Raw genomic sequence first — 49,305 nt, 5'->3', positions numbered from 1 at the left:
TCGATCTGGGCGCCCTCGCCGGGTTGGCCGAACGCATCGGCCCCACTCCCGAGGACCTCGGTCAAGACGACGCGGTCAGCATCCCCAAGTGGGAGGCGGCCCGCCGCACCGGACGCCACTGGCTGACGGACGCCGAGCCCATCCCCGACCTCGTCCAGAGTTGATCGCAGCGAATGCCGTTGAGTCCATGAGGTTTCGGCGCCGCGACCTTTAGGACGGCAGACGGGCTCTGTAGCATTGGCACTTTCGGTGGTGCTGATGGGTGGAGCGTGCCCCTTAAACGTGTTGACGAATTGAAGCCCGGCGACAAGATCCGGATGAAGATCGGGCACGCCACCGTCGTGGCGACCGAGCCCCTCGACGACGACCGCACCCTGCTGACCTTCAGCTACGGCACCCAGGGCGCGGCCGACAACGCGCTGACCGTGGATGTCCTCGAGGACGACGAGTGGGGTTGGTGAGGCCGGGGCTTGCCCGTGCTGGACCTCCGGACGAATATTGCATGGATACGGCCCTTTGAGGAGAGACGATGACGTCGACCCGCTGGAAGAGCTTCGCCGGTTTATGCGCGGCGTCGCTCCCGCTCGCCCTGCCCGTTTCCCCCGCCGCCTTCGCCGACAATCCGTCCTGGAACGGCCAGTACGCGATCACGTTCATGGTCGGCCCCAAGGCGGGGAACAGCATGGCCGTCGGCAATCCCGAGCAGCAGCACACCGAGACCTACGGTTTGCGCTCGAGCTGCAACAACGGAAAGTGCGTCGCCACGATCGTCAGCGGGCCGCCGCCGACCAACCCGACGGTTCCACAGCCGATCCAGTTCACCTGGGATGGCAAGTCCTGGACGCAGACCAACGACTTCCAGTGGGACTGCATGATGCCCGACACCTCGATCCAGTGGAATCCGGCCCGCGCCACCGTGACTTACACGCCCCAACCCGACGGGTCGCTTAACGGCCTGATGCACACCGAGATCTTGAGTGGCGCGTGCCAGGGAACCATCGACATGGACATGAAGGCCGAGCGCGTCTGAATTGCTCAAACGCCAGACACCCTCTGGCGACCCGCATAGCCTCGATCCACCTGCACGGCTCACCCATCGCGGCCGCGCGACACGAAGGAACATCATGACGACACCAGGACTCACACGATTGGCCGCCCGCACCGTCCTCGCCGCGGGGTTGGGAATGGCCGGCATGGGACTGACCGCGGCCGCGGCGAACGCCGACCCCGCGACGCCCAGCACCCCCGGCCCCAACCCCACCGCGGCCCAGAACCCGCATTCGGAGTCGGGGCTCTGCAACCAAACCGTCGTCCCGCGCGGCGCCCCGGCGCCCCCTCCCGGGTACTGCGGGTGAGGGCCGACGAATGAACTGGGCGACATTGATAACCAACGCGCTGGTACCCCTGGCGTCGGTGATCTCGAGCGCCACCGTCGCGATCTGGACGAAGCGCATCGACTTCAGGACCAAGGAGGAAGACCGCCGCCACGAACGCGTCCTCGACTTCGAGAAGCGGGCGGCCGACGACAAGAAGGCCGTGTTGAAGTCGCTGATCTCGGCGACCATCTACATCAAACGCGCGGCGCAGTACGAGGGGTCCGGCACCCCCGAGGAGATCGCCAGCCAGCGGCGCGCCGAGGCCATTCGGGAGCTTTACGACTTCCGCATGCGCCTGGGGCTCGACGACGGGGTGGCCGAGCTGATGGTCTACGCCGCGCCGCCGGTGCGCGACGCGGTCAGCCTCCTGCTCGACGAGTGGGACCGTCAATTCCGCGAGCATGGCTACTCGTTGACCCAATTGGATTCGTGCAAGCGGCAATTGGCGCAGTCCACCTCGTGTCCCGAACCGCGGGAGGACGTCACCGTGTACTACGAGGGCGAACTCAAGTGGTCCGAGCTGAGAAAGGTCGAGACGGTGTGGCTGGACCGGTTGGGCCGGGAATCCGAGCTCGACCTCGACGCACTCCTGGCGTTGTGCGACCGCACCCTGGAGGCCGCGCACAAGGACCTGCGCGGCGGGTACGGGCTCGACTGCTGAGTGCCTCGCACGGCCTGACCGTTTGCTGATTATTCGGCGTTATTGCTGGGTAACCTGGCGATCATGCGTGTCGTCTACGTTGCTGTCGCGATCGGCATAGCCATCGCCTTGTTCTCGGTCGCCCCGGTGGCGGCGCCTGCCCGTGCCGACTTGAGCGGTTACGGAAATTGCGTGGGAAGCATCACCGAAATCCCGCTCTGGGAACACGACTACCAGAACGGTCAGCTCATCGGGGTGATCGAGCAGGACCTTAATTCCGGTGTTACTCCCGCGGCCGAAGGCCAGAAGGTCTCGCGGATGGGGTTCGACCCGCGCCTGGCCAATCGAATCGTGGAGTGCGTCATTCAGGAGCGCCCGTAGAGCTCTCGTCGCGCGACGTCGCCGGGGCGCCCGCGGAGGTAACCTCATAGCTGGTCGGAGGACCGGCAACAGGCTCGAGGGGCGGTGCGATGCAGCTGAAATGGCTCAGCGTTGCCGACCTGATCGGTAGGGCCGGCGGCGATCCGTGGGCGATCAACCAGAGCCTGCAGGCCGGCAGCCCGGCTCAGATTTCGAGCCTGGCCGAGGCTTTTCATGGCGCGGGCCGGCACACCGCCGAGGCCGACCACGCGTTCGAGCAAGCCCGCAAGCGCTTCGACGCCGCGTGGAACCACCAGAACGGCGACCATCCCATCAACGACTCCCAAGAAGTGCAACGGGTGGTGAAATCCCTTGGCGCACAGTCCGAGCAGTTGCCCAAGATCGGCGCGGACCTGGAGAGCATCGCCGCGGCGTTGGCCGAGGCGCAGAAGGCGGGTGCCCAACGGATCTCCACCTTGGAACACGAGCTGCAGGGCCTCGACAACCTCATCGACGCGGCCGAGCACGATCTGCAGCACGGCAACCTTGACGCGAAGTCCAAGGCCTTCCTGGAGAAGTTGATCGAGGACGCGAAGGCCGACGCCGCCGACGATGTCCGGGATGCCCTGCACGACATGGAGTCGATCCGGGACGGCTACTCGTCCACGCTGCAGAACTGCCTGGGCAATCTGCGCACCGACGGCTACGACCCGAACGTGATCGCGCCCGTCGACGCCGACACCCAGATCCCGCCGCCGAACACCAAACCCGAGGACGTGAACCGTTGGTGGACATCGCTGACCCCGCAGCAGCGGCAGCGATTCCTCGCCGAGCATCCCGACCAGATCGGCAACCTCAACGGCGTCCCCATCCTGGCGCGCAATCAGGCCAACCTCACGGTGATGAACCAGGACCTCGACCGGGTGCGCGGTGTCGCCAGCCGCAGCGGCGTCTCGGTGGACGACGTGCTGCGCGACCCCGCGAAATACGGTCTGTCGCCCACGGACATCACCCGGTATCAGAACGCCAACGAGACCAAACTGGGCCTCGACCACGACGCGGGGGACCCGAATCACCCGAAACCGGTCTACCTATTCGCTTATGACCCAATGGCATTCGGCGGCAAGGGCAGGGCGGCGATCGCCATCGGCAACCCGGACACCGCGAAGAACACCGCGGTGATCGTGCCCGGCACCAGCAGCAGCGTCAAGGGCGGCTGGCTGCACGACGGCCACAACGACGCGATCAACCTGTTCGAACAGGCCAACGCCGCCGACCCGAACAACCCGACGGCGGTGATCGCGTGGATGGGTTATGACGCCCCGAACGGGTTCGACGACGTGCAGCGCATCTCCACGCCGGAACTGGCCCGCACCGGCAGCGCGGCCCTGGCGCAGGACGTCAACGGCCTGTGGGCGACACACCTGGGTGCGGGCCAGCATGTCACGGTGCTGGGCCACTCCTACGGTTCGACCACCGTCGCCGACGCGTTTGCGTTGCACGGCATGCACGCCAATGACGCTGTGCTGCTGGGTTGTCCGGGCACCGACGCGGCGCAGTCCGCGGCGCAGTTTCACCTCGACGGTGGCCATGTTTTCGTCGGGGACGCATCCACCGATCCCGTCGGCATGCTCGGTTCCCTCGACGGCACGAGCAAGAGCGTCTTCGGGCAGAACTTCTTTGGAACCAATCCCGGCCTGGGCACCGACCCCGCAGTCGACGGGTTCGGCTCGGTGCGCTTCCGCGCCGAGGTTCCCGGCTCGGATGGCATCAACCCGCACGACCACTCGTACTACTACCACCGCGGCAGCGAAGCGCTCTACGGCATGGCCGACATCGTCTCCGGCCACGGCGACCAGCTCCAAGCCGACGGCATGACGGCCGAGCACCGTTACTCGGTGGGGGGCATAAAAGTTGGGGTTCCGGGTCTGCCCCCGGTCACCATCGGCCCGCACACCCCGGCCGTCATTGACCCGGAGTGGCAGCGGTCGCCAGGATCTATTACCGACAACCATGTTTTCGATGCCCAACACCACCACTAAGGAACGATGAATGTCGTTGCGACAAGCACTGATTGCTTCCGGGTTGGTCGTCGCCGTGTTGTTAGGAGGATGCGCGCCAGTGCAACACAAACCACAAGCGGGGGGGTCGACGAACCCGTATGAGGATACGGCCCACCCCATGAGTGACGAGCAGACCAAGGCTCAGGTGATCGAGCCGGCTCGACAGATCGTCGCCGCCGCCAAGCTGGACGGGGTCAGCGGGGCGTTCTCTTACGCTTCCTGCAACGACCAGGGAGACCCGCCGTTTCAGGGCACCGTCACGCTCAGCTTCCTGATCCACGGCGACCCCGACGCCTATTTTCAGCAAGTCCGGACTGCGATGACCTCGAACGGCTGGAGCGACGGGGCGCCGGCCGGCCAGCACCTGCACGGCGCCGCGCTCAACAAGGACGGCGTGGTCGCGACTATCAGTTACCAGCCGTCCGACCACGCTTACGGGCAGATCATCCTCGACGGCCAATGCCGAAACATGGGGAACCACAAGGGCGAAGGCCAGTGGACCAACATCAACGATCAGCTGGGTGCGCGGTAAGACTTACGTTCGAGCGCGGGCAGACCGGGTGATAGACAGGCTCGCGGCAGTACTGGCTCTCGAGGTCAAAGCATGCCACCTTCGCCGTTCGATATGTACCGTGCCGGCCTGCCATCGGGGTACATCAGATACTTGTCGCAACTCTGGCTGTCACTCTGGATCGGCTGCGGGCAGCACTTCGCGATTGCGAGGCCGAAGGATGCCATGCTCCACTGTTGAACCAACGAGTTCGGCAAGGACTTGATCGGTGCCCCTTGCGAGCGACGCTTCGGCACATCGGTGTTTCGGCCGCTCGGCGTCGTCAAGGCGACCGCGCCGCCTAACCAGGGGTAGGGGTGACTGCCAGAAAAACGGCGACACTCGGCCCGTCGCCGCGCGGTGGTCCCTCTCTCCCCCGAGGTTCGGAAACGTGCGAGCAGCGTCTGACCTCGGTGACGAACCTTGATTGCGGCTGGAAGCGAAACGCATTCGCAAGGCGCCTCCCTAGACCGCGGCGTGTGGGGTGCCGGAGAGCAGATTCCTGACATTAGCGCGGTGGTGGGTGTAGGTGCGGCAGTCCAATTCTCGTCGTAGAGGGCTGGTTGGCGATTTGCTAGAATTCTGACCTGCGATTTGCTGCAAAGCGCAAGCCGGCTCGCTACCGCGGCGGGCTGATGACTAATAGCGTTCGGCCAGCCATGCCAAATTCTCTGCGAAGTCCTTGTGGTTGGCGGTTTTTCGATAGTCTTCGATGTATCCTTTGGTCTTTAAGAAGCCCTTGGGAATCGACTGAGGAAACATTGCCTTGACAAGACTCTCGCCAAGTAGCCCCCTCCTCGTCGCAGTAGCCAAGCCTTCGTAGAGGCCAAGGAGACCGTGAAGTTCCTCGCGTCGCTTATCAAACTCCGCATCTGCTAATCCACCGCGGCCAGGCGAAAGATTCGTAAACACGTCGTACCGACTCCCGTATAGCAACTCTCCGCGGATGCGAGCCATGTCGGGAGACATGCTGCGTGAGTGAATACTCAGCAGCGCATCGACGTTCCTTGATCGTCGTTCTTCTCCATTCGCCTTGATCGCCACTACCAGTGCGGCGAGCGACACGGCAAGGGTCACGACAGCCGAGCAGATCGCAGTCCATAACGAGACGATGGCGATTGTGTGGTCAGTCATGGTGATGGATCCTATGCCGCCGTTTCATCCCACTTGCGTACCGGCGACGCCGTCTACTTTTCCCTAACGCGCGTTCGACGGACCCGCAGCGTCCCCATTTTCTTGGGGGTCTCGGCGTGCCCGATGCTGGCGTCGCTCGGGTGGAATCACCGTCATGGCCACGCCATCGCACTAATGCCTGGCATGGAAACCGTTTGAGTGAGACTCGTGCCCATACCGAGCCAGGTCCGCGGCCACCGCGGAGGCGTTAACGTCTTCGAGATTCCGCATGGTTCCACTGCACTGATCAGCTTCAGAGCTGTATCGACAGCAGCTCGCCGGCGCGGTGTTCGCGCGCTACCGCCTGTCGCCAATCCAGCCGGCACCGCCGGCGCCACTGCCGGCACCGCGGCACGTGATGAACCCACAACGTCGGCTGCTCGCAGTACTGCGCCGGGCTTGCGCGATCGTCGGGGCGTGATCGCGGCGCGGGCCCGACCGGCACGAAATGGGAAACCCAACCGGGGGGTCACAGCAGATCTTGCTCGCGAGTGATCAACAGTAACGTTGCGCTTTTCGGTAACGCCACTTGCCGTTACAGTTTGCGGTAACGTTACTGCTGTGCCCGCGGCATTGAGGATTTGCGAGGTCTGCGAGACCACCTTCCACGGCCGAACAGACGCCCTGTACTGCTCGACCGCGTGCAAGCAGCAGGCCTATCGCCAGCGTGCCCGAAGCGCCCCGGCCAACCTCATCGCAGTGCCGCACGGTGGGAACCCGGTGCCTCATGGCGACACCTGGATGGGCGGCCGCTTCGGCGGTCTCTTCGGCGACGACTACGCCACTCTCGCGGTCGTCGCCAATGAAATCGCGGCCAGTGTCAAGACGCCGGCGGCGCGCCAGAAGCGGCTCACAGCCGCCGAGGAGAATGCCGCCCAGGTGATTGAGAATTACGTCGGCGACGTTGCAGCCATCGGACGCTCTACCGACGAAGGGTTTGACTTCGAAACCCCGTTGGGCGGCGCACTTCCCGCCACAATCGACGCAGACCTTGCCCATGAACTCGCAACGAGACTGCAAGCCGCGCTGCCACGACTAGTCGAGCTGGCATCGCTTCTTATCAGACGATCCATTAATGAGAGGATACAACCTGTGGAAAACAACGAGGTGTGCACGGTGCATTCAACCGACTGCGTCAGGCAGACGTCCACCGGTGAGCCGTACTGCATAGCCTGTGACTACATGTTGTTTTTGTAAAACAGCACAAGCTATAGCATCTCGGCCCAGTAGTCCTTCGCCAGTTACTGTCGGCCACCTTCGCTCGGCAGCCCGGTCGCGGCGCCAGCATTGGCGTTCGTTGCGGTCAGGGTAGTTGGCTGAGCGGCTCGAAGTGCTGGCAGATGTCCAGGGCAGCCACGCGGTCGGCGTCGCGGCTTGAGGTGTAGACGCCGACTATGGCGTCGACCGCCGAGTCGGTCGTCGTGTCATAGAAGCAGCGGCGGTCGATGCTGGGCCCCGGCGCGGGGCCGCGGTGATTGCGATTCGGTTCCGCAGATTTCCGCGCACGCGTAGCGTCCGTAAATTATGAGGCGGCCGTGCAGCTTCCCGCGGTATGTCAAATCCGACCAAGCCGTACGCGACGCCCAGGACCAAACTGCCTGAAGACGATCAAGATCCTGGGAAGGGGAGCCGAGGAACGATGCCAACAGCACGATGGCCAATTATTGACGACGTCAGTCTCGATGACGTGGCGCTCGATGTCCAAAACGTTCGTCTTGCGATCGAAGGCCTCGACGAGGCCGGTATCGCTAGCTATTTGGCCGAGGCTGAGGATCTGATCGGGCTGGCTCGGGACTTGCTGCGAGATGGCTATATTGACAACGAGATTCCGATCGTGGTCTTGGAAGGCGGCAGTTATGTTGTGTTGGAAGCGAATCGGCGCGTCGCAGCACTCAAGGCGATCCAGAACCCAGAGATAGTCGGTCGATTTGCCGCTCAGCTGAAAAGGTATCTGAGCCGGTACTCGGACGCCGACACGCCCACCGAAATTCGCGTGATGGTGGCGCCCTCGCGGGAAGCCGCCCAGCCGGTGCTGGCGCGCCTACACACCGGGCAGCCCAAGCGATCCTGGATCCGTGAGCAGCAAGCGATCTTCTACCACGCGCAACTGTCAGACACGGTGACCGTCGATGACCTGCGCACCCTGTACTCTCGCGAGGCCGGCAAGATCGTCTCATTCATCCGCATGGGAGAGATGCGCCAGCTGATCCGAAGTCTTCGATACGACGACCCCGAACTCGAGGAGTTCGTGAAGTCGAGCAAGTTGAAAATGACGTCGCTCGAATACGCTTACGAGCGGCCGCGGATCCGAGATGTGCTGGGCATCGAATTCAACGACCGTGGGCAGCTCATGTCCAGGCGACTGAATGATGCGCAGCGGCGAGGTGTCATGTACCTGCTCGGACGTTTCAAGGCCGGAACGCTCAACACGCGTTCCGCCGAGCTCAAGCAGAGCAGCCCCCAACACGAATTGTTCGTCCAGGAACTCCAACGTGTGGTGTCCGGCGCGAGACCCGATGAGGAAAGCGAGCCAGCCGATACCGACAGTGCCGACGACGAGCCGGGATCGGGCGGGTCGGATGGTGGCAGTGGAACGGATGCCACGGGAGCGGGCCCTAGCATTGGGGGCGGCACTCCTGCGTCGGGCGGCGGAGCCGCCGGTAGTGGATCGCAGCAGCCCGGCTCCAGCGGCAGCGCAGGTACATCGTCGGGCTCTAGGGCGCCGAACCGTGGCGACACCCGATCGCGCCTTGATTTCACGGAGTTCGAGTACCAGGGCGGCTCAGCCGGCCTCCGGCGTCGTCTCGAAGAACTCAGTCGTTTGGATGTGCGGGACTTTCCAAATGCCGCACATGATTTGATGCGCACTGTCCTTGAATGTGGGATCAAGGTTTACTACTTGGGCCAGGGCGCCAACCTTGAAGGGAAGATGCTGAAGCAATGCGTCGACGATCTTGCGCGTGACTTCGCGTCGGACCCGAGCATGACGGCATGGATCAATGCGATCAAGCGTCGGGGCAGCATGACAGCGAGTCAGTATGCCGGAACATCGTTTTCACTCAACGCCAACAATCATGAGCCTGAAGCCTTCGTCAACGCGAGAGATGTGCACGAGGCATGGGAGCGAATCAAGCCGATCCTAAAAAGAATTCTCGGCTGCTGATCAGTTGCGTGTCAAAAGTTTTGAGACAGGTCGGGAGGCCACAAGTAATTCCTGAACCTTTCCTGACCTGTTGGCGCTGTAGCTCAGTTGATAGTCGCGGACATCGTGTCCTTGGTATTGCTTACGGATGAAGTCTGACGGGTCGTAGGTAAGCACCCAGTTCGCGTCGCGACCGTCTCCCAACAGCGTTGCCAAATCCGCATGGTCACGATGTGTGAATGCATTCAAATACAGACTTCCTCCCATGTCGACATAGGGGGGATCAATGTAGATGAACGCCGAATTCTGCCGCATGTAGCGCCGAATCACCTCCATGCCATCAATATTGGAAATCTCAATCCGGTGGGACAGATTGCCGATAGCCATCACCCTGTCCGCCAGCTGCTTTCGGTTATAGCGGGCATCAATTTTGTAGTTTCCGTTCTGAGCCACGCCGCCTATTGGACCGGCCCGCAGGATACCTGATCGGTTTGTGCGGTTGAGGTAGAAGAACGCGAATCCCAATGTTAGCGGATCGAATTCATCTGCTGCTCGATATATTTCGCGCTGGCGCCGCCACTCATCGACGGTTAGAACAGCATCCATGATTTTGGTTACGAATGTCTCTGGTTGCTCGGTCACCGACTTCCAGAAACAGTATACGGCAGGATCGATGTCATTTATTACAAGCTTTTTAGCGATGCCCTGTTGCAGCAGGACGATTCCAGCGCCGGCCCCGCCTGCATATGGCTCGACGTAAGTAGGACGTCGGATTCCAATCCGGTCGATGAGTTCTCCGAAAAAGCCGGCCAACGCGGCTTTGCCGCCAGGATATCGGAGTGGACTGGCGGCGGCGCTTCGTCCTGACGCCTTGATAGTCAAGAGCGGTTGTCTCGTCACCTCGTCACCACACCTTTTCGATCGCGCTCGCCCACGGCATGCCTTGACGCGGCATGCAGTTGAACAGTAGAGCGCGTCCAAGCGCCCGTTGAAGGTATTGACGCAATTCTTGCAAGCCCGTGTCTGCCAGCGCGGCGCGGTTGTTCCTGCCGTAGACCTCGGATCCGGGCCGCTAGGTCGGCGGCCCGACAACTGTTCAGACGCGAAATGGTGCATATTGGTTTCAAAGCTGCTTCGCCTGCCCTACTAGTCGGGGCTTACGACATCTACCGGCAACCACAGATTCATCGTCAGGCGGGACCGTCCGTTGCCGCTCATCGCGGGCATCTCAACGGCTGCCGGCCAACCTCCGCTCGATGTGCGTATCCATGCGATGTGCCGTGCCGTCATCGTTGGCTCATGGTGCAGCCCGAATGCTTTGACCCACATAGGCAGCTCATCCCTGCGCTTTGCCTTCGAGGGGAAGGCCCGCGCAACATCTACTCTCTTCCAGGTCCAGGCGGTGCAAGGCGGCGTACTCGTCAGAGGACTCCCACGAATCGAACATAAGTTCAATATGCGCTTCAGGTCACCACATCGGCACCGGAGATCAAGACAGCCGGATCAACTCTTCAGACGCGCACGAGGATGCTTTGGTTCCTCCCGTTCCAGATTGTGAGGTGAGCTTCCACGGCGAACGACGGCCCAAAGCGTGCCCGCAGATGTACCGTCCAGCTATGCCGAACACCCCACGGGGGGAGGAGCCCACGTCCGCGAACGAACCCGAACCGATCACGGAAATCCCAGCATCGGCAGCCCCGACGGCCATTGCACCGGTCCCGCCGCCCCCTCAACAATCCCATGCCGACGCCTGGTCCTTCGAAGAACCCGAACTACACACACCTAACATGTGGCCGACACGAATACGCTGGGCGGCTGCGACAGCAGTGTTTATGGTTGCGATTCTCACCCTTGCCTGGATGGCGTGGACGCTGGCCGGGTTTCGCAAACCTAGCCCGGCCCCGTCGCCACCAGCAACCGTCACTATGCCGGCGCCACCACCATCGACGGTGACACTGACCCCAACCAACACAAATCCGCCACCACCAGTGGTCGTGCCCCTGTCAATTCCGCCGACAACCGTGACGCTGCCGCCGACAACGGTTATGTTGCCTCCGCGGCCCATAGCGCCGAGGCATTTCAGCCCCGCCGAAGATGAACAACTTCTCAGCAAATTGCGGGCGCTGGGATGGGACATTCACAACCCCCCGGTAGTTGTCGACACCGCTCGCACAGCGTGCTTACTGATGCACGAAGGTCACCAGCCCGACGAGGTCTCTAACATCGTCGCCGCCGAGACCGACGTGTCCTTGCATGATGCGATGCAGCTAGTTGCCAGCGCCCAAGGGTCGTACTCAGGCTGCTAATGAGCGATGGAAACCGTTGTTAGGGAACCATCCCCTCCAAGAATGCGGCAGGCAGGCGGTTTTGGTTCCACTGATTTCCGACGAGTCTCGTCGGTGCTCTTTCCGAGCTATCAGTTCACGCATGGCAAATCCGCGCCTGAAAAATGACTTGACATGCACGAACTCTGGTGCGCGATACTGGGATTGAACCAGTGACCTCTTCCGTGTCAGGGAAGCGCTCTCCCGCTGAGCTAATCGCGCCGGGAACAAAAACTGGAGGTGGAGACGGGAATCGAACCCGTGTGCACGGCTTTGCAGGCCGTTGCCTCACCACTCGGCCACTCCACCGCTGGGATTGATGCCACTTGCACCTTCGAGCGGATGACGGGATTCGAACCCGCGACCCTCACCTTGGCAAGGTGATGCGCTACCAACTGCGCTACATCCGCGCGCCTCGGACGAGATCGTCGCCCGGTGCGAAGCACGACGATAGTCCACGTGAGCGGGCACATACAAATTTCTTCATACGAGCCGCGTCCAGGCTAACGCAGTGGCCTGACGGCGCATACGGGCCGGTATTGTCGAGGCCAGGCTCGTGCTAATCTTCGACGTCGTTCGCCTCTCGGCGCCGGTCCCGTGGCTCAGTGGGAGAGCGTCCGCTTCACACGCGGAAGGTCGCTGGTTCGATCCCAGCCGGGACCACCACTTCGTGGCAGCCACGCTTCGTCCACCGCGCCGAACGCCCGAAACTTCCGGCATCGCCCCAGGTCAATCCGCGCTATGGTGACACGACCGGGGGCCCTCTCTAATCGCGAGGACAGGTCGATGGCCGACGTGGACGCAGAGGCGATCCAGCAGGATCTGATCGCCGGCATCGGCACGGAACTCGACTTCGACGACGTCACCGAGATCGGCCGCGGCGGATTCGGGGTCGTCTACCGTTGCGCTCAGCCTGAGCTCGACCGCCTGGTGGCCGTCAAGGTGCTCACCAACGACCTCGACCCCGAGAACCTCGACCGCTTCCTGCGCGAGCAGCGCGCCATGGGCCGGCTCTCCGGGCACCCGCACATCGTCACCGTGCTGCAGGCCGGCACCACCCGCAGCGGCCGGCCGTTCATCGTCATGCCGTATCACGACAGGGGCTCGCTGTGGGGCCTGGTCAGCGGCGGGGGCCCCCTGCCCTGGCCCGAGGTGCTCAGCATCGGCGTCAAGCTCGCCGGCGCGCTGGAGGCCGCGCACCGTTCCGGCATCCTGCACCGCGACGTGAAGCCGGGGAACGTCCTGCTGACCGACTACGGCGAGCCGCAGCTCACCGACTTCGGCCTGGCGCGCATCGCCGGCGGGTTCGAGACCCGCGCCGGGGTGGTCATGGGCTCGCCGGCGTTCATCGCCCCGGAACTCCTCGAAGGCGCCACGCCGACAACCGGTTCCGACGTCTACTCGCTGGCCGCGACGCTGTTCTGCGCGCTGACCGGACACCCGCCGATGGGCCGGTCGGTCCACGAAATGCTGACCGAGCGGGGCGCGCCCGACGACGTCATCGCCGTGATCGAAACCGGCATGACGCGCGATCCCACCCGCCGGCCGGTCTCCGCGCTCGACTACGGGGAGCAGCTGCGCGAGGCCCAACGCCGGCGCCGGGCCCCCGTCGACAGCATGGTCGTGCCGGTCGACGCCGCGGGATCGACGGTCCCGGCGGCCGCGTATCGCGCCCGGGAAACCACGCCGCCCGCGCCGGCCACCAAATTCCGTCCCCCCGCGTCCACTCGGGCGCTCGTCGCGCGCGACCGGTTGATGGCGCTGCTGCGCGCGGCCGGGCGCCGGCGGCTGATCCTCCTGCACGCGCCGTCGGGATACGGCAAGACCACCCTGGTGGCCCAGTGGCGCGCCGAACTGACCGCCGCCGGCGTGACGGTGGCCTGGCTGACGGTCGACGACGACGACAACAACGTGGTGTGGTTCCTCGCCCACCTGCTCGCCGCGATCCGGCGGGTGCGTCCCGCCCTCGCCGAACCGCTCGAGCAGATGCTCGAACAGCGCGGCGACGAGGCCACCCGCTACGTGCTGACCTCGCTGATCGACGCGATCGACGACCTCGGCGAACCCATCACCCTGGTGGTCGACGACTGGCAGCGGGTGTCGGACCCGCAAGCCATCGACGCCCTGCGCTTCCTGATCGAGAACGCGGGCGATCACCTGCAGGTCGTCGTGACCAGCTGGTCACGCCCCGCCGTGACGTTGAGCAAGCTGCGCGTCCGCGACGAGCTGGTCGAAATCGATTGCGAAAAGCTGCGTTTCGACGCCGACGAGGCGCGGTCCCTGTTCAACGACGTCGCCGGGCTGCAGCTGCCCGGCGAGGACGTCGAGGCGCTGACCGCGTCGACGGACGGCTGGGTCGCCGCCCTGCAACTGGCGACGCTGTCCCTGCGCGGCGGCGGCGACGCGGGCGACCTGGTGAGCCGCATGTCCGGCGACGACGAGGCTGTCGAGGAGTTCCTCGCCGAGAACGTCCTGGACACCCTGGAGCCCGAGCTCGTCGAGTTCATGATGGCGACCTCGATCACCGAACGGATCTGCGGGGAGCTGGCGTCGGTGCTGGCCGAAGTCGGTGGGGGCCACGCCATTCTCGAGGACATCGAGCGGCGCGGCCTGTTCCTGCGGCGCATCGATCATGCGCCGCAATGGTTTCGCTACCACCAGATGTTCGCCGGGTTCCTGCGACGCCGCCTCGAGCGCGAGGAACCCGGGAGCCTTGCCGAGCTGCACCACACGGCCTCGGAGTGGTTCGCCGAGCACGGCCTCATCAGCGAGGCCGTCGACCACGCGCTGGCCGCGGGCGAGACGGCGCACGCGGTCGACCTCGTCGAGCGCCTGGAGACCAGGGCGCTGATCAACCAGTCCCGCATGACCACCTTCCTGGGCCTCGTCGAAAAGCTGCCGCCCAGCCTCGTGGTCTCCCGGCCGCTGCTGCAGCTCGCATCGGCGTGGGCCAACATCCTGCTGCACCGCAGCGAAGCCACCGAGGCCGCGCTGATGCGCTTCGCCGCCGCGCTGGCCAAGGCGGACCTGCCCGAGGAGAGGCGCGCCGACCTCGCGCTGGAAGCCAGCGTGGTGGGGGCGGTGGCCGAGATCTACGCCGACCGGACCGAGGGGCTCGAGGAGCGGCTGGCAGACGTCGTGTCCAGCGCGGACCAGCTGCGTCCCGTGCTGCCGCAGGCCGCCGCCACCGCCCTGGCGTTCGCGGCGATCTACCGCTTCGACCTGCCGGCCGCGCAACAACTCCTGGAGTGGGCGGAGCCCTTCAACGAACAGGTCGGCGCGGTGGGCGCCGTGTACGCATGCTGCTGGGCCGGCATCGCCGCCCGCCAGCAGCTCGACATCGGCCTGGCGTTGCGCAAGTTCCGCGAGGGTTTCGAGATCGGCTCGGCGGTGGGCCCGCACTCCTACGCGGCGCGCATCGCCGGCGCGGCGCTCGGCGAATTGCTCTACGAGACATGCGAATTGGACGAGGCCGCCGAGCTGCTGGAGGAAAGCTATCACCTGGGTCCGGAAGGCGGCGGGGTCGACTACCTGGCGGCCCGCTACGTCGTCGGCGCCAAAGTCAAAGCCGCACAGGGTGATCGCGAGGAGGCGGTCGGCCGCCTCGACGCCGGGATGGCGGTGGCCGAGAAGCTGCGGCTGCCGCGCCTGGCGGCCGCGATCAACCACGAGCGGGTCCGGCTGGAGTTAAAACTCGATCCCGCGGAGGCCGACCGGCTGCGGGCGACGGGTGAGGTGCCCCGCGACGGCGACGGGATCGCCACCGTCACCGCCGAGCTCGACGCGGCCTCCGGCATCCGGCTGCTCGCCCGAAGCCGCGCCCGCGACGACCGCGACCTGGCCTGCCGCAACGCCGCCGCGCTGCTGGCCGGCATCGATCCGGCCGCCCGGCCGCTGGCGAACCTGCAGGCCCGCCTGCTGCTGGTCGAAACCCTCACGGCCGTCGGGCGCGCCGACGACGCGCGCGAGGACCTGACGCTGGTGCGCGACCTGTGCGCCCGACACGGATTGCCGCGGCTGCTCATCGACGCCGGCCTCGGTTAACGACGACACACAACATGCGAAAGGACGGTGGCCGTGGTAGGCAACCAAGAAGGCATCGGCATCCTGAAACTCGAATGCCCGCAAGGCCATCCCGTCGGCAGGCTGCTCAAGGACACCCCGCACCAGGCGGTCGCCTTCGACCCGGGCGCCCAGGTGGGGCCCCGCCGGTTCTGGCCGGACGAAGACGACCAACCCAGGTTCACCCTTAACTGCCGGTTCTGCGACAAGCCGGTGGCCGAGGCCACGACCACGTTGCGGGACAAGCTCGCGACCCTGCTCGACGACGCATCGACGGGCAGCGCGACGGCCACGCTGGCGTACGTGTAGATCGGCGCGGCTACTGTAAGAGCGACAGTAGCGACCGATGTGAGAGGAATCCCGTGGCCGAGACCCCGCACGACAGCCCCCGCCCGCCCGAGGGGGATTGGCTGGGCACGCCCTACCTGACCTTCGAGCGTCAGGGGTCGATCGCGGTGTGCACCATCGACCGTCCGGAGGCGCGCAACGCCCTGACCCCCGCGATGTACTTCGGGATCCGTTACGCCGTGGGACGTCTCAACGAGGACCCCGAGCTGGCCGGGCTGTTGATCACCGGGACGGGTGACGTGTTCGCGCCCGGCGGCGACATGGGCGGCGGGGGAGCGACCGACAACTGGATCACCTTCGGCGGCGCGCTGGGCATGGATGTCACGCCCTTCGACACGGTGCGCACCTCGGCCAAACCGATCGTCTCCGCGGTCAACGGCCTGTGCCAGGGCGGCGGGTTCCAGATCGCGCTGTGCAGCGACCTGTCGGTGGTCAGCGAGCGCGCCACATTCCGCGTGCCCGAACTTTTCCGTGGCTACGCCGACACCTACTACAGCCAGATGCTGGCCCGGGTCATCGGGCCGGTGCGCACCCGCGACCTGATGTTCACCGGGCGGGTGCTCACCGCCGCCGAAGCCCTGGACTGGGGCCTGGTCACCCGGGTGGTGCCGCACGAGGCCATGCTCGATACCGCGAAAGAGCTTCTCGCACAGTGCTGTCGGACCGCCCCGCGTGCCCGCGGCGTGATCAAGTCCAGCATCGACAGCTACCTGGGTCTCTACGACCGCATCGGCATGGTCAGCAGCCTCAGCGACGCCGAGGCCCGCGAGGGCTTCCGCGCGTTCAAGGAGCGCCGCTCGCCCGACTGGGTGCACCCCGACCTGCGGGCCGAGGGGCGGCTATAGGTCGATCCACTCCCCGTGGGCGGCGACCCGCAGCCGGTCGCCGATCCCGGCCTGATCGAACGCCGCCGCGAATTCGTCGACGCCCTCGCTGAAGTGGGCCCAGCCGTCGACGTGGGCGGGTATGACGACGCGGGCGCCCAGGATCTCGGCGGCGGCGGCCGCGCGCGCCGAGGTCAGCGTCAGCGGGCGCCCGCGCTCCTTGGTCGGCACGCTGGCCGCGCCCGCGAACAGCACAGCGACGTCGACGACGCCGACGCGCTCTGCCACTTCCTTGACCGCCGCGATCGAGGCGTTGTCGCCGCTGAGGTACACGGTGGGCAGGCCGGGTCCGGACAGCACGAAGCCGGTCACCTCGCAGTTGACATGGCCGCTCTCGTCGCGCTGCCCGTCCGCCGGGCCGTGCACCGCCGGAACCGCTTGCACCACAAGCGATTCGGATAGCTTGTAGGTCTGCCAGGGCGCGACGCCCACCGCGGGCGGTCCCAGCCGGGCGGCGCCGCCCGGGTGGGTGAGCACCAGCGGCGCGGCCAGGGCCATCGCGCGACCCTCGTCGTCGAGGTTGTCGGGGTGCTGGTCGTGGCTGATCAACACCGTGTCCACGGCTCCGAGCGCTTCGGCGCGCACCGCCGGGCCGGTGAGCTTGGTCAGGTACGCGTGGACACCGGGCGGGTCGAACGTCGGGTCCATCACGATCCGCTGACCCGCGATGTCGACCACCGTGGTCGGGCCGCCCAGCACACTGATCGCGCGGTCGCGCCGCCGCGCGTCGACCACCACGCTCATATGCCCCGGCCCCGGTCGCGCCAATACGGTGCGCGCAGTTCGGCTTTCAAGATCTTCCCGCTCGCGTTGCGGGGCAGCGTTTCCACGAAGTCGACGGTTCGCGGGCACTTGTAGCCGGCCAGGTGCCGGCGGCAGAACGCGATGACGTCGTTCGCGTCGACCTCACCGTCGGGCACCACGATCGCCTTGACCGATTCGCCCCAGAAGTCGTCGGGCACACCGATCACCGCCGCGTCGGCGATGCCGGGATGCTCGATGAGCACGCTTTCCACCTCGGGCCCGTACACGTTCTCCCCGCCGGTGATGATCATGTCCTTGAGGCGGTCCTCGATGTAGACGTAGCCGTCGGCGTCCAGGCGGCCGACGTCACCGGTGCGCACCCAGTCGTCGTCGGTGATGGTCTCGGCGGTCGCCTCCGGCCGGTTGAGGTAGCCGCTCATGTTCTGGTTGCTGCGCACCCAGATCTCGCCGGGCTCCCCGGCCGGTACCTCGGCACCAGTCTCGGGATCGACCACGCGAATCTCGGTGCCCAGCACCGCCTTTCCGGCCGCCAGCTGCAGGTGCGGGCGGGCGGAATCGCGGTGGTCGTCGTCGCTGAGCGCGGTGACCGCGCCACACAATTCGGTCTGCCCGTACACCTGGACGAAACGCGTGTCCGGCCAGGTGTCCAGCGCCCGGTGCAGCAGCGGCAACGGCATGGGCGCGGCCCCGTACACGATGTAGCGCAGGCCCGCGATCGCGGCGTGGGCGGCCTCGCCGGCCTCGAGGAACCGGGCGATCACCGGCGGGACGAAGAACGCGTGCGTCGCGCCGGCCCGCACCGCGCCCACCAGGGCGGCGGCGTCGGGTTCGCGGGTCATTATCGTCGGCGCCCCGGCCCGAATCCCGAAGAGCGCGTAGCCGATTCCGCCGACGTGGAACAACGGCATGGCGACGAGGTTCGCTTCCCCGTCGCCGAACGGGAACGCCGGCGCGAGGTTCGCCGCGTGATTGACCAGCGCGCGCTGGCTCAGCAGCACGCCCTTGGGCCGCCCGGTGGTGCCCGAGCTGTAGATCACCAGCGCTGTCTCGCTCAGGTCGACGGCGGCGTCGCCCTCGGTGGGCTCGGCCGCGGCCAGCAGGGACTCGTATTCGTCGCCCACCGCGACGATGCGCTCCAGGCCCGGCACGCGTTCGGCGGCCGCCTCGGCCGCGGGCCGCAGCTCGGCGCCGGCGAAGAGCAGCCGCGCCCCGCTGTCGTGGAGCACGTGCACGAGTTCGTCGCCCATCACGCGCCAGTTGACGACGGTGGTCACCGCGCCGATCGATGCGGCGGCGAACAGCACCTCGAGGCAGGCGGGGTGGTTCTTGTCCAGGAACGCCACGCACTGTCCGCGCCGCACCCCGGCGGCGCGCAGCGCGCCGGCCGCGCGACGGATCCGCGCCGCCCAGTCAGCCCAGGACCACTGCCGCTCCCCGTAGCGGATAGCGATGGCGTCGGGCCGTTGCCGCGCGTGCCGCTCGACGAACCCGGCGAGCGTTTCGGTCGTGTGGTCGCCTGCTGGCATGAACCCCTCCGCGTAAGTGAACTTCCTCCCGTCGAGTGTGCACTGAGGGCTTTGACTGTGCGCTGAGGGCCGAAATTGCGCGGTTTTCCCGCCGTGGACGCACGCGCAAAGCCGTGGACGCACGCGCAAGCCCGGGAGGCACACCCGCGAAGCGGAATCAGAACATGGACCCGATCATCGTGCCGCCGTCGCTGACCGCCTGCGGGGTCGCACTGTTGTCCTGGCGGTAGTCGATGAACGCCGACTGCCCGGTCGAGGGGTTCAGCAATTCGGTGAAGCTGCCGATCACGGGAATCGCGCCCTCGGGGGCCAGCACGTCGGCGGTGTAGTCGACGGAGGCCTCCTGCTGGAAGTGCCGTCCCGCCTCCGCCTTGGTGTGCGGCTCGCCCACGACCTGCACGTTGCGCAAGATGGCCGACGCGTCCCCGGCCAGCTGGTCCTTGTCCGCCTGCAGCAGGGCGAGGGCATCGGTCCCGCCGGCGGGCTTGACCGTGACCCGCAGCTGAGCGCTGGCGTCGGCGTTGCTGAGCGCCACCCAGTTCGGGCCGCGGTGCCCGAGCGTCCAGCCGGGTGCGGGGACGATGGAGACGCCCTGGGCGATGTCGATCGCCTCGGCCGAGGCGAGCCGCACCGGCGGGGCCCCATTGGCGGTGGCCGTCAGGACCACTACGGCCGTCACGGCGACGGCGGCGAAGGCGAACAGCCGGGAGCGCAACGGCGCGGGCACGGGCAAATTGAACATGGTCCTACGATCGCGCCGCCGGCACGCGATGTCCAAGACCGCCCCGCTATTTGCTGATAGCTCTCCCTTATCGACGGGGTGTGTCAGCATTTCTGCGGCAACACGATCGTCGAAAAGAGGGGACCAGCCGTGGCGAATCCTGACCGAGCCCGCTCACGCACCTTCGTCGTCACGGGCGCCGCCTCCGGAATCGGCCTGGCCACCGCGCGGCGCCTGCTGGCCGAGGGGGGCGCCGTGATCGGCGCCGACCTGGCCGAGCCGCCCGACCTCGGGCCCCGGTTCGAGTTCGTCCCCGCCGACGTCGCCGACGAGGCCGCGGTCGCCGCCGTGCTGGCCGCCGTCCCGGATCGCCTCGACGGCGTCCTGCACGCCGCCGGGGTGGCCGGGGGCGGCCCGGTCGACCTGCTCGACCGGGCCGAATGGGACCGGGTGATCGGGATCAACCTCACCGGCACCTTCCTGGTCGCCAAAGCCGCGCTGGCCCGGATGATCGAGCAACCCCGCGTCGACGGCGAGCGGGGTTCGCTCGTGACCGTCGCCAGCGTCGAGGGGCTGGAAGGCACGGCGGGCGGCAGCTCGTACAACGCGGCCAAGGGGGGCGTCGTATTGCTCACCAAGAACATCGCGCTCGACTACGGGCCCAGCGGAATCCGCGCCAACGCCATCTGTCCCGGCTTCATCGAAACCCCGATGGCCCAAGGCGTGTTCGGCCTCCCGGGCATGGAGGGCCCGCTGCAATCGATCACGCAAGAGCACGCCCTGCAACGGCTGGGCCAGCCCGAGGAGGTCGCGGCCATGGCGGCCTTCCTGCTGTCGCCCGACGCCTCGTTCGTCAGCGGCCAGGCCATCGCCGTGGACGGCGGCTACACCGCGGGCCGCGATCACGGTGTCGTCAAACTCTTCGGCTTTCCCGCCTAGCGCCTTAAGATTCGCGCATGGTCACTCCCGATGACGCGATCGAGGCGATTCGAGGCACCGGCGGGGCGCAGCCTGGCTGCCGCGCGCTGCACGCCAAAGGCACGCTGTACCGCGGCACCTTCACCGCCACCCCGGATGCGCTAATGCTCTCGCGCGCAAAGCATCTCGACGGCTCGACCGTCCCGGCGCTGATCCGCTTCTCCAACGGCGCCGGAAATCCCAAGCAGCGCGACAACGCGCCGGGCATCCGCGGGATGGCGGTCAAGTTCACCCTGCCCGACGGCTCCACCACCGACGTGTCGACGCAGACCGCCCGCCTGTTCGTGTCGAGCACACCCGATGGCTTCGTCGACCTGCTCAAGGCGATGCGGCCCGGGCTGACCACGCCGCTGCGCATGGCCAAGTACTTCCTCACCCACCCCCGGCTGCTCGGCGCGCTGCCGGTGGTGCGCGACGCCAACAAGATCCCGGCGAGCTACGCCACCGTCGAATACCACGGCCTGCACGCCTTCCGCTGGGTCGCGGCCGACGGCAGCGCGAGATTCGTTCGCTATCACCTGGTTCCGGCCGCGGCGGAGAAGTTCCTGTCGCCGTCGGCGGCCCACGGCGAGGGGTCCGACTTCCTCACCGACGAGCTGAACGCGCGCCTGGGCAGCGGGCCGGTGCGGTTCGAATATCGCGTGCAGATCGCCGGGCCCACCGACTCGACCGTCGACCCGTCCGCGCCCTGGCAGAGCACCCAGATCGCGACCGTCGGCACCGTCGAGATCACCGGCTTGGAAACCGAGCGCGAGCACGGCGGCGACATCGTCGTGTTCGACCCGATGCGGGTGACCGACGGCATCGAGCCCTCCGACGATCCGGTGCTGCGCTTCCGGACGCTCGCGTATTCGGCGTCGGTGAAGCTGCGCACCGGCGTCGATCGCGGGGACGAAGCCCCCGCCGTCTGAGGCGCAAGCCGAACCCGCCGCCCGCCGAAACCGGCGGCAGGCTAGGGTTTTCCCTCAGTGTCGCCTTCCCACATACTTCTGATTTGCTTGGCCGGGCTCGGCGCCGGCGCCATCAACGCCCTGGTCGGGTCCGGCACCCTGATCACGTTCCCGACGCTGGTCGCCCTCGGCTTCCCGCCGGTCACGGCCACCATGTCGAACGCGACGGGGCTGATCGCCGGCAGCGTCTCCGGCACCTGGGGGTATCGCGCGGAGCTGCGCGGCCAATGGGATCGGCTGCGCTGGCAGCTGCCCGCGTCGCTGGCCGGCGGGGTGCTGGGCGCCTTCCTGCTGCTGCACCTGCCGGAGAAGGTCTTCGCCGAGGTGGTGCCGGTGCTGTTGGTCCTGGCGCTGGTGCTGGTGGTGATCGGCCCGCGGATCCAGGCGTGGACGAGCCGGCGCGCCGAGGCGGCGGGCCGTTCACCGGAGCACATCACCCCGGCCCGCATGGCCGTCCTGGTGCTGGGCACCTTCGGGGTCGGCGTCTACGGCGGGTATTTCACTGCCGCCCAAGGCATTCTGCTGGTCGGCCTGATGGGGGCGTTGCTGCCCGAGTCGGTGCAGCGGATGAACGCGGCGAAAAACCTGCTGACCCTGGTGGTGAATGTGGTTGCCGCCGTTGCCTATACGTTGGTGGCGTTCGACCGGATCAGCTGGCCGGCGGCCGGGCTGATCGCGGCGGGCTCGCTGGTCGGGGGGCTGATCGGGGCGCGCTACGGGCGCCGGTTGTCGGGCAACGCGCTGCGCGCCGCGATCGTGGTGGTGGGGCTGATCGGGCTGTACCGCCTCCTCCTGGTGGCGTGACGGAGGCGCGGCAAACGGGTTGGCGCAGGGCTGCCTGCATCGAGTGTGCGTTTACGGCTTTGAGTGTGCGTCCATGGCGGGGCCGCTCGGCGTGCCGCCGCCCTGGGCGCACGCGCAAGTGACCGCAAGCGCGGCAACGGACCTCAGCTCAGCGTGGCGGCGGCCGCCTCGCTGACGACGTCGGCCACCTCACCCCGCCGGCGCCAGGCCCGCAGCTGGCGCACGGCCCCGTTGCCCTGGGTGGCGACGCGGTCGAGTTCGCTTGCGACGCGGTCGTATTCGCCGAGCGACTCCAACGCCGGGCGCACGCGTTGCACCAGCGCGTCCAACTGGTCGGTCGCGGGCACCGCTCCGCGGCCGTGGATCAGGTCGAGCGTGCGTCCGGCGAGCCCGTCGTGGGCGGCCTTCCAGTACGCCGCGCGCAGGGCCGCCGGCGCGAGCCGCCCGGGCTCGTCCTCGGGCGCGTCGAGCGCGGTCATCACCGCCGCCCTGACCAGCGTGGCGAGCAACACCGTCTCGGCGACGGTGGCCGGCACGTCGGCCACCCGTACTTCGATGGTCGGGAAGTTCTCCGACGGCCGCACGTCCCAATAGACCATCTTCTCGTCCAGGATCACGTCGCTGTCGATCAGCATCCGCACCGTGCGGTCGTAGTCGTCGGGTGAGGGAAAGAAGGGCGGCGGGCCGGCCACCGGCCAGCGTCGCCACAGGACGCTGCGCCAGCTGGCGTAGCCGCTGTCGGCGCTGCGGTACACCGCCGAATTCGCCGACAGCGCAAGCAAAGACGGCAGCCAGGGGCGCAGCCAATTGCTGACCCGGATGGCGGCCGCCCGGTCCGGAACCTGCACGTGCACATGGCATCCGCAGATGCCCTGCTCGTGCGCGACCATCCCGTACTCGGCGCCGATGCGCCGGTAGCGGGGCGTGTCGGTGACGGGAAACTCGTGCGGTGTGGCGGGCGGGAGGCCGGCCGCCAGCAGCTGCAGGCCGACCGCCTCGGCGGCCTGCGCCGCGGTGCGCCGCAGCCGGGCCAGTTCCTTGCCGAGTTCCGAGCTGCCCGCCACCACGCTGGAGGTGGTTTCCACCTGGCAGCTGCTCAGTTCCAGCTGCAGCTCGACTCCAAGGCGCTTGGCCTCGGCGGCCACGTCGTCATTGCGCGGCGCTGATTCGCCGGTTCGCGGGTCGACGAGGAGGAATTCCTCCTCCGCGCCGAAGGTGGGGGGGCCGCTCATCCCGACGGGGAGGCCCGATCAGTGACGGTGCTGACCCGTCACCAACGGGCCGCGGACGCCAGCGCGGAGTCGGCGGTCGGGTAAATGGGCAGCAGGCCCGACAGGCCGCACGCGTCGACGAGGCGGGTGACGACCGGCTCGCGGCTCACCAGGCGCAGTTCGACGCCACGGTCCTTGCACCGGCGCGCCTCGTCGGCCAGCACGGCGAACGCGCAGCAACCCATGAAATCCAGGCCCGTCACGTCGACGACCAGGGGACCGGGCGCGATGACGATGCCCGCGACCTCGCTGACCAGTTGGCGCCAGGTGTGCTCGTTGCAGGCGTCGACCTCGCCGCCCGCGTAGATCAGCACGGCCGGGCCGGTGCGATCGGCCGTCGCGCGCAGCGTGCTGTTCGGATCGCCCAGCTCGTAGACCAGCTTCGTGCTCAGCATCAGGTGCGTGGTTGTCATAAGTTCTGCAATGGCCGAGCTCATCGTGGACTCCTAATCGACCGGCGTCTACGACGCTGCGATGGATGCCCGTCCTGCCCTCTGAAGACAGACTCTTCGCGGAATGCGAATCTCATTTCTATAACAAGACAGGTCTGTCTGTCTACATAACTGACTTAAGAGTATGTTGTGGGTTGTTATGACAACTCCCGATGTCGCAACGCCCCCCGCTTCCGCTCGTGAACGCATCTTGGCCGCGGCATATGACCTGTTCAGCAGGCGTGGGATCCGGGCCGTCGGCACCGAAGAGGTCATCGAGCGGGCCGGTGTCGCCCGGGCCACCCTGTACCGGCATTTCGCCACCAAGAACGACCTGGTGCTGGCCGTGCTGCAGCGGCGCGAGGAGCTGTGGACGCACGGCCTGATCGAGGAACAGTCGCGGCAGCGCGGGGAGACGCCCGAGGAGCAGTTGCTGGCCATCTTCGACGTGATGCACGAGTGGATTCAGCTCCGCGACGGCTACGAAGGCTGCTCGTTCATCAACGTGCTGCTCGAGCTCGGGCACGATTCACCGGCGGGGCAGGCCTGCATCGTCCACATCGATCACGTCCGCGACATCGTGCGTCACCGCGCCGTCGCGGCGGGATTGACCGACGTCGAGGACTTCGCCTCGTCCTGGCACATCCTGATGAAGGGCGCCATCATCCTGGCCGCCGTCGGCGACGCTGACGCGGCGTTGCGCGCCCGCAAGATGGCGGCCGGCCTCATCGAGGAACACCGGCCGGTCGCCCCGGAGGACATCGGCGAGGCGGCCAGCTAGGGGTCAGGCGGCGTCGGCCGCGGTGCTCTCGGCCTTGCGGTAGTGCTCGGCCTCGAGTTCGGCGATCGCGCGGGAGGTGCGCTCCCGCAGCAACACCGCGGCGATCAGCCCGCAGACGACGGCGATGACGAGCGCGATCCAGGAAAACCGCTCCAGCCAGCGCTCCGCGGCCATCCCGGCGAAATAGACCAGCGCGGTGGTGCCGCCGGCCCAGCAGATGGCGCCCGAGACGTTGGCCGCCAGGAACCGGGGGTAGTGCATCTTCAGGGCTCCGGCCAGCGGGCCGGCGAAGATGCGCAGCAGCGCGATGAAGCGGCCGAAGAACACCGCCCGAACTCCCCAGCGGTTGAACAACTTCTCGGCCAACGCGACGTGTCCGGGACCGAAATGTTTGGGGAACCGGCGGCCGAGCCGGTCGAACAGCGGCATGCCGAACCGGCGCCCGATCGTGTAGCCGATCGAGTCGCCCACCACCGCGCCGATCACCGCGGCGGCGCCGACGCCGACGGGATTGACCGGCAGGTCGTCGTGTGAGGACATCAGCGCCGCGCTGACCAGGATGATCTCGCCGGGGAGGGGAATGCCCAGGCTCTCCAGCCCGACCACGCCGCCGACCACCAGGTAGACCGCGAGCGGCGGGATCGCGTGCAGCAAAGCCTCGACATTCATGGGTCCAGGATGCCTGACCGTCGGGCGGTGCGCGCCCTAAACCCTGCGGTTGACGCGGCTGGGCGTGCCGAGGCTCTCCAACTGCGGGCGTTTGGGTTCGCGCCCGTCGGCCGACGACATGCCGCGCAGCCGGCGCCAGATCCACGGGAAGAAGCTGTCCTGCGTCCAGCGCAGCTGCTCGTACGCGCCGCTGGTGCGCGAGCGCCGCTGGGCGTCGGGCGTCGCGTGGGCCCAATCATGGTTGCTGCCAGGCAGATTCAGCGCCTCGGCGGCCGCGGCGGCGAACAGCATGTGCCCTTTGGCCGACGCGTGCACGCGGTCGATGGCCCAGGTGTCCAGCTCGCGCATCGACGGCGCGTTGTACAGATCGACGAGGCCGAACCCGTAGCGCTCGGCGGCCGCGGTGATCGCCGCGTTGATGCGGGCCAGGCGCCCGGACACCAGCCGCCCGAGCGGGAGGAACTGCGCGACGTTCGGGAAGGTGGTCGTCACCACCGTCGCGCCGGATCCGGCCAGCGCCGCGTAGACGTGCTCGAGGTCGACCAGGGCGGGCCCGAACGACCGGCCCGGCTGGATGACGTCGTTCATGCCGACGCACACGGTGATCAGGTCGGGTTCCATCGCCAGCGCCCGCGGCACCTGCTCGTGCAGGACGTCGGCGATGCGTTTGCCGCGGATCGCGAGGTTGGCGTAGTGCAGGCCCGGATGCAGCGAATCGATCATGGCGGCGAGCCGGTCGGCGAATCCGAGGAGGCCGACGACGTCGTCGCCGTCCCACAAGCCCTCGGTCTGGCTGTCCCCGATGGCGACGTAACGGCGATATCCGGAGGGAAAAGCCCCGCGCACGAAGCCGAGAATAATAGCGATCGCGATGCCGGGGCGGGAGGCGTGCCCCGCCACGCGCCTGCCCGGCCCTACGGCGCGTGGACTAGCCTCGATGAACGTGGCTATGCCGTTGAAGGGCAATGCAATTCGGTTCGGGCGCCGGGGAACGGTGGCGGCCGGTGTTTTCGTCGCCGTCACGGTGTTCGTGGTGGGGCTGCTGTGGGCGAAGTGGCTGCCCTACGCGGCGAAGGCCACCGCGGCGCATCGAACCCACCACTGGTCCGCGTCGAGCATTCTGACCGTCGGCGGCGTGCGCGCGGGCGACGGCCCGTCCTGGCACGCGGCGGCGACCTTCTTCCACGCCTACCTGTGGTCGATCTGGCCGGCACTGGTCGCGGCGCTCCTGATCAGCGCCTCGGTGCAGGCGCTGCTCCCGCCGTCGTGGCTGCCGCGCGCGTTGAACCGCCGCCGGCCGCTCTTCAGCGCGGTGGCCGGTGGGGCCGCCGGCATGCCCTCGATGATGTGCACCTGCTGCGCCGCCCCGGTCGCCGTCACCTTGCGGCGCAACGGCATCACCCCCGCGGCGGCCATCGCGTATTGGTTGGGGAATCCATTGCTCAACCCGGCGGTGCTCGTCTTCCTGCTCTTCGTCGCCCCCTGGCAGTGGAGCCTGACCAGGGTGATCGTCGGGCTCGCGGCGGTGCTCGGCATCGCGGCCGTGGTGGGCGTGATCTCCCGTGCCCCCGGGGGCGAGCCGGAGCCGCTTGCCCGCGACGGCGAGGCCACCGCACGGCCGCGCGGGTTCGTGCGGGCGCTGCTGTGGTTGGGCGTGTTCCTGCTGCCCGAGTACGCGGTCCTGGTGCTCCTGCTCGGGGCGTTCCGCGGTGTCCTGCTGACGCTGGGGCAACCCGCGCACCGGGGCGTGCTGGCGGGCCTGCTGATCGTGGCGGTCGTCGCGATCGCCGGCACGCTGATGGTCATCCCGACGGCCGGGGAGATCCCGATCCTGCTGGGGCTGTCCCTGCTGGGCGCGTCGTCCGGGACGATCGGCGCGCTGCTGATCACGTTGCCGGCGGTGAGCGTTCCGGGCGCCGCGATGGTCGCCCGCACGTTCGGCTGGAAGGCCGTCGCGACCGCGACCGGCGGGGTGATCGCGGCGGGACTGGCCGGCGCGGCCGTGCTCAGTTTGCTGTGAGCCACCACCCGCGCGGGTAGCTTCACTGTCATGGCGAAAAAGCGGGCCGCGGCGGACGCCGAAGCGCCGGCCGCCGATTCGCTTGCGCCGCAGTATCCGATCGAGTCGGTCGACAACGCGCTCAAGCTGCTGCTGTTGTTGGGCGAACAACCCCAGATCCGGTTGAGCGAGGCCACCCGCTACCTGGGCGTGGCGTCGTCCACCGCGCACCGGTTGCTGGCGATGCTGGCCTACCGGGGGTTCGTCCGCCAGGACCCGGTGTCGAAGGCCTACCTGCCCGGCCCGTCGCTGACCGGTGTGGCCGTCGCGATCTTCGGCCGCATCGACATCCAGCGGTCGGCCACGCCGATCATGCGCGGCCTCGCCGAGCAACTGCGCGAAACGATTCACGTCGGGATGCTGGACGGCGCCAGCGTCCGCTTCGTCGCCGCGGTGGAAGGCCCCGCCGCGGTCCGGGTGGCCTCCCGGCTGGGTCGCAGCATGCCCGCGCACTGCACCTCGACCGGCAAGGTCATGCTGGCTCAGCTGACCGAGCCCGAGCTGCGTCAGCTGCTGCCGCACGAGCGGTTGGAACGCATCACGGCATCCTCGATCGGCAGCCGCGCCGAGCTGGAGGCCGAGCTTGCCGCGACCCGCGAACGCGGGTACGCGATCAACCGCGAGGAAAGCGAGGAGGGCGTCGCATCGATCGCGGTGCCCATCCCGACGCGGGCCCCCGGCCTGCGGCTCGCGCTCAACGCCGCCGCACCGCAAAACCGGCTGGACGCTTCCCGGCATGCCGCCGTGGCCGCCGCACTTGTCAAGGCGGCCAAGGAGATTGGCGATCAGCTCGGGTGAGGCGTCCGGAACGCGGGCCGCAGGAAGACGTCGTTGAGCGTCACGGTGCGCAGCCCGCGTGACCGGATGATGTCCACGAGCTGGCCGTAGACGCGGGTGACCGACGGGTGGTTGAGATGGCCGATCACGATGTTCTGTGCCACGAACGACTGGCAGGCCATCCTGACGATCTGGTCCTCGGAAACCGGTGCGGAGTCCCGTAAGTCGCCGGACCACAACGTGGTCATCTGGTAGCCCAGGTCGGCGGCCACCGCGGCGACCGCGGCATTGTGATGGCCGTACGGGGGCCGAAAGTAGGGGACCGCGTCGACGCCGTACGTGTTGCGCAGGAACGCATCCGTGCGCGTCAGCTCCTCGGCGATCTGGCCCTTGGACAGTCTGGTCAGGTCGGCATGGGTCCAGGTGTGGTTGCCCAGCTGGATCTGCCCGGAGTCGACCAGCGGTCGAAGCAGGCCGGCGTTGTCCGTCCAGGAGCGGTAGCAGCCGGTGACGAAGTAGGTCAGGCGCACACCGGTGTCCTTGGCGAATTGTGTGTAGAGCCGCACCACTTCGGTGTTGGCGCCGTCGTCGACCGTCCACGCCAAGAGATCGCCATTGCCCGGAAGTTTGTTCAGCACACCGCCACCGGGCAGCGCGACACGTGAGCGCGGGTCCGGCGGCGGTGCCAGCGGCCGGGGCGCGTCCGCGAGCGCCGTCGCCCCGTTGGGCCGCAACGGGATTCCGCTGACGGCCAGCGTCGCGGCCACCGCGACCAGGAGCCGGCGCCGGTCCAGTTCGGTCACGCGAGCACTCCTGGCAAAACGACATTCGGGCAGCTGCCAGGGTAGGGGCGTCGCCGCCGCGAAACCCGGCACATCAGCGGGGTGTTCGCGGAGTTGATATGAAGCTGTGACGCCCGCTCAGCCGGCCGGCAACCGCGCCACTTCGTGACGCCAGGCGGCCTCCGCGGTGAACGCCGGCCCCAGGTCGGGCAGGTCGTCCCAGTCGGCGTCGTCGATGTCGCGCAGGGTCCCGCCGGCGGCCCGCACCCGCAACGACATTCGGGCCAGCGCGTCGAGGCTGATCGCCTGCAGCACCGTCTGCTGCACGGTGGCGGCCGCGCTGGTGATCCCGTGCCCGCGGCAGATCACCACCGGCCGGCCGCGCATGGCGGCCACCATCTCGCGGCCGAGCTCCGCCGTGCGGATCAGCACGGCGCGCTCGTAGACGGGCACGCCGCCGCGCGCGAGCCACGCACCGGGAATGTCGAAGGCGCCGTAGATCGGCCGGATCGCGATGCCGGCCAGGTCGGCGGCGACCACGGCCGGCGGGTGCAGGTGCGCGACGGCCCGGTGCCGCGGATCGGCCCGCAGGGTCTCGACGTGGATGGGCAGTTCGTTGGGCACGCGGTACCCGTCGAGTTCACCTTCCGCGCCGGCGCCGCCGTCGAAGGTGACGAGCCGGATGTCGGCGGGCCGGGTGAACGCCACCCCGGCGTCGGTGTCGCTGCGGCAACGGATCAGCAGGTGCCCGTCGTCCACCCGCAGGCTCAGGTGGCCCAGGATGCCGTCGACCAGGCCGCGGGCGGCCGCGACCCGGCAGGCCTGCGCCACCAGCGCGCGTTGCTCGTCGAGCGAGGTCATTGCGGGGTGCCCAGCCCGAATCCGCCATCGGGACGGACGCTTTCGCCGGTGATCCCGCGGGCACGGTCGGAGGCCAGGAACACGAAACTCCACGCGTGGTCCTGCCCGGACAGGGCGACGTGCAGCGGCGTGCGCGCGGCCACCTCCTGCGCCCGGCCGGGCTTGTCGTCCAGGCGGACGCCGTCGAGCCCCAGGCTGGCCAGGCCGCGCAGGTCGGTGCCCAGCGTGCCGCCCGGCGCCACGCCGTTGACGCGGATCCGCGGCGCCAGCTCGTGCGCCAGGGCCGCCACCAGGCCGCGGACGGCGAACTTCGACGACACGTACAGCGCGCCGCCGCGTCCGGGATAGAACGACGACGCGGACTCCGTCAGCACGATCGAGGGCCCCGTTCCCGCCCGCAGCCGGGGGAGTGCGGCCTTGACGGACTGCAGGTGGCTCAGCACGTTGGTGCGAAACATCTCGTCGAACGCGCCGGGAAGCGCGTCGGCTTCGATGTCGCCGATGCCCTTGTAGAAATCGAAGATTCCGACGCAGTTGACCAGCGTGTCCACCCCGCCGAAGGCGTCCACCGCGGCGTCGACCGCGCGTTCGTTGGCGTCGCGGGTGATCGCGTCGCCCTGGATGACGGGGACGCCGGGCAGCTGCCGGCGCAGGGCCTCGCATTTGTCGTTATCCCGTTCCAGCACGGCGACTTTCGCGCCCTCGGCGCCGAAAGCGTCCACCACCGCCCGGCCGATCCCCGAACCACCGCCGACGACCAGTGCGCGCTTACCCTCAAGCCAGCCGGTCATCGCCCTCCTCGGAGTCGTCGGGCAGCAGCGGCGCCCCGCACCTGCCGACCATGGTCGTCAGTGTGCGGGCGTTCTGCCATGTCAGCGCCTCCAGTTCCAGCGCGTCGAGGCTGATCGACCGCCCGGTTTTGGGTGCGCTGATCAGCAGGCGAGACCCGTTGCGGGTGTCCACCCGCCGCACCTCGACTTCGGCGAATTCGTTTGCCACCACGATGGATTCATTCACAGGAACACCGCCAAGTTTTGCATCCGCAGCACCGACTCGTCGGCGATGATATTGCGACGGGCCAGCTTCAGCGTCTTTTCGGGGCCGTCGCACCAGCGCAGCACGTCCTCGCGGCCGCACGACAGCAGCGCGCTTTCGTTCACGTCGCCCCGGCTGCGGAACAGCAGTTCGGCCGATTCGACGAACAACTGTGCTGGGTCGTCGCTTTCGAAGGTGCGCACGTTGGCGATGAAGTGCCGCAGCCGTGACGGCGGGTCCTCGGCCCAGGCGTGCTCGGTGCCCATCCGCGCGACCCGCTGGCTCAGCGAATACTTGTCCTCGTCGAAGTGGGCCATCTGCGGTGAGGTGTCGAATCCCGCGCCGCGCGCGGTCGTGACCCGCACCGGCATCACGTAGCGGACATCGTCGGTCATCGTCTCGAGCCAGGCCTCGTACTGCTGGGCGTCCAGCAGGTAGGCCTCGTCCACCAGGAATTGATGCGCCTGGAGGTGCCGAACATCGTTGAATGGCAACGCCTTCCTCACGCGCCGGCCCCCTGAAGGTAATCGGCCCACAGGTTCAGCAGCGCGCGCTGGTTGTGCTCGTTGTAGCCGACCTGCGCGCGTCCCGGCCCGTGGAACAACTCGGCCGTCAGCGGTTCGACGACCGGACTGCCGTCGGACAACAGGCCCATTCGGCTGTTCAGCAGCAGCCGGCGGGCCATCGCACCGCCGGCGGTGGTGGTCAGCGACACCCAGTTCTCCACGTCGTCCTGCTCGAACATGCCGGTCGAACCGAAGCACATCAGATACGCCTTGTACGAATCCCGCTTGTACTGCGGGGGAGCGGCCGAGTCCACCGCGAACCACGAGCACACCTCGGTTTCGTTTTCGCTGATCGGCTGCCACAGCCGAATCGAGATGAACGGCAACGTCTCATCGTGGTGGCCGTCGCGGACCTTGGGCCAGTTGTGCACGAAACTCAGGTTCGGAAAGCAGGTGGCGGCCGAGATCATGAAGCCGTCCTCGCCGACCATCCGCTGCTGTTGCGGCGTCCACACCTGTTTGATCCTCGCGATCATGTCGTCGGGGTAGCCGACGTAGCGCATCCGCTCGTCGAAGCCGCCCGGCGGAAGCTTGTAGGTGGTGCCGCCACCGCGGTGCGCCCAGTAGGTGGCGCCGTCCTTGCGCTTCTGCGCTTTCGGCTCGCGGAACAGGCCGATGTCGACGATCGACGCGTGGGTGTGCGGCGTGTGGTACATGTCGCCGGCGAAATTCTCGGCGCCGATCTTCCAGTTGGCGTTGATCCGCCAGCGCTGCGGGCCGCGGACTTCCAGGCCGGTGGTGCTCTGCTTGGTGTAGAAGTCCAGGTAGAACGCGAAGTCGCCGAGGAAGTCTTCGAGCGGTTCGGCGCGGGGATCCAGGCTGATGAACAGCAGGCCGTTGTAGCTCGCGAATTTCGGTGCGGGCAGCAGGGTTTGGGTGCTCCGGGCGAACCCGTCCTCGCCCCCGTAGGCCTCCCGATGGAACGGCAGGCCGGTGAGTCGGCCGTCGTTGCGGTAGGTCCAGCCGTGATAGGGGCAGCGGAAGTTGGAGGCGTTTCCCATCTCCGCGCGGCACACCTGCATGCCGCGGTGCAGGCACATATTGAAAAATGCGCGCACCTCGCCGGTCGAGTCGCGGGTGATGATGAAGGAGTCGTCGAGCACCCGGCGCACCACATAGTCGCCGTCCTGCGGAATCTCCGACTCGTGCCCCACGAAGATCCACGACCGGCCGAACAGCCGCCGCTTCTCCAGCGCGAAGACTTCGGGGTCGTTGTAGATGTGGGCCGGGATCATGCCGTGGCGTACGTGGCTGAAAACGCCGTCGGCGAGGGCGTCGCGGGCGCCGCTGTCGACCGTCACGGTAACTCCCAGTTGTCTGCTGAGCAGAGATGCATTCCGCTAAGTAGAATCCCGCATGCACCCGCCGCGGTCAATCGGCGCTCGACCGGCGGGCAGGCATTCACCAGCATGCTTTCTGGTAACTCACAGGTTGCTGACAATCACTGGGCCGCAACGCCGGGCTACGGTGGGTCACGTCGGCTCCGCTGCTCATGTGAGTGTGCGGTAAATCAGCGGTAAATGGTTTGATTTTGCGTGCGCTGCTGCGTGTTGGCGACGCATCTGAGGAAGGGCTGGTGGGATGGCTGCTCGGGATGGTCGGCTGCAGAAACTCGGATCGCGAGTGGTGTCCGCCATCGGGCGGCAAGAGTGGCTGGATCGGCCGAGCTATCGGTTCGAGCACGTGTTGAGCTTCGCCTTCAACGGCCTGGGCGGCGCCCGCAACGCCGTCGCCAACGCTCTGCACGGCGTGTGGCTGGGCCACCCGGTCCACCCGCCGCTGGCGTCGCTGACCAGCGGCGCGCTCGGCACCACCGTCGCGCTGGACGCGCTCAGCTTGCTGCCGGGCCGGCCCGCAACCGAGGTGCGCGACGCGTCGAAGTTCGCCTCCCGCGCCCTCGGGGTGGGCATCCTCGCCAGCATCGGGTCCGCCGTCACCGGCGTCACCGATTGGCAGCACACCCACGAATCGGACCGCCGGGTCGGGGTGGTGCACGGCCTGGTCAACCTGGTCGCCACGGCGCTGTACGCGCAGTCCTGGTGGGATCGCCGCCGAGGCCGGCACGGCCGCGGCATCGCCCTCACGGCGACGGGTTACGGCATCACGGTCGCGGGCAGTTACCTCGGCGGCGCGCTGGTGTTCGAGTCCGGCATCGGCATCGACCAGTCGGGCGCGCGGCTGCGCAGCACGGAATGGACGCCGGTGCTCCCCGCGAGCTCGCTGAACGGGAAGCCGGTGCGCGTCGAGGTCGACGGGGTGGGCCTGGTGGTGTGCCGGACCAAGCCGGGCGAGGTCGCGGCGTTCGGGGAGTGGTGCCCGCACCTGGCCGCCCCGATGGCCGACGGCTGGATGGACCGCGGCCGGCTCGTATGCCCTTGGCACGGTTCATGGTTCGCCGCCGAGTCGGGGGATGTGCTGCGCGGCCCGGCGGCCGCGCCGCTGCCGTGTTACCAGGCGAGGTTGGTCGACGGAATGGTCGAGGTACGTGCCGAGGAGGTAGCCAAGTGAACGCGTACGACGTGTTGAAAGAACACCACATCGTGATCAAGGGCCTGGGCCGCAAGGTGAGCGAGGCGCCGGTGAACAGCGAAGAGCGGCATGCCCTTTTCGACGACATGCTGATCGAACTCGACATCCACTTCCGCATCGAGGACGACCTGTACTACCCGGCGCTCAAAGACGCCACCAAGCTGATCGCCGTCGCGCACGCGGAGCACCGCCAGGTGATCGACCAGCTTTCGGTGCTGCTCAAGACGCCGCAGAGCGCGCCCGGTTACGAGGACGAGTGGAACTCCTTCAAGACGGTGCTCGAAGCCCACGCCGACGAGGAGGAACGCGACATGATCCCGGCTCCGCCCGAGGTGAAGATCACCGACGCGGAGCTCGAGGAACTCGGCAACCAGATGGCCGCCAAAATGGAGCAATACCGCGGGTCGGCCCTGTACAAGATGCGCACCAAGGGTCGGGCCGCGCTGGTGCGCTCGCTGTAACTCGGGGCCCCACCCTGCGGGGTTCGGCGGGCCATCGAGAGTAGCGTCACGGCTCATGAACCCCGAGTGCGTCGCGTCTCAGGGTGACATCACGGCCGAGATCGCCGCCATCGCAGCCGAATACCGCGGGCCGGAGCCCCAGCCCCGGCTGGACTACCCGCCCTACCGCGGCACCGTCCTGCGCCATCCCCAACGACCCCTGGTGCCGGTGGATCCCGAGGGGGTCGAACGCTGGGCGCCCTGCTTCGGCGACCAGGACGTCGACCCGCTCGACGCCGACCTGACGGCGGGCCACCCGGGCGAGCCCCTCGGCGAACGCGTGATCGTGGCAGGCCGGGTGCTCGACGGATCCGGCAATCCGGTGGCCGGCCAGCTGGTCGAGATCTGGCAAGCCAACGCCGGCGGCCGCTACCGCCACCAGCGCGACCAGCACCCGGCCCCGCTCGACCCCAACTTCACCGGCGCCGGCAGGTGCCTGACCGGGCCGGACGGCTCCTACCGCTTCCTGACCATCAAGCCGGGCCCGTACCCGTGGCGCAATCACCACAACGCGTGGCGCCCGGCGCACATCCACTTCTCCCTGTTCGGGACCGCTTTCACGCAGCGCCTGGTCACCCAGATGTACTTCCCGGGAGACCCGATGTTCGACCTCGATCCCATCTTTCAGTCGGTCCTCGACCCCGCCGCGCGGCGACGGCTGATCGCGCGCTACGACCACGACCTCACCGAGCCGGAGTACGCGACCGGCTACCGGTGGGACGTCGTGCTGGCCGGCGCCGCCCGTACCCCGACCGAGGGCGACGATGACTGAATTCCCTTGCACCCCAGGGCAAACGGTCGGCCCGTTCCTGGACCTCGGGCTGCCGTTTCCGGGGGACAGCGCGCTGGTCGGCGACGGACACCCGCAGGCGGTGCGGCTGCACGGCACGGTCTACGACGGTGCCGGCGCCGGCGTCGGCGACGCCCTGGTCGAGCTGTGGCAGGCCGACGGCGCCGGCCGCATCCCGCGGCAGGCCGGATCGCTGCGCCGCGACACTTCGTCGTTCACCGGGTGGGGCCGCTGCGCGACCGATGCTGACGGTCGTTACGCATTCACCACCGTGGTGCCGGGTTCGAGCGCCGGAGCGCCGCCGTTCTTCGCCCTGACCGTATTCGCGCGGGGTCTGCTGGACCGGCTGTTCACCCGCGCCTTCCTGCCCGACGGCGACCCGGGTGCCGACGCCCTGCTGGCCGGCCTCGACCCCGAACGACGCGCCACCCTGCTCTGCGAACACGAAAGCGATTGCCGGGCATACCGTTTCGACATCCGCCTGCAGGGCCCGCGGGAGACCGTGTTCCTGGCATACCGGGGCGGCGGGCGATGACCAACCTGTTGTGGCCCGGGGATCACCGTGCCGGAGAGCACATGACGGACCGGGCGCTCCTGCAGTCGATGGTCGCGGTGGAGTCCGCCTGGCTGGACGCCCTCGTCGCAGAAAAATTGGCCCCACCCGCGTGCACCGGGGCGGACCTGCCAATGCTGTTGACCGCCAACGATTGTGAATCCCTGGCAGTGGCCGCCGAGGACGGCGGCAACCCGGTCGTCGGCCTCGTCGAGCTGCTGCGCCAACGCGCCGCGCCGGAAGTCGCACCGTGGATCCATCGGGGCCTCACCAGCCAGGACGTCCTGGACACCGCTGTGATGCTCGGCGTGCGCGAGGTCGTGGGGGAGCTCGCCGCACAGCTCAGGGGCCAGGTCTCGACGCTGACCGAACTCGCCGCCCTGCACCGGAGCACTCCCATGGTGGCGCGCACGCTTGGCCAGCACGCCGCGCCGACCACCTTCGGCGCGAAGGCGGCCGGCTGGTTGAACGGCGTCGTGGACGCCTTCCAGGAGTTGTCCGAGTTGGTCGTGCCCGCCCAGATCGGTGGTGCCGCCGGAACATTGGCCGCCACCACCGAGCTGGCCACGCTGCTCGCCGGCGGGGCCGACCCCGCCGGGGTTTCCGCCGGCCTGGCGCACAGCGCGGCGGCGGCCCTGGGTTTGGCGGTCCGAATGCCTTGGCACACGACGCGGACACCGGTCACCGCGGCGGCCGACGCGTTCGTCGGCTGCACCGACTCGTGGGGCCGGGTCGCCGCGGACGTCGTCACCCTGACCCGGCCGGAGATCGGGGAACTCGGCGAGCCGGGCGGCGGCAAGCGCGGGGGTTCGTCGTCGATGCCGCACAAACGAAACCCGGTGTTGTCCATCCTCATCCGCCGGACCGCACTGTCCGTCCCGCAGCTGGCGGCGACCCTGCACACCGCCGCGGCGCTGGCCAACGACGAGCGGCCCGACGGCGCCTGGCACGCGGAGTGGGACACCCTGCGGATCCTGGCCCGGCGCACCATGGTCGCCGGATCCCAATGCCGTGAATTGCTGGCCGGGCTGACGGTGCACGCCGACCGCATGTACGAAAACCTGGACGCGGCAGACGTTTTGGGGGAGCAGGAAGCGATCGCCGAGCTGGCGGGGAAGCCCGCGTCGCCGACCTACTTCGGTGCGGTGGACCGGCTGATCGACGAGAGCCTGGACCGGGCGCGGCGGGTGATCGGTCAGCGCTGATAGATGCTGGCCAGCCAGATGTGCAGCAGCGTGTCGACGGCGCGGTCCTCGGGCATCGCCTCGTCCTCACCGGTGAACGTCGCGGCCATCACCCGCTCGCTGAGCATGTTGAGCGCGACCGACAGCTGCTCGGCCGGGACGGTGTCGGGGGCCGCGCCCCGCCCGCGCTCGGCCTTGATTGCCGTCGTGGTCAGCGAGATCCACCGCTGCATCAGCGTGGACCACAACTGCCGCACCTCGGGGTTGGTCGCCTTCGCCGCGGCGCCGGCCACGGCGACCGCCGGGTGCGAGCCCGATACGTCGAAGAACGCCTCGATGCGGGCCCGCCACAGGTCCGCGGGGTCGCCGGTCGAGATGCCGCCGAGCGTGCTGAGGGCCGCGTGCGCCTTGCCGTTCATCTGGTCGAGCAGCGACAGCAGCACCGCGTTCTTCGATCGGAAATAGAAGTAGAAGGTGGGACGCGAAATTCCGGCGCCTTTTGCTAGGTCGTCCACCGAAAAGTCGGCCAACGGCCGTTCCTGCAGCAGCCGCTCGGCCGTGGCCAGGATCGCTTGCTCGCGGTCGTCACCGGAGTGCGGTGACGACCGGCGGCCGCGCGAGGCGTGCAGGTACTTGGTTCGTGTCGGCAGGTCGGACACGCCCGTTACTGTTGGGCACGCCGATATACGCGAACGAAACGGTTGATTACGCGCAGCAATAATGTCGATTAAGTTCGGCGCTTTGTTCGCGGGTGCCGACGCATTTGCTGGCCGCGCGGTGCGCCCGGTGGCCCGAGGCCTTCGTGCTTATGCGCCGTAGAGGGCGTCGAGGCGGTCGTGGAATTTATCGATGACGACCTTGCGGCGCAGTTTCATGCTGGGCGTCAGATCGCCGGACTCGACGGTGAATTCGCGGTCGGCGATGGTGAACCTCTTGATCTGTTCCCATCGGTTCAGTTCGGTGTTCAGGGCGTCGATGTAGCCGGCGATCAGCTGCCGGGTCTTGTCGTCGCGCGCGATGTCGGCGAAGGACTTACCCGCCAAGCCGTTCTTACCGGCCCACTCGGTGATCGCCTCGCCGTCGAGGCTGACCAGAGCGACGCAATACGGCTTGCCCTCCCCGTACACGACGATCTCGCTGACGTACGGGCAGCAGCCTTTGAAGCGCGCGTCGATCGCCGACGGCGCCACGTACTTGCCCTGCGAGGTCTTGAACATGTCCTTCTTGCGGTCGGTGATGCGCAGGAACCCGTCGGGGTCCACCTCGCCGATGTCGCCGGTGTGGAACCACCCGTCGGTGTCGAGCGCCTCGGCGGTGGCGTCGGGAAGGTCGTGGTAGGCCGTCATCAGCCCCGGCCCTTTGAGCAGGATCTCGCCGTCGTCGGCGATCTTCACGTCGGTGGCCGGGAAGGGCCAGCCGACCGTCCCGAACCGATAGGCGCTGGGGCGGTTGATGAATGAGGCGGCCGCGGTCTCCGTCAGCCCGTAACCCTCGAGCACGATGATGCCCACGGCGTCGAACCACTGGGCGACGTCACGGTCCAGCGCGGCCGCGGCGGAGACGAAGAACCGCAGGCGTCCGCCGAACCGCTCGCGGATGGTGCTGAACACCAGCCGGTCGGCCACCCGGTAGGCCAGCGACGATGCCAGCGAGGGCTTTTTCCCGGACTGTCGCGCCTCCGAGACCCTCTTGCCGACCCCTATCGCCCAATCGAAGATCATTTTCCTGAGCCTGCCGCGCTCGGCGGCCATGTCCTGGATGCGGGCGTGCGCCTTCTCGAAGATGCGCGGCGCCGCGCCCATGATGGTCGGCCGCACGGCCGCGAGATTGTCGATGATCCGCTCGACGCGCCCGTCGATGGCGGTGGGGAAGCCGATCTGCAGGGGCAACGCCAGCATCACCTTGCCGAACGCGTGCGACAGCGGCAGCCAGAGGAAATTGAGGTCGTCGGGACCAAGGATGCCCAACGCGTCGATGGCCGCGGCGGTGTACGTCCATGCCCCGTGCGTCAGCCGCACGCCCTTGGGCCGGCCGGTGGTGCCGGAGGTGTAGATCAGGCTGGCCAGGTCGTCGGGGCCGACGGCCGCGATTCGCTCGTTGACGGCCTCGGGCGCGTCCGCGAGCAATTGCTTGCCCAGCAGATCCAGATCGGCGAGGGAGATCACCCAGTCGCCGTCGCCGTTGCCGTCGATGACGACGACCTTGCCCACGTCGGGCAGTTCGGCCCGGTGCGCGATCAGCTTGTCGAGCTGGGTCTGGTTCTCGGCGACCACCACCCGGCTGCCGGAATTGGCCACGATGTAGGCGACATCGGGCGCGTTGGTCGTCGGATACACGGTCGTGGTCGCGGCCCCGGCGCACATGATGGCGAAATCGACGAGGACCCACTCGTAGCGCGTCGCGGAAGCGAGCGCGACCCGGTCCTCGGGCGCGATACCCAGCGCGATCAGGCCCGCGGCGAGGTTGGTGACGCGTTCACCGACCTGTTGCCAGGTCAGGCTCGCCCAGGTGTGGTCCTGTGGATAGCGGAAGGCCTCCGTATCGGGGCTGGCGGCGACGCGGTTGACGAACATCCGTGCGACTGACGGGGCCCGGTTCTCGATCTTGCGGAGGTCGGGCCTCTCCATTGAGGCCAGTGTTGCTTTCATGACGCGAATCCATTACTGGGAGAACGGATACCGGTGACGTGGCGCACCGATATACCGTTCGATCCTGGGCAGCGCGGTGACCTCGCGGTAGAGACGAAAGTCACGTGGGGATCGGCAAACGTCCCGGCGAGCGTCAGTCGGCCAGCGCTATCTCGATGGACAGGCACTCCCCGAGGGCGTGCGCCGCGGACCAATCACCGCCGCGAACCGCGCGCTCGAGGTCGTCGACCAGCGGGCTGTGCGCGCCGAGCTCCGCCAACCACGCGGAGACGGTCGCGGGAATTTGATGGGCGGGCACCCGGGCGATGTGTCCATCGTGGAGGCGATCGGTCAGCTGGTAGATCGTGGCAGTGGGCCTGCGTTGCGGCCAATGCTGCCGCCACTTCGCTGTATTCATGTTCCCTCCCCGTTAGCCTTAACGATCCATCCGACCAGTCCCGAGGGGCCGGGCGTAGAGGCGAAGAGCACGACTACCGAAAGGCTTTGGTCTTGCTTGCGGCCTGCCGAAGTCCCAGTCCGACAGGGTCTTTTGTCACTGCGGTCACCTACTTACTTCTCCGGCGATGGCGGTGCGGGTCGCGTACCGTACATCGGGATGGTGCATCGCCACGTTACTCGTTTCGGGTTCCCCAATTTACGAAATCGGCGAGATGACCGCTTTAGCAATGGATTCGCAATCGGGATGTGATTCCGGGTGGGCGAGCGGGCCGGCGTGAGGGCCGTCAGCGCCGACGAACTTGCCGCTCTGCCGATGTTTGCCGACATCCGGGCGGAGGACCTCGCCCCGCTGGCGGCCCTGCTCGAACCCCTGCACGCCGTGGCGGGCGAGGTGCTGATGCGGCAGGGCGAACGAGCGGAGTCATTCGCGATCATCGCGTCCGGTCGGGTCGAGGTGCGGCACGCCGGCCCCGCGGGCCGGGTGACAACCACCGAGTTGTCGTCGGCAACGATCGTCGGCGAGATCGCGTTGCTGCGGCACGCGACCAGAACGGCGACGGTGACCGCGCGCGAGGACGTGCGCGGCTACACCGGTTACAGCGCCGCGTTCGACCGCATGCTGGCCATGCCGGCCATTGCCGGCCAGATGCTGCGCACCGCGCGGCAGCGGCTCGCCGCCTACATCACCCCCATCCCGGTATCGACCAGAGACGGGGCCCCGCTGTCGTTGCGCCCCGTCCTACCCGGCGACGCCGAGCGGTTTCAAACCAGCGGTTCCTTCTCCCGGGAGACCCTTTACCGGCGGTACCAGGGCGGGACCCCGACCGAGGCGCGCCTGAGCTATCTGTTCGAGGTCGACTACGTCGACCACTTCGTCTGGGTCGTCACCGACGGCGCCGCGGGGCCGGTGATCGCGGACGCCCGCTTCGTCCGGGACCAGGACGATCCCGCCTCGGCGGAGGTCGCGCTCACCGTCGCGGACGGCTACCAGGGCCGCGGGATCGGCACGCTGCTGCTCGGTGCGCTGGCGGTCGCCGCGCGCGTCGACGGCATCAGGCGGTTTCACGCCCGCGTGCTGGCCGATAATCCGCCCGCGCGCGCGTTGGGGGAGAAGGTGAAGGCGCGCTGGGCGCACGAGGAGCCGGGCGTGGTCACCACGACGGGCGAGATTCCGCGCTTCGCCGACCTGCCGCTGGATCCCGAGGTGTCACAGCAGATCCGCCGGGTCGCCCGCCAGGTGATCCAGGCGTTCGACTAGGCCGGGCATGGACTTTCGCGGCGGCGACCGGGCCGTAAGTCCCTAACCGGCCGGTTTGACCGCCTGCTACCTTGCCCCCATGGCGGGACCGACCAACGACGGCGCTTCCGAACCCCCGGGTGCGGCGCCTTCCAGCGCATCCGGTGGCATCGGGTTGAGCAGCGCCGTCAGGCCGTTCACCAGCACCGGTCGATACCTCGCCCAGTCGTGGCGCGACTACCTCGGGCAAGCGCCCGACGAGCTTCCGATCGCGCGGCCCACCCTCGCCCTGGCGGCGCAGGCGTTCCGCGACGAAGTCGTCCTGGTGGGCCTGAAGGCGCGCCGCCCGGTCAGCCGACCCGACGACTTCGAGCGGATCACGAGCGAGGTGGACGCGGCGCTGAAGTTCTACGGCGACCGGGGCTGGCTGGACCATCCGAAGAAATTTTTCGGTGCGCCTCCGCCGCTTTCGGATGTCGAGGTGCGAAAGGTCAAGAAGGGCAGGCGTTCCTACTACCGGATGTCCTTCGAGAGCGGATACCACCCCCGGCCGGGTGAGCCGGGCACCGAGCGGTGGATGGGCTACACCGCCAACCGCCGCGAGTACGCCCTGTTGCTCCGCCATCCACAACCGCGGCCCTGGCTGGTGTGCGTGCACGGAACCGAAATGGGCCGGGCCGCTTTGGATCTCGCTCTGTTCCGGGCCTGGCGGTTGCACGAGGATCTCGGGCTCAACGTGGTGATGCCGGTGCTGCCGATGCACGGCCCCCGCGCCCGCGACCTGCCGAAGGGCGCGGTGTTTCCCGGGGAGGACATCCTCGACGACGTGCACGCGACGGCGCAGGCGGTGTGGGACATCCGGCGGCTGTTGTCCTGGATACGCCGGCAGGAGCCGGAATCGCAGATCGGGTTGAACGGTCTTTCGCTCGGCGGCTACATCACCGCGCTGGTTGCCAGCCTCGAAACCGGGCTCACCTGCGCGATTCTCGGCGTTCCGGTCGCCGACCTGGTCGGGCTGCTCAACCGGCACGCGGGGCTGTCCCCCGAGGACCCCCGACGCCAGACGATGGAACTGGCCGAGGCGCTGGGGCGGATGACCTCGCCCCTGTCGCTGGCGCCCCTGGTGCCCCTGCCTGGCCGTTTCATCTACGCGGGCGTCGCCGACCAGGTGGTGCACCCGCGCGAGCAGGTGATTCGCCTCTGGGAGCATTGGGGCAAACCGGAAATCGTCTGGTACCGCGGCGGTCACACCGGATTCTTCCGCGCGCGGCCGGTACAGCGGTTCGTCGAGGCGGCATTGCAGCAGTCGGGCCTCTTGACCGGGGCCATGACCGAACGCGACCGCCCCGCCTAGTCGCGGAGCCCGAAATGCAACCCTTGGATCCGTTGGACGCGGCCATGATGACCGCGGAGTGGGTGTCGAGCCCGATGCACGTCGCCGCCGTGCTGATTCTGTCGCCGCCGGATGACGCCGGGCCCGACTACGTCGAGGAACTGCACCGGACGGCGCTCGCCGGGATCGACTCGGTCGATCCCCGGCTGTGCAAATACCCGCATCGCGGCGTGGACACCGGGGGCATGTGGGTCTGGCGACACATGGATCCCGTTGACGTGAGCCGACATTGCCAGCGCCGCACCGTCACCGAAGACGGGTTCTGGCGGCTGATCGGGGAATTGGACGCGCTGCGCCTGGACTGGAACCGGCCGATGTGGATGTCGTATCTGATCGACGGGCTGGACGGGGGCCGGTTCGCCTTCTACATCAAGGTGCATCACACCGTCACCGACGGGGTGGCGGGCTTCCAGATGATCACCGACGCGCTGAGCACCGATCCGAATCGCCGCTCGATGCCACCGTTTTACGCCGACCATCGGCGTGCGCCCGCACCGCCGGCCCCGGGCGGCGGCCTGGTGTCCCGCCTGGTGGCACCGGTGAAATCGCTGACCGACGCGGCGGCCGCGGGCGCGGGGCTGATCGGGCGGGTGGCCGCCGGCGAGATCACCACCGTGCTGGACTCGCTGGTGGGGCACACCACCGTGCTGCCCCTGGGCGCCCCCTTCACCCGGTTCAACGGCCGCCCGGGCCCCGAGCGCGCGGTCGCCGCGGGCAGCTGGGCACTCGAGCGCATCCACGCGGTGCGCGAGGCGGCCGGGGTGACCGGCAACGATGTGCTCACCGCGATGGCGGCCGGCGTGGTGCGGCGCTGGTTGGGCGATCACGGCGAATTGCCCAATCGGTCCCTGGTGGCGGCCTGCCCCGTCACGGTGCGCGACCGCGACCACGACGTGCCGGATGACCAGCACGGCAACCGGTTTGGATTGTGGATGTGCCCGCTGGGCACCGACCTGGACGATCCGAAGGCCCGGCTCGATCTGATCCATCGGTCGATGTCGGAGGGCAAGCGGTGGGTGTCCAAGCGGGGAGCGGCGGCATCGCTGCTGACCAACGCCGGAAGCATCGCCGCGACGGCCATCGGCCCGTTGCTGCCGTTCACACCGAAAATCCGCACCGGGTACAACCTGCCGATCTCGCACGTTCGCGGCCCCTCGGCCCAAATGTATTGGAACGGCGCGCGTATCGAGGCGATGTACCCGGTGTCGACGGTGTACGACGGCCACGCGCTCAACATCACGACGTGCCTGTACGCCGAGCGGGTCGGATTCGGCTACGCCGCGGGCCGCGACGTGGTGCCCGATATCGAGACGCTGATCCCGTGGACCGAGGAATCCCTTGCCGAGTTGGAAAGCGTTGTGGGCGTTGCTAATTGAAGCGTGTTAGCTGCGGCGGCGCCCCAGAACGCGTTCCAGGACGGTGTTGGACAGGTCGCCGTCGTCGGCGACGCGGGAGAGGCCGCGGCGACGCAGGAATGTGTCCAGGCGGCGGTCGGGGGACCAGTCGGCGTAGATCGGCCCAAGATAGTGCGATTGCAAGAATTCCGAAGCCAGGGCGTCCACGTCAGAGTCGGTCAGCAAGAGATACCCCCATAGCCGTCTTACTCCTTTGGTCAACCGCATCAGTCAAGTTACGGGAGACCGCGCGGTAATTCCGTCACGCGCAGATTGCGGATGCGGCCCAAAGTCATCACGGCAAGCCAACCCGGCCGCCGGCGCGGGGTCCAACGACCCTAGTGGCGACGGCGGCGTCGACCTACGTTCGGGTCAGAGGCGGCCCTCGAACCGCCTCCCCTCAACGACTTTGGAGGTCCGAGGTGCGCGACGCGATCCCACTGGGGCGGATCGCCGGCTTTCCGGTGAACCTGCACTGGAGCGTGCTGGTCATTTTGTGGTTGTTCACCTGGAGCCTGGCCAGCACGCTGCCCTCCAGCGTCGGGGGTTACTCGCCGCTCGCCTACTGGGCGGCCGGCGCATGCGGTGCGCTGGTGCTGCTGGCGTCGCTGGTGGCGCACGAGCTGGCGCACGCCGTGGTCGCCCGCCGCGCCGGGGTGCCGGTGGGCAGCGTGACGCTGTGGCTGTTCGGCGGCGTGACCACGCTCGGCGGCGAGGCGAAGACGCCGGGGGCGGCGTTGCGCATCGCGATCGCGGGTCCGGTCACCAGCCTCGGGCTGGCGGCCGTCTTCGGCGGCCTGGTTGCCGCCCTGCCGGCCATGGGCGCCAGCCCGATCGCCGTCGGGGTCGCTTCGTGGCTGGCCGGCATCAACCTGCTGCTCGGGCTGTTCAACCTGTTGCCGGGCGCCCCCTTGGACGGTGGCCGGGTGCTGCGGGCCTTCCTGTGGCGCCGGCACGGGGACAGCGTGCGCGCCACCATCGGCGCGGCCCACGCCGGGCGGGTGGTCGCGTTCATCCTGATTGCGTTGGGATTGGCCGAGTTCCTGGTCGGCGGTGTCGTGGGCGGTGTGTGGCTGGCCTTCATCGGCTGGTTCATCTTCGCCGCCAGTCGCGAAGAGGAGACGCGGATTTCGACGCAGCAGATGTTCGCCGGGGTGCGCGTCGCCGACGCCATGACCGCGCGGCCGCACACCGCGCCAGGCTGGATCACCGTCGACGATTTCGTGCAGCGCTATGTGCTCGGCGACCGGCATTCGGCGTACCCGGTCGTCGACCGGAGCGGGTCGGTTACGGGGCTGATCACGTTGCGGCAGTTGCGGGACATGGCGCCCGGGCGGCGCGCCACCGCCACCGTTGGCGAGGTGGCGCAACCCCTGCAGGAGGTGCCGTCCGGCGCGCCGCAGGAGCCACTGACCGCCCTGCTGGAGCGGATGGCCCCCGCCGGCCCCCGCAGCCGTGCGCTGGTGTTCGAGGGCGACCAGGTGGTCGGCATCGTCACGCCCACCGACGTGGCTCGGCTCATCGAGGTGTATCGGCTTGCCCACCCAGAAGACCCGAAACGGGCGTCGGCGCGGAGCATTTGAGCGCATGGCTCTAGGCGGGGGAGGTGCCGGGTGTGATCTTCAGCCGCCTTTCGTTTTTACAAAAATTCATTGTGTAAACTCTTGGCCCATGGCGTGCGTGCGTGGTGCGGCTTTGGCCGAGCGCCCGGCTGGGTGGGCGCCGGGCGGCCGCGGGATTCGCGGGTTGGGCGGCCAAGACGCCCCGGGCCGGTGTAGACACGCCTTGGGTGGCCGCTCGAGCGATGGCCGGCCAAGCAGAAGGAGCGTGAGGGTCCCGTGAAGTTGCCGCCGAGGTCGACCGGCGAATCCGCCAGCCGCCGCCGCGAGGTGCTGCGGATCCTGCGGGCGTCGCCCGATGCCATGAGCATCGCCGCCATCGCCGAGGTGCTGGGCGTGCATCCCAATACCGTCCGCTTCCACCTCGAGAGCCTGGTCGGCCAGGGCCAAGTGGAGCAGGTCGAGCTGGACCGCAAGGGGCCGGGCCGTCCACCCCTGATGTTCCGCGCGGTGCGGCAGATGGACCGCGGCGGCACGCGGCACTATCGCCTCCTCGCCGAGATCCTGGCCGTGGCGTTCGCCGGCGAGCGGGACGCCGGCGCCAAGGCCTTGGCCGCGGGCCGCGCCTGGGGCCGAAAGCTGGAATCCAGCCTGGAAGCGGTGCCGCCGAAGGCCGCCAACGCCGCCGACGCCATCGACCAACTGGTGAACATGCTCGACGAACTCGGCTTCGCACCCGAGCGCCGGAAGGCCGATGGCGGGCAGCAGGTCGGGCTGCGGCACTGCCCGTTCCTGGAATTGGCCGAAGACCGGATGGCCGTCGTCTGCCCGGTGCACCTCGGCCTCATGCAGGGCGCCATGGAGGCGTGGGGCGCGCCGGTCTCGGTCGACCGGCTCGACGCGTTCGTCGAACCCGATCTGTGCGTGGCGCACCTGGCGCCGCAGAAAGTGGCCAAATGAGCGCCGGGCCGGCGGTCGCCGTCGCGGTGACGTTCGTGTGGCTCGGCATGGTGCTGGCCATTTCGTTCCTGGAGGCGCCGCTGAAATTCCGGGCGCCCAACGTGACCTTGCAGATCGGGCTCGGCATCGGGCGGCTGGTGTTTCGCGCCCTCAACACCGTCGAGGTCGCCTTCGCCCTGGTTGTGGCGGCGATCGTGGTCGCCGGCCCCTCGCGGGCGGGCGTCGCCGCGGCGATCTTCGTCGCCATCGGCGCGCTGGCGGTGCAGTTGATCGCGGTGCGGCCCCGATTGACACGCCGATCCGACAGCGTGCTCGCCGGGGCGCAGGGGCCGCGCTCGCGGGCCCACTACGTGTACATCGGCTTGGAAGTGGTCAAGGTCATCGCGTTGGTGGTGGCGGGGATACTGCTATTGACGGCCTGATCGCGTCCGCTCAACCGCAAAGGACTCAGCTATGGAATCGATCTCGTTGACCAGCCTCGCGTCCGAAAAGCTGGCCGAAGCCAAGGAATCGCACAGCGGCCGGGCCGCCCACACCATCCACGGTGGCCACACCCACGAACTTCGCCAGACCGTGTTGGCTTTGCTTGGCGGCCATGACCTTTCCGAACACGACAGCCCCGGCGAGGCGACGCTGCAGGTCCTGCAGGGTCATGTCCGCTTGACGGCCGGCGGTGACGCGTGGGAGGGCAGGACCGGTGACTATGTCGCCATCCCGGCGGAGCGGCACGCGCTGCATGCGGTCGAGGATTCGGTGGTCATGCTGACCGTGCTCAAGACCCTTCCCGCGGTTCACTAGCCGGATGCTCGCCACGCGCTGGTCGAGGGAATTCGGGCTGCGGGTCCCGATCGTCAACGCGCCGATGGGTGGGGTCGCCGGCGGCCGGCTGGCCGCGGCGGTCACCGCCGCCGGCGGTCTGGGCATGGTCGGCATGGGCAGCGTCGCGACGAGGGAACTGCTGCAAGCACAGCTGCGGCACGTGCGGGGGACCTTCGGCATCGGTCTGGTCGACTGGGTGATGCGCACCGAGGCGGGCCTGCTAGACGACGCCGTGGCCGCACGGCCGGCGCTGCTGTCGGTCAGCTTCGGGACCGACTGGTCGTGGGTCGCCAAGGCCCACGACGCCGGAATCCCCACGGCAACACAGGTTTACGACGGCATCGGGGCTCGGCAGGCGGCCGACGCCGGCGTCGACATCCTGGTGGCCCGGGGTGCGGAGGGCGGCGGGCATGGCGAGACGAAGCTCGCGACGCTGCCGTTGCTCGACACCGTGCTGGACGCCGTCTCGGTGCCGGTCCTCGCGGGTGGGGGTGTCGCGTCGGCGCGCAGCCTGGCCGCCGTGCTGGCCGCCGGGGCGAGCGGGGCGTGGGTGGGCACCCGCCTGGCCGCGTGCCCGGAGGCGCTCTCCGGCGACGGCAGCCGCCGCGCGCTGATCGCGGCCCGGGCCACCGACACCGCGGTCACCCGGGCGTTCGACGTCGCCCAGGCCCGGCCGTGGCCCGCGCGCTTCCCGTCGCGGGTGCTGACCAACGACTTCGTCGAGCGCTGGACCGGCAAGGAGGACGCGCTCGACCCGCAGGCGTGCGACGAACTCGAGGCCTCGATCGCCGCCGACGATCGCCGGGTGGCCCCGGTCGACGCCGGTCAGGGCGTCGGGATGATTCGCGACGACGCGTCGGTGGCTGAGGTGATCGACGAAATGTGTTCGGGCGCAGAGCGTTTGCTCGCTCGCTGGGGATCCTAGCGCCGCCCGCCACGCTGGCGTGACGTTCGGCGGCCTACGTCACGCTGGCGTGACGCTCGGCGGCCTGGGGACCTAAGCCCGGCTCAGACCCCGCGCAGATAGCGTTTGGCGATGACGCGCTGGGCCACCGCCACCACCGGCCTGGCGACCTTGCTCCACCAGGTCGCCGGCCGGGAGAACGCCGTCACCTCCGCGAACACCGCGGAGGTGGCGGGGTCGCGCCGGACGACGAAGCGTTCCTCGCCGGACTCCGGATGCCCCGGCAGGGTGCCGTAGGCGAATCCGCGCATGTCGGGTTCGTCGATCACGTACACCACCCGGCACGGCGCGGGCAGAAAACCCATGCGCACCAACACAACCGTGCCGACCTCGGCGACCTCCGAGCTGGCCCGCACCCGCAGGCCCGCGCCGTGCTGCATGCCCCACCGCATGACGGCGTCGGCGGCCTTCTCGAAGCGCTGCTGCCCCGTGCCGATCT

The 49,305-nt window shown here is 68.3% G+C and carries 52 protein-coding genes, 4 tRNA genes and 1 pseudogene; 34 read left to right on the top strand and 23 right to left on the bottom strand.

Annotation, left to right across the window (positions count from 1 at the left end; translation table 11 throughout):
- The 8 genes and pseudogenes from A5702_RS26355 to A5702_RS13900 form a co-directional block, all read left to right on the top strand.
- Positions 1-164 (top strand): annotated as a pseudogene (locus A5702_RS26355) (amidohydrolase); the annotation flags it as partial.
- 129 nt (positions 165-293) lie between these two features.
- Positions 294-461 carry a hypothetical protein gene (locus tag A5702_RS26350; RefSeq protein ID WP_231965054.1) on the top strand — a complete coding sequence of 56 codons (168 nt, stop codon included), beginning with the start codon at positions 294-296 and terminating at the stop codon, positions 459-461.
- Between the two features lie 68 nt (positions 462-529).
- Positions 530-1,030: a hypothetical protein gene (locus A5702_RS13920; RefSeq protein ID WP_068221406.1), complete on the top strand. Its 501-nt coding sequence runs from the start codon at positions 530-532 to the stop codon at positions 1,028-1,030.
- 94 nt (positions 1,031-1,124) lie between these two features.
- Entirely contained in the window at positions 1,125-1,355 is a 231-nt protein-coding gene (locus A5702_RS26345) for a hypothetical protein (protein ID WP_156669623.1), read from the top strand.
- A 10-nt stretch (positions 1,356-1,365) separates the two neighbouring features.
- Positions 1,366-2,037, top strand: coding sequence for a hypothetical protein (locus A5702_RS13915; RefSeq protein ID WP_067820690.1), 672 nt, complete (start codon positions 1,366-1,368; stop codon positions 2,035-2,037).
- A gap of 63 nt (positions 2,038-2,100) precedes the next feature.
- Entirely contained in the window at positions 2,101-2,397 is a 297-nt protein-coding gene (locus A5702_RS13910) for a hypothetical protein (RefSeq protein WP_156669622.1), read from the top strand.
- Between the two features lie 89 nt (positions 2,398-2,486).
- On the top strand, positions 2,487-4,418 hold the full coding sequence (locus tag A5702_RS13905; RefSeq protein ID WP_068221404.1) for an alpha/beta hydrolase: 1,932 nt from the start codon (positions 2,487-2,489) through the stop codon (positions 4,416-4,418).
- Positions 4,419-4,557: 139 nt separating this feature from the next.
- Complete coding sequence (locus A5702_RS13900) at positions 4,558-4,971, top strand: hypothetical protein (protein WP_068221402.1); 414 nt, start codon at positions 4,558-4,560, stop codon at positions 4,969-4,971.
- A gap of 657 nt (positions 4,972-5,628) precedes the next feature.
- Here the strand turns inward: A5702_RS13900 and A5702_RS26340 are convergent.
- Complete coding sequence (locus tag A5702_RS26340; protein WP_156669621.1) at positions 5,629-6,123, bottom strand: hypothetical protein; 495 nt, start codon at positions 6,121-6,123, stop codon at positions 5,629-5,631.
- Positions 6,124-6,723: 600 nt separating this feature from the next.
- Here A5702_RS26340 and A5702_RS13895 point away from each other — a divergent pair.
- Entirely contained in the window at positions 6,724-7,359 is a 636-nt protein-coding gene (locus A5702_RS13895; protein WP_068221401.1) for a hypothetical protein, read from the top strand.
- 490 nt (positions 7,360-7,849) lie between these two features.
- Positions 7,850-9,325, top strand: coding sequence for a hypothetical protein (locus A5702_RS13890; protein WP_068221399.1), 1,476 nt, complete (start codon positions 7,850-7,852; stop codon positions 9,323-9,325).
- Here A5702_RS13890 and A5702_RS25720 read toward each other — a convergent pair whose 3' ends face one another.
- On the bottom strand, positions 9,326-10,204 hold the full coding sequence (locus A5702_RS25720; RefSeq protein WP_197506564.1) for a DNA adenine methylase: 879 nt from the start codon (positions 10,202-10,204) through the stop codon (positions 9,326-9,328). It abuts the gene before it with no gap.
- Positions 10,205-10,905: 701 nt separating this feature from the next.
- On the opposite strand from A5702_RS25720, the gene A5702_RS27295 reads away from it, so the two are divergent.
- Positions 10,906-11,610, top strand: a complete 705-nt coding sequence (locus A5702_RS27295; protein WP_082956063.1) for a DUF732 domain-containing protein — start codon at positions 10,906-10,908, stop codon at positions 11,608-11,610.
- 165 nt (positions 11,611-11,775) lie between these two features.
- Here the strand turns inward: A5702_RS27295 and A5702_RS13885 are convergent.
- From A5702_RS13885 to A5702_RS13875, 3 genes are all read right to left on the bottom strand, one after another.
- Positions 11,776-11,850 (bottom strand) — tRNA-Val (locus tag A5702_RS13885).
- Between the two features lie 13 nt (positions 11,851-11,863).
- Positions 11,864-11,937: transfer RNA gene (locus tag A5702_RS13880), tRNA-Cys, on the bottom strand.
- A gap of 28 nt (positions 11,938-11,965) precedes the next feature.
- Positions 11,966-12,038 (bottom strand) — tRNA-Gly (locus A5702_RS13875).
- A 181-nt stretch (positions 12,039-12,219) separates the two neighbouring features.
- On the opposite strand from A5702_RS13875, the gene A5702_RS13870 reads away from it, so the two are divergent.
- From A5702_RS13870 to A5702_RS13855, 4 genes are all read left to right on the top strand, one after another.
- Positions 12,220-12,294: transfer RNA gene (locus A5702_RS13870), tRNA-Val, on the top strand.
- A gap of 120 nt (positions 12,295-12,414) precedes the next feature.
- Entirely contained in the window at positions 12,415-15,672 is a 3,258-nt protein-coding gene (locus tag A5702_RS13865) for a serine/threonine-protein kinase (RefSeq protein ID WP_068221398.1), read from the top strand.
- A gap of 33 nt (positions 15,673-15,705) precedes the next feature.
- Positions 15,706-15,999 (top strand): hypothetical protein, encoded by a 294-nt coding sequence (locus tag A5702_RS13860; protein WP_068221409.1) that lies wholly within the window; start codon positions 15,706-15,708, stop codon positions 15,997-15,999.
- A gap of 53 nt (positions 16,000-16,052) precedes the next feature.
- Positions 16,053-16,883, top strand: coding sequence for an enoyl-CoA hydratase/isomerase family protein (locus tag A5702_RS13855; protein WP_068221397.1), 831 nt, complete (start codon positions 16,053-16,055; stop codon positions 16,881-16,883).
- Here the strand turns inward: A5702_RS13855 and A5702_RS13850 are convergent.
- From A5702_RS13850 to A5702_RS13840, 3 genes are all read right to left on the bottom strand, one after another.
- Entirely contained in the window at positions 16,878-17,666 is a 789-nt protein-coding gene (locus A5702_RS13850) for an MBL fold metallo-hydrolase (protein ID WP_068221396.1), read from the bottom strand. The two genes, A5702_RS13855 and A5702_RS13850, sit on opposite strands and share 6 nt — an antisense overlap.
- Positions 17,663-19,213: a long-chain-fatty-acid--CoA ligase gene (locus tag A5702_RS13845; protein ID WP_068221394.1), complete on the bottom strand. Its 1,551-nt coding sequence runs from the start codon at positions 19,211-19,213 to the stop codon at positions 17,663-17,665. Before A5702_RS13845 ends, A5702_RS13850 begins: the two co-directional genes overlap by 4 nt.
- A 157-nt stretch (positions 19,214-19,370) precedes the next feature.
- Complete coding sequence (locus tag A5702_RS13840; protein ID WP_055403942.1) at positions 19,371-19,844, bottom strand: hypothetical protein; 474 nt, start codon at positions 19,842-19,844, stop codon at positions 19,371-19,373.
- A gap of 240 nt (positions 19,845-20,084) precedes the next feature.
- Here A5702_RS13840 and A5702_RS13835 point away from each other — a divergent pair, with 240 nt between their 5' ends.
- From A5702_RS13835 to A5702_RS13825, 3 genes are read left to right on the top strand one after another with little or no spacing between them, the layout of a single operon-like run.
- On the top strand, positions 20,085-20,873 hold the full coding sequence (locus A5702_RS13835; protein WP_068221392.1) for an SDR family NAD(P)-dependent oxidoreductase: 789 nt from the start codon (positions 20,085-20,087) through the stop codon (positions 20,871-20,873).
- Between the two features lie 17 nt (positions 20,874-20,890).
- On the top strand, positions 20,891-21,823 hold the full coding sequence (locus tag A5702_RS13830) for a catalase family peroxidase (RefSeq protein WP_068221390.1): 933 nt from the start codon (positions 20,891-20,893) through the stop codon (positions 21,821-21,823).
- Between the two features lie 57 nt (positions 21,824-21,880).
- Positions 21,881-22,666 carry a sulfite exporter TauE/SafE family protein gene (locus A5702_RS13825; RefSeq protein ID WP_068221388.1) on the top strand — a complete coding sequence of 262 codons (786 nt, stop codon included), beginning with the start codon at positions 21,881-21,883 and terminating at the stop codon, positions 22,664-22,666.
- 143 nt (positions 22,667-22,809) lie between these two features.
- On the opposite strand, the gene A5702_RS13820 is transcribed toward A5702_RS13825, so the two are convergent.
- Both A5702_RS13820 and A5702_RS13815 read right to left on the bottom strand, forming a co-directional pair.
- Positions 22,810-23,898, bottom strand: coding sequence for a glutamate--cysteine ligase (locus A5702_RS13820; protein ID WP_068221386.1), 1,089 nt, complete (start codon positions 23,896-23,898; stop codon positions 22,810-22,812).
- A gap of 38 nt (positions 23,899-23,936) precedes the next feature.
- Entirely contained in the window at positions 23,937-24,374 is a 438-nt protein-coding gene (locus tag A5702_RS13815) for an anti-sigma factor antagonist (RefSeq protein WP_055403920.1), read from the bottom strand.
- Between the two features lie 154 nt (positions 24,375-24,528).
- On the opposite strand from A5702_RS13815, the gene A5702_RS13810 reads away from it, so the two are divergent.
- Positions 24,529-25,149, top strand: coding sequence for a TetR/AcrR family transcriptional regulator (locus A5702_RS13810; protein ID WP_055403921.1), 621 nt, complete (start codon positions 24,529-24,531; stop codon positions 25,147-25,149).
- Between the two features lie 3 nt (positions 25,150-25,152).
- On the opposite strand, the gene A5702_RS13805 is transcribed toward A5702_RS13810, so the two are convergent.
- Both A5702_RS13805 and A5702_RS13800 read right to left on the bottom strand, forming a co-directional pair.
- The gene (locus A5702_RS13805; protein WP_055403922.1) at positions 25,153-25,818 is read right to left on the bottom strand and encodes a DedA family protein; all 666 of its coding nucleotides are present in this window, start codon (positions 25,816-25,818) and stop codon (positions 25,153-25,155) included.
- A 36-nt stretch (positions 25,819-25,854) separates the two neighbouring features.
- Positions 25,855-26,664, bottom strand: a complete 810-nt coding sequence (locus A5702_RS13800) for an SGNH/GDSL hydrolase family protein (protein ID WP_068221408.1) — start codon at positions 26,662-26,664, stop codon at positions 25,855-25,857.
- Between the two features lie 103 nt (positions 26,665-26,767).
- Here A5702_RS13800 and A5702_RS13795 point away from each other — a divergent pair, with 103 nt between their 5' ends.
- Both A5702_RS13795 and A5702_RS13790 read left to right on the top strand, forming a co-directional pair.
- Entirely contained in the window at positions 26,768-27,838 is a 1,071-nt protein-coding gene (locus A5702_RS13795) for a permease (protein ID WP_067820652.1), read from the top strand.
- A gap of 30 nt (positions 27,839-27,868) precedes the next feature.
- Positions 27,869-28,675, top strand: a complete 807-nt coding sequence (locus tag A5702_RS13790; RefSeq protein WP_067820649.1) for an IclR family transcriptional regulator — start codon at positions 27,869-27,871, stop codon at positions 28,673-28,675.
- Here A5702_RS13790 and A5702_RS13785 read toward each other — a convergent pair.
- The 6 genes from A5702_RS13785 to A5702_RS13760 form a co-directional block, all read right to left on the bottom strand.
- Positions 28,663-29,394 (bottom strand): polysaccharide deacetylase family protein, encoded by a 732-nt coding sequence (locus tag A5702_RS13785; RefSeq protein ID WP_369817907.1) that lies wholly within the window; start codon positions 29,392-29,394, stop codon positions 28,663-28,665. The two genes, A5702_RS13790 and A5702_RS13785, sit on opposite strands and share 13 nt — an antisense overlap.
- A 180-nt stretch (positions 29,395-29,574) precedes the next feature.
- Positions 29,575-30,297 (bottom strand): class II aldolase/adducin family protein, encoded by a 723-nt coding sequence (locus tag A5702_RS13780; protein WP_067820646.1) that lies wholly within the window; start codon positions 30,295-30,297, stop codon positions 29,575-29,577.
- Positions 30,294-31,088 (bottom strand): 3-(cis-5,6-dihydroxycyclohexa-1,3-dien-1-yl)propanoate dehydrogenase, encoded by a 795-nt coding sequence (gene hcaB / locus A5702_RS13775; RefSeq protein WP_067820643.1) that lies wholly within the window; start codon positions 31,086-31,088, stop codon positions 30,294-30,296. The genes A5702_RS13780 and hcaB overlap by 4 nt, the downstream gene beginning before the upstream one ends.
- A complete protein-coding gene (locus A5702_RS13770) occupies positions 31,072-31,314 on the bottom strand; it encodes a dihydrodiol dehydrogenase (protein ID WP_067820639.1) in 243 nt (80 codons plus the stop codon). The genes hcaB and A5702_RS13770 overlap by 17 nt, the downstream gene beginning before the upstream one ends.
- Complete coding sequence (locus A5702_RS13765) at positions 31,311-31,838, bottom strand: 3-phenylpropionate/cinnamic acid dioxygenase subunit beta (protein WP_055403928.1); 528 nt, start codon at positions 31,836-31,838, stop codon at positions 31,311-31,313. The genes A5702_RS13770 and A5702_RS13765 overlap by 4 nt, the downstream gene beginning before the upstream one ends.
- Entirely contained in the window at positions 31,835-33,133 is a 1,299-nt protein-coding gene (locus tag A5702_RS13760; protein ID WP_067820721.1) for a Rieske 2Fe-2S domain-containing protein, read from the bottom strand. Before A5702_RS13760 ends, A5702_RS13765 begins: the two co-directional genes overlap by 4 nt.
- Positions 33,134-33,479: 346 nt before the next feature.
- Here A5702_RS13760 and A5702_RS13755 point away from each other — a divergent pair, with 346 nt between their 5' ends.
- The 5 genes from A5702_RS13755 to A5702_RS13735 are packed head-to-tail and all read left to right on the top strand — an operon-like array spanning position 33,480 to position 37,475.
- On the top strand, positions 33,480-34,406 hold the full coding sequence (locus A5702_RS13755) for a Rieske 2Fe-2S domain-containing protein (RefSeq protein WP_055403929.1): 927 nt from the start codon (positions 33,480-33,482) through the stop codon (positions 34,404-34,406).
- Complete coding sequence (locus tag A5702_RS13750) at positions 34,403-34,888, top strand: hemerythrin domain-containing protein (RefSeq protein WP_067820633.1); 486 nt, start codon at positions 34,403-34,405, stop codon at positions 34,886-34,888. Before A5702_RS13755 ends, A5702_RS13750 begins: the two co-directional genes overlap by 4 nt.
- 55 nt (positions 34,889-34,943) lie before the next feature.
- Positions 34,944-35,699, top strand: coding sequence for a protocatechuate 3,4-dioxygenase subunit beta (gene pcaH / locus A5702_RS13745; protein WP_068221384.1), 756 nt, complete (start codon positions 34,944-34,946; stop codon positions 35,697-35,699).
- Positions 35,692-36,252 (top strand): protocatechuate 3,4-dioxygenase subunit alpha, encoded by a 561-nt coding sequence (gene pcaG, locus A5702_RS13740; protein ID WP_068221382.1) that lies wholly within the window; start codon positions 35,692-35,694, stop codon positions 36,250-36,252. Before pcaH ends, pcaG begins: the two co-directional genes overlap by 8 nt.
- On the top strand, positions 36,249-37,475 hold the full coding sequence (locus A5702_RS13735) for a lyase family protein (RefSeq protein WP_068221379.1): 1,227 nt from the start codon (positions 36,249-36,251) through the stop codon (positions 37,473-37,475). Before pcaG ends, A5702_RS13735 begins: the two co-directional genes overlap by 4 nt.
- On the opposite strand, the gene A5702_RS13730 is transcribed toward A5702_RS13735, so the two are convergent.
- The 3 genes from A5702_RS13730 to A5702_RS13720 all read right to left on the bottom strand — a co-directional run bounded on the left by A5702_RS13730 (position 37,466) and on the right by A5702_RS13720 (position 40,499).
- Positions 37,466-38,113: a TetR/AcrR family transcriptional regulator gene (locus A5702_RS13730; protein ID WP_068221377.1), complete on the bottom strand. Its 648-nt coding sequence runs from the start codon at positions 38,111-38,113 to the stop codon at positions 37,466-37,468. The genes A5702_RS13735 and A5702_RS13730 overlap by 10 nt on opposite strands.
- A gap of 147 nt (positions 38,114-38,260) precedes the next feature.
- On the bottom strand, positions 38,261-40,102 hold the full coding sequence (locus A5702_RS13725) for a long-chain fatty acid--CoA ligase (RefSeq protein ID WP_068221375.1): 1,842 nt from the start codon (positions 40,100-40,102) through the stop codon (positions 38,261-38,263).
- Between the two features lie 133 nt (positions 40,103-40,235).
- Entirely contained in the window at positions 40,236-40,499 is a 264-nt protein-coding gene (locus tag A5702_RS13720; RefSeq protein WP_055403935.1) for a hypothetical protein, read from the bottom strand.
- A 354-nt stretch (positions 40,500-40,853) separates the two neighbouring features.
- Between A5702_RS13720 and A5702_RS13715 the strand changes: the two genes are divergently transcribed.
- The 3 genes from A5702_RS13715 to A5702_RS13705 all read left to right on the top strand — a co-directional run bounded on the left by A5702_RS13715 (position 40,854) and on the right by A5702_RS13705 (position 44,546).
- Complete coding sequence (locus A5702_RS13715; protein WP_067820718.1) at positions 40,854-41,798, top strand: GNAT family N-acetyltransferase; 945 nt, start codon at positions 40,854-40,856, stop codon at positions 41,796-41,798.
- A 79-nt stretch (positions 41,799-41,877) separates the two neighbouring features.
- Positions 41,878-43,131 (top strand): S9 family peptidase, encoded by a 1,254-nt coding sequence (locus A5702_RS13710; RefSeq protein ID WP_068221373.1) that lies wholly within the window; start codon positions 41,878-41,880, stop codon positions 43,129-43,131.
- A gap of 14 nt (positions 43,132-43,145) precedes the next feature.
- Positions 43,146-44,546: a wax ester/triacylglycerol synthase family O-acyltransferase gene (locus tag A5702_RS13705; protein WP_068221371.1), complete on the top strand. Its 1,401-nt coding sequence runs from the start codon at positions 43,146-43,148 to the stop codon at positions 44,544-44,546.
- Positions 44,547-44,552: 6 nt separating this feature from the next.
- Here the strand turns inward: A5702_RS13705 and A5702_RS13700 are convergent, their stop codons facing one another.
- A complete protein-coding gene (locus A5702_RS13700) occupies positions 44,553-44,747 on the bottom strand; it encodes a hypothetical protein (protein ID WP_197281273.1) in 195 nt (64 codons plus the stop codon).
- Positions 44,748-44,986: 239 nt separating this feature from the next.
- On the opposite strand from A5702_RS13700, the gene A5702_RS13695 reads away from it, so the two are divergent.
- The 5 genes from A5702_RS13695 (at position 44,987) to A5702_RS13675 (ending at position 48,827) form a co-directional block, all read left to right on the top strand.
- Positions 44,987-46,147, top strand: a complete 1,161-nt coding sequence (locus A5702_RS13695; RefSeq protein WP_068221369.1) for a site-2 protease family protein — start codon at positions 44,987-44,989, stop codon at positions 46,145-46,147.
- Positions 46,148-46,402: 255 nt separating this feature from the next.
- Positions 46,403-47,083, top strand: a complete 681-nt coding sequence (locus tag A5702_RS13690) for a metalloregulator ArsR/SmtB family transcription factor (RefSeq protein ID WP_055403941.1) — start codon at positions 46,403-46,405, stop codon at positions 47,081-47,083.
- Complete coding sequence (locus tag A5702_RS13685; protein WP_055405731.1) at positions 47,080-47,505, top strand: hypothetical protein; 426 nt, start codon at positions 47,080-47,082, stop codon at positions 47,503-47,505. The genes A5702_RS13690 and A5702_RS13685 overlap by 4 nt, the downstream gene beginning before the upstream one ends.
- Before the next feature lie 31 nt (positions 47,506-47,536).
- The gene (locus tag A5702_RS13680) at positions 47,537-47,881 is read left to right on the top strand and encodes a cupin domain-containing protein (RefSeq protein WP_055400833.1); all 345 of its coding nucleotides are present in this window, start codon (positions 47,537-47,539) and stop codon (positions 47,879-47,881) included.
- A gap of 4 nt (positions 47,882-47,885) precedes the next feature.
- Entirely contained in the window at positions 47,886-48,827 is a 942-nt protein-coding gene (locus A5702_RS13675; RefSeq protein WP_068221366.1) for a nitronate monooxygenase family protein, read from the top strand.
- Positions 48,828-48,910: 83 nt separating this feature from the next.
- Here the strand turns inward: A5702_RS13675 and A5702_RS13670 are convergent.
- A partial coding sequence (locus tag A5702_RS13670; RefSeq protein ID WP_068221364.1) for a DUF1990 domain-containing protein occupies positions 48,911-49,305 on the bottom strand: 395 nt, incomplete at its 5' end.

Origin of the sequence: Mycobacterium sp. E3339, assembly GCF_001666915.1 — a bacterium.
Taxonomy (GTDB): Bacteria; Actinomycetota; Actinomycetes; order Mycobacteriales; family Mycobacteriaceae; genus Mycobacterium.
The sequence above is the reverse complement of the archived record's forward strand: the minus strand, read 5'-3'. Positions and strand labels throughout refer to the sequence as shown.

Coding starts and splice junctions, on each gene's coding strand:
- A5702_RS26345 (WP_156669623.1), top strand. CDS start 1,125: ATGACGACACCAGGACTCACACGATTGGCCGCCCGCACCGTCCTCGCC.
- A5702_RS13780 (WP_067820646.1), bottom strand. CDS start 30,297: ATGACCTCGCTCGACGAGCAACGCGCGCTGGTGGCGCAGGCCTGCCGG.
- A5702_RS13735 (WP_068221379.1), top strand. CDS start 36,249: ATGACCAACCTGTTGTGGCCCGGGGATCACCGTGCCGGAGAGCACATG.
- A5702_RS13815 (WP_055403920.1), bottom strand. CDS start 24,374: ATGAGCTCGGCCATTGCAGAACTTATGACAACCACGCACCTGATGCTG.
- A5702_RS13810 (WP_055403921.1), top strand. CDS start 24,529: ATGACAACTCCCGATGTCGCAACGCCCCCCGCTTCCGCTCGTGAACGC.
- A5702_RS13905 (WP_068221404.1), top strand. CDS start 2,487: ATGCAGCTGAAATGGCTCAGCGTTGCCGACCTGATCGGTAGGGCCGGC.
- A5702_RS13685 (WP_055405731.1), top strand. CDS start 47,080: ATGAGCGCCGGGCCGGCGGTCGCCGTCGCGGTGACGTTCGTGTGGCTC.
- A5702_RS13865 (WP_068221398.1), top strand. CDS start 12,415: ATGGCCGACGTGGACGCAGAGGCGATCCAGCAGGATCTGATCGCCGGC.
- A5702_RS13710 (WP_068221373.1), top strand. CDS start 41,878: ATGGCGGGACCGACCAACGACGGCGCTTCCGAACCCCCGGGTGCGGCG.
- A5702_RS13725 (WP_068221375.1), bottom strand. CDS start 40,102: ATGAAAGCAACACTGGCCTCAATGGAGAGGCCCGACCTCCGCAAGATC.
- A5702_RS13755 (WP_055403929.1), top strand. CDS start 33,480: ATGGCTGCTCGGGATGGTCGGCTGCAGAAACTCGGATCGCGAGTGGTG.
- hcaB (WP_067820643.1), bottom strand. CDS start 31,088: ATGACCGGCTGGCTTGAGGGTAAGCGCGCACTGGTCGTCGGCGGTGGT.
- A5702_RS13820 (WP_068221386.1), bottom strand. CDS start 23,898: ATGAGCGGCCCCCCCACCTTCGGCGCGGAGGAGGAATTCCTCCTCGTC.
- A5702_RS13705 (WP_068221371.1), top strand. CDS start 43,146: ATGCAACCCTTGGATCCGTTGGACGCGGCCATGATGACCGCGGAGTGG.
- A5702_RS13760 (WP_067820721.1), bottom strand. CDS start 33,133: ATGATCCCGGCCCACATCTACAACGACCCCGAAGTCTTCGCGCTGGAG.
- A5702_RS13830 (WP_068221390.1), top strand. CDS start 20,891: ATGGTCACTCCCGATGACGCGATCGAGGCGATTCGAGGCACCGGCGGG.
- A5702_RS13790 (WP_067820649.1), top strand. CDS start 27,869: ATGGCGAAAAAGCGGGCCGCGGCGGACGCCGAAGCGCCGGCCGCCGAT.
- A5702_RS13910 (WP_156669622.1), top strand. CDS start 2,101: ATGCGTGTCGTCTACGTTGCTGTCGCGATCGGCATAGCCATCGCCTTG.
- pcaG (WP_068221382.1), top strand. CDS start 35,692: ATGACTGAATTCCCTTGCACCCCAGGGCAAACGGTCGGCCCGTTCCTG.
- A5702_RS26340 (WP_156669621.1), bottom strand. CDS start 6,123: ATGACTGACCACACAATCGCCATCGTCTCGTTATGGACTGCGATCTGC.
- pcaH (WP_068221384.1), top strand. CDS start 34,944: ATGAACCCCGAGTGCGTCGCGTCTCAGGGTGACATCACGGCCGAGATC.
- A5702_RS27295 (WP_082956063.1), top strand. CDS start 10,906: ATGTACCGTCCAGCTATGCCGAACACCCCACGGGGGGAGGAGCCCACG.
- A5702_RS13720 (WP_055403935.1), bottom strand. CDS start 40,499: ATGAATACAGCGAAGTGGCGGCAGCATTGGCCGCAACGCAGGCCCACT.
- A5702_RS13680 (WP_055400833.1), top strand. CDS start 47,537: ATGGAATCGATCTCGTTGACCAGCCTCGCGTCCGAAAAGCTGGCCGAA.
- A5702_RS13715 (WP_067820718.1), top strand. CDS start 40,854: ATGTTTGCCGACATCCGGGCGGAGGACCTCGCCCCGCTGGCGGCCCTG.
- A5702_RS13675 (WP_068221366.1), top strand. CDS start 47,886: ATGCTCGCCACGCGCTGGTCGAGGGAATTCGGGCTGCGGGTCCCGATC.
- A5702_RS13795 (WP_067820652.1), top strand. CDS start 26,768: ATGCCGTTGAAGGGCAATGCAATTCGGTTCGGGCGCCGGGGAACGGTG.
- A5702_RS13915 (WP_067820690.1), top strand. CDS start 1,366: ATGAACTGGGCGACATTGATAACCAACGCGCTGGTACCCCTGGCGTCG.
- A5702_RS13920 (WP_068221406.1), top strand. CDS start 530: ATGACGTCGACCCGCTGGAAGAGCTTCGCCGGTTTATGCGCGGCGTCG.
- A5702_RS13845 (WP_068221394.1), bottom strand. CDS start 19,213: ATGCCAGCAGGCGACCACACGACCGAAACGCTCGCCGGGTTCGTCGAG.
- A5702_RS13900 (WP_068221402.1), top strand. CDS start 4,558: ATGAGTGACGAGCAGACCAAGGCTCAGGTGATCGAGCCGGCTCGACAG.
- A5702_RS13850 (WP_068221396.1), bottom strand. CDS start 17,666: ATGAGCGTGGTGGTCGACGCGCGGCGGCGCGACCGCGCGATCAGTGTG.
- A5702_RS13805 (WP_055403922.1), bottom strand. CDS start 25,818: ATGAATGTCGAGGCTTTGCTGCACGCGATCCCGCCGCTCGCGGTCTAC.